The 57455-nt window shown below is 64.7% G+C and carries 55 protein-coding genes (2 of these 55 only partly in view); 39 read left to right on the top strand and 16 right to left on the bottom strand.

Annotation, left to right across the window (positions count from 1 at the left end; genetic code table 11):
* Nucleotides 1–339: the 5' portion of a hypothetical protein gene (locus EV283_RS02485; RefSeq protein WP_130322397.1), read on the bottom strand. The gene continues 18 nt to the left of window position 1, outside the view; 339 of the gene's 357 nt are visible here — the first part of the coding sequence; its start codon is at nt 337–339; the stop codon falls past the left edge of the window.
* A gap of 281 nt (nt 340–620) precedes the next feature.
* On the opposite strand from EV283_RS02485, the gene EV283_RS02480 reads away from it, so the two are divergent.
* The 4 genes from EV283_RS02480 (at nt 621) to EV283_RS02465 (ending at nt 4369) form a co-directional block, all read left to right on the top strand.
* Complete coding sequence (locus tag EV283_RS02480; RefSeq protein WP_130322395.1) at nt 621–1757, top strand: glycosyltransferase; 1137 nt, start codon at nt 621–623, stop codon at nt 1755–1757.
* 68 nt (nt 1758–1825) lie between these two features.
* Nucleotides 1826–3229 carry a nitronate monooxygenase gene (locus tag EV283_RS02475; RefSeq protein ID WP_056411437.1) on the top strand — a complete coding sequence of 468 codons (1404 nt, stop codon included), beginning with the start codon at nt 1826–1828 and terminating at the stop codon, nt 3227–3229.
* Between the two features lie 92 nt (nt 3230–3321).
* Entirely contained in the window at nt 3322–3960 is a 639-nt protein-coding gene (locus EV283_RS02470; RefSeq protein ID WP_130322393.1) for a LysE family translocator, read from the top strand.
* Nucleotides 3961–4123: 163 nt separating this feature from the next.
* A complete protein-coding gene (locus EV283_RS02465) occupies nt 4124–4369 on the top strand; it encodes a hypothetical protein (RefSeq protein WP_130322391.1) in 246 nt (81 codons plus the stop codon).
* A gap of 81 nt (nt 4370–4450) precedes the next feature.
* Here EV283_RS02465 and EV283_RS02460 read toward each other — a convergent pair whose 3' ends face one another.
* Complete coding sequence (locus tag EV283_RS02460) at nt 4451–4642, bottom strand: hypothetical protein (protein ID WP_055879018.1); 192 nt, start codon at nt 4640–4642, stop codon at nt 4451–4453.
* An 80-nt stretch (nt 4643–4722) separates the two neighbouring features.
* Nucleotides 4723–5721 carry a D-glycerate dehydrogenase gene (locus EV283_RS02455; RefSeq protein WP_130322389.1) on the bottom strand — a complete coding sequence of 333 codons (999 nt, stop codon included), beginning with the start codon at nt 5719–5721 and terminating at the stop codon, nt 4723–4725.
* Between the two features lie 110 nt (nt 5722–5831).
* Between EV283_RS02455 and EV283_RS02450 the strand changes: the two genes are divergently transcribed.
* Nucleotides 5832–6326, top strand: coding sequence for an SH3 domain-containing protein (locus EV283_RS02450; RefSeq protein WP_242615751.1), 495 nt, complete (start codon nt 5832–5834; stop codon nt 6324–6326).
* 33 nt (nt 6327–6359) lie between these two features.
* Here EV283_RS02450 and EV283_RS02445 read toward each other — a convergent pair whose 3' ends face one another.
* The 6 genes from EV283_RS02445 to EV283_RS02420 form a co-directional block, all read right to left on the bottom strand.
* Entirely contained in the window at nt 6360–7835 is a 1476-nt protein-coding gene (locus tag EV283_RS02445) for an NAD(P)/FAD-dependent oxidoreductase (protein ID WP_130322385.1), read from the bottom strand.
* Between the two features lie 69 nt (nt 7836–7904).
* Nucleotides 7905–12137 (bottom strand): translocation/assembly module TamB domain-containing protein, encoded by a 4233-nt coding sequence (locus EV283_RS02440; protein WP_130322383.1) that lies wholly within the window; start codon nt 12135–12137, stop codon nt 7905–7907.
* Nucleotides 12137–14323: a BamA/TamA family outer membrane protein gene (locus EV283_RS02435; protein WP_242615750.1), complete on the bottom strand. Its 2187-nt coding sequence runs from the start codon at nt 14321–14323 to the stop codon at nt 12137–12139. Before EV283_RS02435 ends, EV283_RS02440 begins: the two co-directional genes overlap by 1 nt.
* 94 nt (nt 14324–14417) lie before the next feature.
* Nucleotides 14418–14837 (bottom strand): hypothetical protein, encoded by a 420-nt coding sequence (locus EV283_RS02430; RefSeq protein ID WP_130322379.1) that lies wholly within the window; start codon nt 14835–14837, stop codon nt 14418–14420.
* A complete protein-coding gene (locus tag EV283_RS02425) occupies nt 14834–15589 on the bottom strand; it encodes an A24 family peptidase (RefSeq protein ID WP_130322377.1) in 756 nt (251 codons plus the stop codon). Before EV283_RS02425 ends, EV283_RS02430 begins: the two co-directional genes overlap by 4 nt.
* A complete protein-coding gene (locus EV283_RS02420; RefSeq protein ID WP_055879041.1) occupies nt 15582–15833 on the bottom strand; it encodes a hypothetical protein in 252 nt (83 codons plus the stop codon). Before EV283_RS02420 ends, EV283_RS02425 begins: the two co-directional genes overlap by 8 nt.
* Nucleotides 15834–15923: 90 nt before the next feature.
* On the opposite strand from EV283_RS02420, the gene EV283_RS02415 reads away from it, so the two are divergent.
* From EV283_RS02415 to EV283_RS02400, 4 genes are all read left to right on the top strand, one after another.
* Nucleotides 15924–17117, top strand: coding sequence for an acetyl-CoA C-acyltransferase (locus tag EV283_RS02415; protein ID WP_278044183.1), 1194 nt, complete (start codon nt 15924–15926; stop codon nt 17115–17117).
* A 586-nt stretch (nt 17118–17703) separates the two neighbouring features.
* Entirely contained in the window at nt 17704–19056 is a 1353-nt protein-coding gene (locus tag EV283_RS02410) for a GGDEF domain-containing phosphodiesterase (RefSeq protein WP_207223023.1), read from the top strand.
* A 128-nt stretch (nt 19057–19184) separates the two neighbouring features.
* Complete coding sequence (locus EV283_RS02405; protein ID WP_165391678.1) at nt 19185–21521, top strand: ATP-binding protein; 2337 nt, start codon at nt 19185–19187, stop codon at nt 21519–21521.
* A gap of 64 nt (nt 21522–21585) precedes the next feature.
* Nucleotides 21586–21978 (top strand): response regulator, encoded by a 393-nt coding sequence (locus EV283_RS02400; RefSeq protein WP_130322373.1) that lies wholly within the window; start codon nt 21586–21588, stop codon nt 21976–21978.
* Here EV283_RS02400 and EV283_RS02395 read toward each other — a convergent pair.
* Nucleotides 21975–22844, bottom strand: a complete 870-nt coding sequence (locus EV283_RS02395) for a class I SAM-dependent methyltransferase (protein WP_130322372.1) — start codon at nt 22842–22844, stop codon at nt 21975–21977. The genes EV283_RS02400 and EV283_RS02395 overlap by 4 nt on opposite strands.
* 82 nt (nt 22845–22926) lie before the next feature.
* On the opposite strand from EV283_RS02395, the gene EV283_RS02390 reads away from it, so the two are divergent.
* Genes EV283_RS02390 through EV283_RS02375 form a run of 4 tightly spaced genes read left to right on the top strand, consistent with a single transcriptional unit; the run spans nt 22927 to nt 25192 of the window.
* Nucleotides 22927–23655: a ComF family protein gene (locus EV283_RS02390; protein WP_130322370.1), complete on the top strand. Its 729-nt coding sequence runs from the start codon at nt 22927–22929 to the stop codon at nt 23653–23655.
* A gap of 31 nt (nt 23656–23686) precedes the next feature.
* Nucleotides 23687–23941, top strand: a complete 255-nt coding sequence (gene grxC, locus EV283_RS02385) for a glutaredoxin 3 (protein ID WP_056411423.1) — start codon at nt 23687–23689, stop codon at nt 23939–23941.
* On the top strand, nt 23941–24768 hold the full coding sequence (locus tag EV283_RS02380) for a carbon-nitrogen hydrolase family protein (protein WP_130322368.1): 828 nt from the start codon (nt 23941–23943) through the stop codon (nt 24766–24768). The genes grxC and EV283_RS02380 overlap by 1 nt, the downstream gene beginning before the upstream one ends.
* A gap of 16 nt (nt 24769–24784) precedes the next feature.
* Nucleotides 24785–25192 (top strand): DUF1178 family protein, encoded by a 408-nt coding sequence (locus tag EV283_RS02375; protein ID WP_347400194.1) that lies wholly within the window; start codon nt 24785–24787, stop codon nt 25190–25192.
* 137 nt (nt 25193–25329) lie between these two features.
* On the opposite strand, the gene EV283_RS02370 is transcribed toward EV283_RS02375, so the two are convergent.
* The 5 genes from EV283_RS02370 to EV283_RS02350 all read right to left on the bottom strand — a co-directional run bounded on the left by EV283_RS02370 (nt 25330) and on the right by EV283_RS02350 (nt 28237).
* On the bottom strand, nt 25330–26406 hold the full coding sequence (locus EV283_RS02370; protein WP_130322366.1) for a site-specific integrase: 1077 nt from the start codon (nt 26404–26406) through the stop codon (nt 25330–25332).
* A gap of 248 nt (nt 26407–26654) precedes the next feature.
* On the bottom strand, nt 26655–27035 hold the full coding sequence (locus tag EV283_RS02365) for a helix-turn-helix transcriptional regulator (protein WP_130322364.1): 381 nt from the start codon (nt 27033–27035) through the stop codon (nt 26655–26657).
* Nucleotides 27032–27217 (bottom strand): hypothetical protein, encoded by a 186-nt coding sequence (locus tag EV283_RS02360; RefSeq protein ID WP_130322362.1) that lies wholly within the window; start codon nt 27215–27217, stop codon nt 27032–27034. The genes EV283_RS02365 and EV283_RS02360 overlap by 4 nt, the downstream gene beginning before the upstream one ends.
* A gap of 93 nt (nt 27218–27310) precedes the next feature.
* Nucleotides 27311–27829, bottom strand: coding sequence for a phage regulatory CII family protein (locus EV283_RS02355; RefSeq protein WP_130322360.1), 519 nt, complete (start codon nt 27827–27829; stop codon nt 27311–27313).
* A gap of 144 nt (nt 27830–27973) precedes the next feature.
* Nucleotides 27974–28237: a YdaS family helix-turn-helix protein gene (locus EV283_RS02350; protein ID WP_130322358.1), complete on the bottom strand. Its 264-nt coding sequence runs from the start codon at nt 28235–28237 to the stop codon at nt 27974–27976.
* An 876-nt stretch (nt 28238–29113) separates the two neighbouring features.
* Between EV283_RS02350 and EV283_RS02340 the strand changes: the two genes are divergently transcribed.
* The 4 genes from EV283_RS02340 to EV283_RS02325 all read left to right on the top strand — a co-directional run bounded on the left by EV283_RS02340 (nt 29114) and on the right by EV283_RS02325 (nt 32968).
* Complete coding sequence (locus tag EV283_RS02340) at nt 29114–29317, top strand: hypothetical protein (RefSeq protein ID WP_130322354.1); 204 nt, start codon at nt 29114–29116, stop codon at nt 29315–29317.
* The gene (locus tag EV283_RS02335; protein WP_130322352.1) at nt 29317–29706 is read left to right on the top strand and encodes a hypothetical protein; all 390 of its coding nucleotides are present in this window, start codon (nt 29317–29319) and stop codon (nt 29704–29706) included. The genes EV283_RS02340 and EV283_RS02335 overlap by 1 nt, the downstream gene beginning before the upstream one ends.
* A gap of 380 nt (nt 29707–30086) precedes the next feature.
* On the top strand, nt 30087–31925 hold the full coding sequence (locus EV283_RS02330) for an AAA family ATPase (RefSeq protein WP_130322350.1): 1839 nt from the start codon (nt 30087–30089) through the stop codon (nt 31923–31925).
* A complete protein-coding gene (locus EV283_RS02325; protein ID WP_130322348.1) occupies nt 31922–32968 on the top strand; it encodes a hypothetical protein in 1047 nt (348 codons plus the stop codon). The genes EV283_RS02330 and EV283_RS02325 overlap by 4 nt, the downstream gene beginning before the upstream one ends.
* Nucleotides 32969–34659: 1691 nt before the next feature.
* On the opposite strand, the gene EV283_RS02320 is transcribed toward EV283_RS02325, so the two are convergent.
* Nucleotides 34660–35445, bottom strand: a complete 786-nt coding sequence (locus EV283_RS02320; protein WP_242615749.1) for a Crp/Fnr family transcriptional regulator — start codon at nt 35443–35445, stop codon at nt 34660–34662.
* Between the two features lie 732 nt (nt 35446–36177).
* On the opposite strand from EV283_RS02320, the gene EV283_RS02315 reads away from it, so the two are divergent.
* The 22 genes from EV283_RS02315 to EV283_RS02220 all read left to right on the top strand — a co-directional run.
* Nucleotides 36178–36642 carry a hypothetical protein gene (locus tag EV283_RS02315; protein WP_130322344.1) on the top strand — a complete coding sequence of 155 codons (465 nt, stop codon included), beginning with the start codon at nt 36178–36180 and terminating at the stop codon, nt 36640–36642.
* Between the two features lie 52 nt (nt 36643–36694).
* The gene (locus tag EV283_RS02310; protein ID WP_130322342.1) at nt 36695–37237 is read left to right on the top strand and encodes a hypothetical protein; all 543 of its coding nucleotides are present in this window, start codon (nt 36695–36697) and stop codon (nt 37235–37237) included.
* Between the two features lie 140 nt (nt 37238–37377).
* Entirely contained in the window at nt 37378–37644 is a 267-nt protein-coding gene (locus tag EV283_RS02305) for a hypothetical protein (RefSeq protein WP_130322340.1), read from the top strand.
* Nucleotides 37644–37811 carry a hypothetical protein gene (locus tag EV283_RS19040; protein WP_165391676.1) on the top strand — a complete coding sequence of 56 codons (168 nt, stop codon included), beginning with the start codon at nt 37644–37646 and terminating at the stop codon, nt 37809–37811. Before EV283_RS02305 ends, EV283_RS19040 begins: the two co-directional genes overlap by 1 nt.
* Entirely contained in the window at nt 37808–38446 is a 639-nt protein-coding gene (locus EV283_RS02300) for a DUF3164 family protein (protein WP_056411395.1), read from the top strand. Before EV283_RS19040 ends, EV283_RS02300 begins: the two co-directional genes overlap by 4 nt.
* A 5-nt stretch (nt 38447–38451) precedes the next feature.
* Nucleotides 38452–38814 (top strand): HNH endonuclease, encoded by a 363-nt coding sequence (locus EV283_RS02295; RefSeq protein WP_130322338.1) that lies wholly within the window; start codon nt 38452–38454, stop codon nt 38812–38814.
* A 297-nt stretch (nt 38815–39111) separates the two neighbouring features.
* Complete coding sequence (locus tag EV283_RS02290) at nt 39112–39507, top strand: hypothetical protein (RefSeq protein WP_242615748.1); 396 nt, start codon at nt 39112–39114, stop codon at nt 39505–39507.
* A complete protein-coding gene (locus EV283_RS02285) occupies nt 39504–41210 on the top strand; it encodes a terminase large subunit (RefSeq protein ID WP_207223022.1) in 1707 nt (568 codons plus the stop codon). The genes EV283_RS02290 and EV283_RS02285 overlap by 4 nt, the downstream gene beginning before the upstream one ends.
* Before the next feature lie 2 nt (nt 41211–41212).
* On the top strand, nt 41213–42520 hold the full coding sequence (locus tag EV283_RS02280; RefSeq protein WP_130322336.1) for a phage portal protein: 1308 nt from the start codon (nt 41213–41215) through the stop codon (nt 42518–42520).
* A complete protein-coding gene (locus EV283_RS02275; RefSeq protein ID WP_130322334.1) occupies nt 42517–43443 on the top strand; it encodes a S49 family peptidase in 927 nt (308 codons plus the stop codon). Before EV283_RS02280 ends, EV283_RS02275 begins: the two co-directional genes overlap by 4 nt.
* 19 nt (nt 43444–43462) lie before the next feature.
* Nucleotides 43463–44779, top strand: a complete 1317-nt coding sequence (locus tag EV283_RS02270) for a phage major capsid protein (RefSeq protein ID WP_130322332.1) — start codon at nt 43463–43465, stop codon at nt 44777–44779.
* A gap of 105 nt (nt 44780–44884) precedes the next feature.
* Nucleotides 44885–45019, top strand: a complete 135-nt coding sequence (locus EV283_RS19540; RefSeq protein ID WP_278044182.1) for a hypothetical protein — start codon at nt 44885–44887, stop codon at nt 45017–45019.
* A gap of 10 nt (nt 45020–45029) precedes the next feature.
* On the top strand, nt 45030–45335 hold the full coding sequence (locus EV283_RS02265; RefSeq protein ID WP_130322330.1) for a head-tail connector protein: 306 nt from the start codon (nt 45030–45032) through the stop codon (nt 45333–45335).
* Nucleotides 45332–45682 carry a head-tail adaptor protein gene (locus EV283_RS02260; RefSeq protein ID WP_130322328.1) on the top strand — a complete coding sequence of 117 codons (351 nt, stop codon included), beginning with the start codon at nt 45332–45334 and terminating at the stop codon, nt 45680–45682. The genes EV283_RS02265 and EV283_RS02260 overlap by 4 nt, the downstream gene beginning before the upstream one ends.
* Nucleotides 45682–46212 carry an HK97 gp10 family phage protein gene (locus EV283_RS02255; RefSeq protein ID WP_130322326.1) on the top strand — a complete coding sequence of 177 codons (531 nt, stop codon included), beginning with the start codon at nt 45682–45684 and terminating at the stop codon, nt 46210–46212. The genes EV283_RS02260 and EV283_RS02255 overlap by 1 nt, the downstream gene beginning before the upstream one ends.
* Nucleotides 46209–46610 (top strand): hypothetical protein, encoded by a 402-nt coding sequence (locus EV283_RS02250; RefSeq protein ID WP_130322324.1) that lies wholly within the window; start codon nt 46209–46211, stop codon nt 46608–46610. Before EV283_RS02255 ends, EV283_RS02250 begins: the two co-directional genes overlap by 4 nt.
* An 11-nt stretch (nt 46611–46621) precedes the next feature.
* Entirely contained in the window at nt 46622–46819 is a 198-nt protein-coding gene (locus tag EV283_RS02245) for a hypothetical protein (RefSeq protein WP_130322322.1), read from the top strand.
* Nucleotides 46820–46885: 66 nt separating this feature from the next.
* Nucleotides 46886–47335 (top strand): hypothetical protein, encoded by a 450-nt coding sequence (locus EV283_RS02240; protein ID WP_130322320.1) that lies wholly within the window; start codon nt 46886–46888, stop codon nt 47333–47335.
* 142 nt (nt 47336–47477) lie between these two features.
* Nucleotides 47478–47915, top strand: coding sequence for a hypothetical protein (locus tag EV283_RS02235; RefSeq protein ID WP_130322318.1), 438 nt, complete (start codon nt 47478–47480; stop codon nt 47913–47915).
* Nucleotides 47916–47932: 17 nt separating this feature from the next.
* Nucleotides 47933–48346: a hypothetical protein gene (locus tag EV283_RS02230; protein ID WP_242615747.1), complete on the top strand. Its 414-nt coding sequence runs from the start codon at nt 47933–47935 to the stop codon at nt 48344–48346.
* 18 nt (nt 48347–48364) lie between these two features.
* A complete protein-coding gene (locus tag EV283_RS02225; protein ID WP_130322314.1) occupies nt 48365–53359 on the top strand; it encodes a hypothetical protein in 4995 nt (1664 codons plus the stop codon).
* On the top strand, nt 53356–57455 hold the 5' portion of the coding sequence (locus EV283_RS02220) for a hypothetical protein (RefSeq protein ID WP_130322312.1). Its footprint extends 2848 nt past the window's final position; only the first 4100 of its 6948 coding nucleotides appear in the window; the start codon lies at nt 53356–53358; the stop codon falls past the right edge of the window. The genes EV283_RS02225 and EV283_RS02220 overlap by 4 nt, the downstream gene beginning before the upstream one ends.

Below are 57455 nucleotides of genomic sequence, written 5' to 3'. Positions count from 1 at the left end.
CTGCTGGACGATGACCTTGCCGGCGACCGATACATAGACCTTGATGCCGGTGGGAACGCCCCAGGTCGTGCAGATGTCGAGACACGCTTGTGCCGCGGTGCCGTTCGGGAAGATCGCGGGGATCGGCAGGCAGACCGAGCCGAAGCCGAATGGCAGGTTGAGGCACACCTTGCCGTTGTTGACGGTCACGCTGATGCAGGTGGCTGCCAGCGTAAGCTTTCCGCCGGACGACAGATCGGTCGTGTGGTTGGCCGCGGTCAGCCCCGCTGCGTCGTGATGCCCCCTGGCTGCTTCGAGCACGCCGTCGATTGCTTTGCTGTCGAAGTCATAATAGGTCATGTCGGCTATCCTTCCCGTTTTTGCTTGGGACTTACAGATACCGCTCGCCGCGACCGAAATCTCGGGGATCATGATCCATATCGATAGTGTCATGATCCGAAACGAAGCCATCGACTCTATTGTTCGGCGTGTCGGCTATTGACGAATCAGGAGATGCGTATCTTGGGCTGAACTTGACAGGAGTCGCCGGAGGGTCGCGAAAGCCGTCGCGGCGCTGTGGCGGGCGGCGTCTCGAAAGGCAGGGCCTTGAAAGCCGGGCCGGAAATCGGCATCGCTCGGACATGGCTGCACCCGTCAACATCCTGCATCTCCACTCCTCGTTCAGCCTGGGCGGCAAGGAGGCGCGGGCGGTCGCCTTGATGAATGCGTTCGGCGACCGGGCGAAACACACGATCGTCTCGGGCGTGCCCGATGCGCTGGATGCGCGCGATTCGATCGCCAAGGGCATCCGCTACGAGATCGCGCAGAACCCGCCGCCGCTGACCGGCAAGCCCTCGGTCAAGCGCTACGAGGCGATCGCGCAGTATATGCGGCGGTTCGACCTGGTGCTGACCTATAATTGGGGTGCGATCGACGGGGCAATGGCGCGCCGCGCGTTCAGCAAGGGCGCGCCGCCGCTCGTCCATCATGAGGACGGGTTCAACGCGGACGAGGCGGGCGGCCTCAAGATCGAGCGCAACATCTATCGGCGGCTCGCGCTGGGCGCCGCGCATGCGCTGGCGGTGCCGTCGGAGGCGCTCGAGGCGATCGCGCTCAACACCTGGAAGCAGCCGCGCGCGCGCGTCCACCGGATCGTCAACGGGATCGGCACCGCCTATTACGCGCAGAAGCCCGAGCCCAAGGCGATCCCGGGCTTCGTGCCGAACGCCAAGGAGGTCGTGATCGGTGCGCTGGCGGGCCTGCGCGAGGTGAAGGATCTCACTGCGCTGGTCCGCGCGGTCGGTGGCGTTTCGGGGCGGGTGCGGCTGGTGATCGTCGGCGAGGGGCCCGAGCGCGCGAACATCGTGCAGGCGGCTGCGGCGATGGGGATGGCGGACAAGCTGGTGCTGCCTGGATTCCTCGATCGGCCCTATCGCTACATCGGCCATTTCGACGTGCTGGCGGTGTCGTCGCGCAGCGAACAGTTTCCGATCTCCGTGGTCGAGGCGATGGCCGCGGGCCTGCCGATCGCGAGCTATCCGGTCGGCGACATCAAGCGGATGGTCTCGCCCGAGAATCTGCCGTTCGTGACCGACATCGCCAACGAGGTGCGGCTGCGCGACGCGCTGCAGGCGCTGGTCGCGGATCCGACGCTCCGCGCCTCGGTCGGGCTTGCAAACCAGGCCAAGGCGCGCGCAGAATTCGACGAGGCAATGATGATCGCGCGCTATCGAAGCCTGTACGAGAGTGCACTGGGACGACCCGGTGCGCTAACCTAGGTCTTAATTTGCTCGCGCGCTGCGTCCTTGCGATATAGGGGGCCGTATTTTCCGGGAGAGGTGACGTCGTGTTCAAGGGCCTGAAGCCTATCGTCTATAACGGTCGGGAAGTCTGGCCTCTGGTTGAGGGCGGCAAGGGCGTTGCCGCGACCAACCACGCGTCGGCCGGCGCCTGGGCTGCGGCCGGCGGTATCGGCACGGTGTCGGCGGTCAACGCCGACAGCTATGATCCCGAGGGCAAGATCATTCCGCAGGTCTATGCGGCGCTCACGCGACGCGATCGGCACGAGGAGCTCGTCCAGTACGCGATCGAGGGTGCGGTTCAGCAGGTCGAGCGCGCGTACGAGATCGCCGACGGCAAGGGCGCGATCAACATCAACGTGCTGTGGGAAATGGGCGGCGCGCAGCGGATCCTGCACGGCGTGCTCGAGCGGACACGCGGCAAGGTGGCCGGCGTCACCTGCGGCGCAGGCATGCCCTACAAGCTGAGCGAGATCACCGCGTCCTACGGCGTCAGCTACCTGCCGATCGTCAGCTCGGGCCGGGCGTTCCGCGCGCTGTGGAAGCGCGCCTATTCGAAGGCGGCCGAATGGCTCGCCGCGGTTGTCTATGAGGATCCGTGGCTGGCGGGCGGGCATAACGGCCTGTCGAACGCCGAGGACCCGTTGAAGCCGCAGGATCCCTATCCGCGCGTCAAGGAACTGCGCGACGTGATGCGCGAAGGCGGCATCAGCGACGCGGTGCCGATCGTGATGGCGGGCGGCGTCTGGTACTTGCGCGACTGGAACGACTGGATCGACAATCCCGAGCTCGGCACGATCGCGTTCCAGTTCGGCACGCGGCCGCTGCTGACGCGCGAAAGCCCGATCCCCGCGGACTGGAAGAACGCGCTGACGCAGATCGAGGAAGGCGACGTGCTGCTGCACAAATTCTCGCCGACCGGCTTCTATTCGTCCGCGGTGCGCAACCCGTTCCTGCGCAGCCTTGAGGCACGTTCCGAGCGCCAGATCGCGTTCTCGACGCAGGAGGCGGGCGACCACATCTTCCAGCTCGACGTCGGCGTGAAGGGCAAGAATTTCTGGGTCACGCGCAACGACCTGCTGCGCGCGCGCCAGTGGTTCGGCGAGGGCTTTACCGACGCGCTCAAGACGCCCGATAACACGCTGGTGTTCGTCAGCCCGAACGAGAAGGGCATGATCCGCAAGGATCAGGCCGATTGCATGGGCTGTCTGTCGCAATGCTCGTTCTCGAGCTGGGCGGATACCGAGACGAACTCGACCGGACGCCTCGCCGATCCGCGCAGCTTCTGCATCCAGAAGACGTTGCAGGACATCGCGCATGGCGGCGACATCGACCAGAACCTGATGTTCGCCGGCCATGCCGCGTACAACTTCAAGAAGGATCCGTTCTATTCGAACGGGTTCGTGCCCAGCGTCGGGCAGCTCGTGGACCGGATCCTCACGGGCGACTGACGCTGCGGACAGGGTGATTTCGGCGCGCGCCGGGGTCACCCTGCCGGTTTCGCGGTCTGCGCGATCACGCACTTGAGGGGCAGGGGGCAAGGATGACGCTACACGCCTGGTGGCTGTTCCTGGGTGCGGTGTTCCTGCTGTGCGGGACGCCGGGGCCCAACATGCTGCACGTCATGACGCGCAGCATTGCGTTCGGTGCGCGACGCAGCATCGCCGCGATGGCCGGCTGCCTGACCGCGCTGGTGCTCGTGCTGGCGGCGTCGGCGGCGGGGGTGTCGGCGTTGCTGGCGGCCTGGCCGCGCGTGTTCGATGCGCTACGCTATGCCGGTGTCGCCTATCTGATTTTCCTCGGGATCAAGGCCTGGCGCGGGGCTGGATCGCCGATCGACGTGGGCGACGATACGTCGCCGGTCACGCGCATGCCGGCCGCATCGGCGGCGCGGCTCTATCGCGGCGGGTTCGTGATCGGGATCAGCAACCCCAAGCTGCTGCTGTTCGCGGCGGCGTTTCTCCCGCAATTCGTCGATCGTGCCTCGCCGCAGGGACCGCAGTTCGCGATCCTCGTCGCCACTTTCGCAGTGGTCGAAAGCTTCTGGTACGGTGTGTACGCCGCCGGTGGACGGACGCTCGCGCGGTATCTGACTCGCCCGGCGATGCGGCGTGCGTTCGACCGGCTGACGGGGGCGATCTTTGTCGGTTTCGGGCTCGCGCTGTTGCGAGTGCGAACCTAACGCGTCGGCCGCCATTGCCGATCGGGGCGATAGCGCGCATACCCGGCGCATCGCGGCGCTTCATACGGGCAGGCTGTGACTGAGAGATGCTTTGCGCTCCCGCTCCGAGCCGGGAATGCCGCATGACGATATCTTCTTCCATCGTGACTTCAGGACGCATTTCGTGACGACCGAGGTGGACACGGTCGTACCGATCTCACGCGCGGTGAACGTCAGCGTCGAACAGCCGCAGGTCGTGGCGATGTGCAAGAAGCATGATGCGATCATTAGCGCGATCGAGAGCCTGCCGTCGGGGGGCACGCGCGTCGTCCTGATGAACAGCGCGGATGCCGCCAGGATCATCAAGGCGTTCGGATCGAAGGTGCTGACGGGGAACGTCGCGCGGACGCACTGGATGCGGGCAGTCTGAGACGGCCGCTACGATTCTTCCCCTTGCGGGGGAGGATAAGCCCCGGGCGCGTTCGACACGCTGCCCGGGGTCTGGGTCAGGTCAGTCGGCCACGGTGCCGACGACGGCACCCCCTGCGCCGCCAACGGCTGCGCCTTTCTCGACACTGCCGCCCGTTGCGGCAGCGACACCTGCGCCACCCGCTGCGCCGATGCCTGCGCCCTTGAGCGTCGAGCATGCACTCATCGAGACGGCGGACGCGAGCAGCAGGGCGGAAACGGCAAACTTCTTCATCTTGGATACTCCTGTCTCTCCGGGGGTATCCAACAAATGCTGCATCGCGGTAACGGTTCCGACATCGTGCTGCGGATCGCTCAGATCCAGCCGTCGAGCACCTGATCCGGCGGGCGATGGCCGTCGGCCCACATGCGGATGTTCTGGATGACCCGCTCGCCCGACGCCATCCGGCCTTCGAGCGTGGCGGAACCCATATGCGGCAGCATCACGACGTTGGGGAGCGCGAGCAGGCGCGGGTCGATTGCCGGTTCGTGCGCCCAGACGTCGAGCCCGGCGCCGGCGAGGCGGCCGGCCTCCAGCGCCTCGACCAGCGCGGCCTCGTCGACGATCCCGCCGCGTGCCGCGTTGATGAGATAGACGTGCGGTCGCATCAGCGCGATCCGGCGCGCGTCGATCAGGTTGCGGCTGTCGGGATTGAGCGGGGTGTGGATCGTCACGATGTCGACCGCGGCGAGCAGTTCGTCGAGCGAGTCGTGGAACGTCGCGGCCAGCTGTGCCTCGCGTACCGCGGGAAGCCGCTGGCGATTATGGTAATGGATGGTGAGCCCGAACGCGCGCGCTCTGAGCGCGACCGCCTGACCGATCCGTCCCATCCCGACGATCCCGAGCGCCTTGCCGCCGATCCGGTGGCCGAGCATGCCGCCCGGGCTCCAGCCCTTCCACTGGCCCGATCGCACCAGCTTCTCGCCCTCCGCGAGCCGCCGCGGGACCGAGAGGATCAGCGCCATCGTCATGTCCGCGGTATCTTCGGTGAGGACGCCCGGCGTGTTGGTGACGATGATCCCGCGCGCGCGGGCGGCCTTCAGGTCGATATGGTTCACGCCCGCGCCATAGTTGGCGATCAGCTTGAGCCGGTCGCCCGCGCCCGCGATCAGCTCTGCGTCGATATCGTCGGTGACGGTGGGGACGAGGACGTCGCACTCTGCCATCGCGGCGGCGAGTTCGGCCCGCGTCAGCTTCGCGTCGGCGCGGTTGTTGCGCGTATCGAACAGCGCCTCCATCCGGTCCATCAGCGTATCCGCGAGCTCGCGCGTGACGACGACCTTGGGGTTCGGACAGCGGCGTGTGTCGGTCATGGAGACGGCTTGGCGAAGGGCCGTGCGGTCGTCAACATCGAGACTCCAACTTCGGTTGAGGAAAGCGATTCATCGCGATAGGAGGTCGGCTCGCCAGTTAGGACATGACCATGCGCATTCTCGCCGCAGCGCTTTCCGCCGTTGTTTTTACCGCGCTGGTGTCCGAGCCGGCGGCGGCCGCCGACGCGACGAAGCGGGCAGTGCCCTATTACGCGTCGATCTCGGCGTCGCGCGCGCGGATGCGGACGGGGCCGGCGCGGACCTATCCGGCGAGCTGGCTGTATCAGCGGCAGGACCTGCCGATCAAGGTCGTCGCGATCTTCAAGGAATGGCGCAAGGTCGCCGATCCCGACGGGACCGAGGGCTGGATGCAGGCCAATCTGCTGAGCGGCACGCGCACCGCGATCGTCCGCGGGGCGAGCCCGGTCGAACTGCGCGACAAGCCCGCCGCGTCGGGTCGCGTGCTGTACCGTGCGGCGCCCGGCGTGGTCGGGCGGCTGGCGCAGTGCGGCAATGGCTGGTGCCGGTTCGACGTGAAGGGGCAGGCGGGCTTTGTCGACATCGGCGCGCTGTGGGGCGTCGAGGCGGGCGAGACGCTGCCCTGATCGGCTAGGCGGGCAAGCGTACCCCCTGCTCGCCTAGGCGGGCAAGCGTACCTTCGCCGGGGCGGGGTTCGAGAAGCGCATCGCGTCGTCGATCGAGCCGAACTTCAACGCCATCAGGTCGAGCGCGTAATTCTGGTTGAGCTTCCACGGCTTGCGTTCGCCCTGCGCGGGCAGCGCGGCGGCGGCGCGCTGGACATAGCCCGACGAGAAATCGAGGAACGCCTCGCTCTTCATCGTCGGGTCGTCGTTATGCGGCGTCGCCTGGCGAAGCCCGCGCTTGGTCATCGTGTTGAGCAGGCGGCAGACATAGACCGCGGTCAGGTCCGCCTTCAGCGTCCACGACGCATTGGTATAGCCGAAGGTCGAAGACAGGTTCGGGATGCCGTCGAACATCATGCCCTTGTACTGGAGCCGGCCGGCGAGCTCGATCGGTTGCCCGTCGAGGCTGAACGCGACGCCGCTCATCAACTGCAGTTCGAGCCCGGTGGCGGTGACGATGACGTCGGCGGGCAGGTCGTTGCCTGAATCGAGGTGGATGCCCTCGGGCGTGATCCGCGCGATCGTGTCGGTGACGATCGAGGCCTTGCCGGCGTTGATCGCGGTGAACAGGTCGCCGTCGGGCACCAGGCAGACGCGCTGGTCCCACGGATTGTAGCGCGGCGTGAAATGCGTCGCGACGTCGTAGTCTGGGCCGAGATGATCGCGGACCATGCCGATCATCCGCTCCTTCACCTTGGCGGGGCGTTTGCGCGCGAGGCGGAAGAAGACCATCCCCATCAGCACGTTCTTCCACCGCGTGATGCCGTACGCCGCCTTGGCCGGCAGCTTCCCGCGCAGCCAGTTCGCGACGCCATCCTCGCCGGGGCGCGCGACGATATAGGTGGGCGAGCGCTGCAGCATCGTCACATGCGCCGCGGTCGCCGCCATCGTCGGCACCAAGGTCACCGCGGTCGCGCCGCTGCCGATCACGACGACTCGCTTGCCGCTGTAATCGAGATCCTCGGGCCAGAATTGCGGGTGGACGATCTGCCCGGCGAAACTTTCCGCGCCCTCGAACTCGGGCGAATAGGCCTTGGCGTAGTTATAATAGCCCGCGCACATCGACAGGAAGTTGCAGGTGAGAGTCACCGGCGCGCCATCGGGCCCCGTCGCCTCGACCGTCCACCGCGCATCCTCGGTGGACCACGCGGCCGACTTGACGTGATGACCGTAGCGGATCTTGGCGTCGATCCCGTATTCCCTCGCCGTTTCCTCGACATAGGCGCGGATCGAGGGACCGTCGGCGATCGACTTGGCCGCGGTCCAGGGGTGGAAGGCGAACCCCAGCGTGTGCATGTCCGAGTCGGAGCGGATGCCGGGGTAGCGGAACAGGTCCCACGTCCCGCCCATCGCCGCACGCCCCTCGAGAATCATGTAGCTGCGGTCGGGGCAGCGGGTCTGGATATGGTAGCCGGTTCCGATCCCGGAAATCCCGGCACCCACAACGATCACGTCGACATGCTCGGCCATGCTGCATCCCCTCGCCCCGGCGTTACGCCATAGGTGTCATAACCGAACTTATCCTGTTGTGATCTTTACTCAATAGTCCTTCGTATATTTGACGCTGGCGCTTTGCCCGCCGCTCGATCCCGCCGCCGACAACAGGCTGAGCGCCCTGGTCAGCGCGATCTCGAGCTGCGTCGAGGTATAGCCCTTCGCGTCGGTCACGATCTCCACATAGATGTTCTTCGTGATGTACTTGCCCGCGGCGAGGCTGGTGCCGCGCCCACTCGCCTCGTCCGCGCCGAGGACGCGCAGCCGGTCGAACCCGGTCGCCGAGCGCAGCTTGCCGAGCGGGTTGAGGCCACCGCCGCCAGACCCGCGCAGCGAGTTCAGCGCAGACGCGAGCTGGATCGCCTCGGTCGCGGACAGGTTGGCCGGGCTGGACCCGAACAACAGGCGGCTGAGCACCTCGTCCTGCGGCAGAGTCGGCGTCGAGGTGAACGCGATCTGCGGACGCTGGCCGGTCCCCGTGACGTTGATCGTCACGGTGATGTCGCTGGTCGTCGTGCTCGCCTGGATGTTGATGTCCGGATCGGTCAGCGCACCGCCGCGGAAGCGGATCTGCCCCTTGGTGACTTCGAACCGCTTGCCCGAGAAGGAATAGGTGCCGCGCACGATATCCATTCCGCCGGTGACGATCGGCGCGGCGGACGTACCGCCGATCCGCATGTCCATCTCCCATTCGGATTCGAGGCCCATGCCCGACACGAACAGCTGGTTCGGCGCACGGACGCGCAGGTCGAGCTTGAACTTGCCGACTGCGGGCACCTGCGACCGGTCGGTCGAGACCGGCGTGCGGATGTCGCTCTTGCGGCGGACGCCGGTCAGTTCGGGGACTTCGGCCTGGCCCTGGCGGATGATCTGGTAGCGCGCCTCGGGGATCTGGAGATCGCCCTGGATGAGCCCGCCGTCACGCCCGTTGGTCAGGTGGATCGTGCCCGTCGTGGTGGCGCTGATCGCATCGCTCTTGGCGAGCTGCGCGTTGTTCAGCGTCGCGCGCAGATCGATCGGGAAGCCGCTGTCCGCCGCGAACCCGATCGAGCCCTGCGCCTGCACGGTACCGTCGCCGGCCTTCGCGCTGAGCTGCGTCAGTTGCAGGTCGGTGTTCGAGAACCGGCCGGCGATCCGCATCTGTGACAGGCGGGTCCCATAGGTCTCGTTGTCATAGGTCAGGTTGTCGGCACGGACGACGCCGTTGAGCTGCGGTGCCTGGAGGCGCCCGGAGAAGTCGGCGGCGACCGCGATCGGCCCCGACAATTGCTGGTTCGGAATCGCGGCGAAGCTGAACAGCACCGCGGACGGGCCGTTATAGCGGATCCCGCCCGACAGCGGCGCGGCCATCAGGCGCTCGCTCCACGAGCCGGTACCCGCGGGGAGTGGGCGCAGGTTCGCGACCATCCGGCCGATCACCGACGTGCCGCGACGGACCAGCGCACGACCGGTGCCGCCTTCGCCGCCGAGCGTGCCTGCGAACACGATGTCGACGGGATCGGAGACCGCGGCGAGACCGGATCGGGTGAAGTTGGTGACAGTCATGCGCGCGTCGGCGGTCGGCAACGCGGCCGAATTGGCCTGCGTGAAGTCTAGGCTGCCGGTGGCCTTGCCGCCGATCCCGAGATTGGGGACGAGCGCGGACAGGGTCGACAGATCGAGGCGATCGAGCCGGACCTGCGCGGTCGTGCCGCGGCCGTAAACGCCCGCGAAACGTGCCGAGCCGCCGCCTGCGCCACCAAAGTCGATCCGGGTCGGCGACAGGCGGTATTCGCCCTTCACCGCCTGGATGCGCGCCGGGTTGACGGTGCGGAAGTCGATGCCGTTGGCCTGGCCCTGCGCCGCGACGAGGTAATTGTTCGGGCTGAGCTTGGCGTTGACCGCGAGACGGAAGGGGACGCCGTTCGAGCCGGTCAGCAACGCCTGCGCGGTGCCGTTGCCGCCGACATAGTTCACCTTGGCGCGGCCTGCGGACAGGACGATCGCGCCATAGCGCATGTCCGCCACCTGCGCGTCGGCGACGATCTGCGGCGTCGGCGTCAGGACCGCGGTCGCGTTGATGATCGCGCGGCCGATCGTGAAATCGACCATCCCGGGGATCCGGGCGCCATTGGCGCGCGCGGCGACGTCGGCACGCTGATACCCGCCCTGATTGGCGAGACGGACATTGCCCGACAGGCCCTGGCCCGCGAACTGGAGCGCGCCGGCGAACGGACCTGCGGCGGTCTGGACGATCCGCCCGCTGCCGACGATCCCGGCGAACACCACGCGGCGCACGTCGACCGCGAGCTGCGTCCCCGGCGTGACGAGCACGTCGGCGGTGAACGGGCCGTAATTGGTGCCGCCACTCGCGGTGACGGCATAGGCGCCGCCGCGGCCGACGATGCGCGCGTTGAGGTTGACGAGCCCGACGCCGACGCCCGGACGCGGTGCGCGCAGCACGACGACGGGGGCGGTCGCGCTGCCCGTCACGCGTGCGGACAGCGGGCCGTAGACCGTGGAATAGGCATCGGCATTGACCAGCACCGCGCCGGTCGCCGGATCGAACCGGCCTTCGCCGCGGGTGACTCGGAACTGCGGCGCGTTCATCCGCAAGTTGCGGAAGGTGACGATGCCCTCGGGGCTGTAGCCGATATCCGAGCGGACGATCGCGTTGCCGCCGAGGAAGCTGCGCGCGCCTTCGTTGAAGATCTGCGAGGTCTGCGCGACGACCCGGCCGGTGATCCCGAAGCCGCCATTGGGGCCCGGTACCAGCTTGGCGTCGGTCGTCAGGTTGACGATGCCGATCCCGTCGACGCGGTAATTGTTGACCCGCCCCTTGAGCGCGCCGGTGTAGCGGCCGGTCGCCATGTTCGCGATGACGACCGCGGTCGCGTCGATCTTGTCCGAGCGGATCTTGAGGTTGTCGGACAGCACGTTGACGCCCGAGATCGCGAAGTCGCCGTCGATCGCGACGTTGGTGGCGAGACCGCCAACCGCGGCGTTTAGCCCGGTCACGCGGCGTGCGCGCGCCTTGACGGGGACCAGGATACGGTCCGCATTGATGCGGGCCAGACCCTCGGCATAGAGGTTCTCGACGCCCATGTCGCCGAACGCGATCGTCGCGGCGCGAACCTTGTAGTCGACCGTCGGCGTCGCGAACGCACCGTCGAGGACGACGCGCGCCGTGACGTCACGGCCGCGCAGGTTGGGGAGGATCGCGCCGGGGGTCAGCAGCTTTGCGTTCACCGCGAAATTGCCGAACCGGCTGTTGGCGAGATCGATGAGGCCGCCCGCGTCGACCGCGAGCGCGTCCGACTTCAGCGTCATCCGCGTATCGGCCTTGCGATCGTTGAGCGTCGTGTCGATCGCGACGTCGAGCTGCGGTGAGGTGAGACGCTCGACCGGACCTTCGAGATACAGGCCGGGACGCGTGGAGCCGCGCACTTCGATATGGCCGTTCTTCGCGGTCAAGGCGAGGTTCGCGAGCTGGCCACCGCCGAGCGTCGCGACCGCGCGGCCCTGCCACGCAGCCCAGCTGCCGCGACCATCGACGGTCGCGGTCAGTGGTGCCTTGAACGATCCCATCGTCGAAACGACGCCGCCGACCGGCGCGGTCAGCTTCACGTTGACGTCGAACTTGTTCTGGTCGGGCACCGCGTCGAGCTTGAGCACGAGGCGATCGCCGCCAGCGATGCCGGGGCCGGTGAGCGCGGCGGCGTTGGTGGTGAGCTGCGCGCGGCGATCGGCGATGTGCACGGCGCCATCGATCTTCACGATGTGCGTCTGGCCGGTCACGGGCTTGGCGATCACGAAGCGGTCGATCACCAGACGGTTCACGTCGATGTCGAGATCGGGGAGCAGCGGCGCGTTCGGATCGGTCGGCGTCGCGTTAAGTACCGGGCGGCGCTGCAGCGTGACGAGCGGAGTCGTCAGCGAGCGCACGTCGACATGGTTCTTGGCGAACGCGAACGGGCGCCAGTCGACCGCGAGCTTCGGGCTGGTCAGGAACACGCCCTTGGGATCCGACACGCGGACGTCGCTGAGGGTCATCGCGCCGTAGATCGAGCCGTCGATCCGGCCGACCTTGATGTTCAGCCCCGAGGCGGTGGTGTAGCCGCCGATCTGGTCCGCGACGAGCCGCCGGCCGGGATCGGTGTTGATGCCGAAGAGGACGATCAGGACGAGCGCGACCAGGCCGAGAACGGCGATCGCGATCCATTTGAGGATACGCTGCCACAAGGGACGGCGCGCGACGATATCGGTCTGCTCGACCGCAGGGGTGCCGTTTTCGGCCATCAGAATGCCTGCCCGATCGAGATGTAGAGCGCGATCTTGCCGTCGCCCTTGCGTGGGTTCAGCGGCGTCGCGACATCGAAGCGCATCGGGCCGAAGCTGGTGTAGAAGCGCCCGCCGATGCCCGCGCCGTAGCGCAGGGACGACAGGTTCGGCGTGCTGCTCTCATAGCTGTTGCCCGCGTCGATGAACGGCACGATGCCGAAATCGCCGAACCGGTAGCGCGCTTCGAGTGCGAATTCGTTGAGCGACCGGCCGCCGACCGGGTTGCCGTTGGGATCGAACGGCCCGAGCCGCTGATAGCCATAGCCGCGCACCGATCCGCCGCCGCCGCCATAATAGCGCCGCGAGGGGGCAAGGTCGTCGCGGTCGACGCCCTGGATCGAGCCGGCCTTGGCGCGGCCGGCGATGACGATGCTGCTGGAGACGGGATAGTAGAACGTCCCCTCGATCATCGTCCGGATATACGGCTTCACCGATCCCTGCACCGATGTTTCGGGGCTGAGGTTCAGCGTCAGGCGATAGCCCTTCGTTGGATTGAGCAGGCTGTCCGAGCGATCGAACTTTACCTGGCCCGGCAGCGCGACGATGCCGTAGGTGCGGCGGACGTCCTTGCCCTGTGCGAAGTCGTAGACGCTCTCGTTCGTGCCGACGAGTTCGCCGCCGTAATAATAGGTCAGCGGCTTCTGCCAGATCGGCGTGGAGTCGTAGCTCCAGCGGACACCGACGCTGGTCGTGAACGCGTCATAGGCGTCGTAATTCGAATGGTTCGCGCCCGCGGTCAGGCTGAACGTGCGGTCGCGGCGGCCTGCGTTGGCGCGGCGGAACGTGCCCGACAGGCCCTGTTCCTGCGTACCCGCGATCACCGATCCGATCAGCGCACCCTCATAGGGGAACAGGTTGCGGTGCTGCCACGTGCCCTCGGCGCGGAAGCCCTGGCCGGTCGAATAGCCGACATTGCCGCCGAGCGAGCGGGGCTTGCCCGCGCTCTGGCGGACCAGCAGGTCGACCTGCTCGGTGCCGTCGGGGTTGACCGTGCCGGTGCGGACGGGCTCAACCGACACGGTCGAGAATTGCGACGTCGCGACCAGCGCGTCGCGCAGGTCGTCGGTCATCCGGTTGTCGTAGAGTTCGCCCGCCTTGAACCGCGGGAAGAGGCCCAGATGCTCCAGGTCGAACACCGGATCGCCTTCGGTGCGAAGCTGGCCGAACGACGCGCGGGGTCCCGTATCGACCGGCAACGTGTACGCCCCCGTCGGTGTCTGATCGTCGAGCAGGATGTCGCGTTCGCCGACCTTGACGAACGGATAGCCCTGTTGCGGCAGCGTCAGGCTGACATTCGCCTCGGCGCCCTGGATCCGCGCGGCCTCGATCGGGTCACCGACCTTCAGCGGCAATTGCTGGCGGACCAGATCGGGGGGCGTCGTCGCATTCGCCTGCACGGTGATCGACGACAGCGAATAGAGCCGCCCCGGCTGCGCGCTGACGGTCGCCTTGAGACGCGTGGGCTTGGTCTTGTCGGCGTCGGGGATCGTCTCAATCGTCGAGATCGCGGTGGCGTCGTAATAGCCGAGCGACTTGAGCAGGCGCACCGCCAGTGCCTCGTCCTCACGCCCGCGCGCCGCGACCTGCGTGGCGTTCGCGGCCTTGCCCTTGCCCTCGGCGAGCGCGGACAGCGCCTTGTATTCGGCCTCAAGCCCCGAGCCAGCCTTGTCGAGCCCCTTGGTCGCGGTCTCGTACCGGATTTCGGGCGCGTCCTTGTCCTTGATGTCCGCCGCGGTCTGGAGCGGGGTCGTGTCGAAGCTCGACAGCGGGATCAGCGGTTGCGCGAGTTGCGGATCGGCGGGGCCGGTCGGCGGCAGGACGTCACCCGACACCGTCGTTGCGGACGTCGTCGCGGTCGCGGGGGTGGCGGCGACCGCGGGCGCTGCGGACATGGGTTCGAGCGGTGCGTTCAGGTCGCTGCTCAGCGGCGGCAAGGCGCTGTCGAACTCGGCATCGGGGACGATCGGCGCGTCGGAGCGCGGATCGGCCGATTGGGTTTGATCGCCGGGCTTGGGGGCATCGGGACCCTTGGCAGGGGCGGTGCCGGGCTTTGCCAGCTGGGCGGAACAAATGCCCGCAAACCCCGTATTAGACGCTACCAACGCCAGAGCGAGCCAATGATGCCGGCTGTTCGAAGCTGTCACACGATTCCCTTTTACCGGCAGCGATCGTGTACGATTCACCCCCATCTTCGCCCACGTAACGCACGGAGGGCGGTTTGGTTTCACGAAAATTGACTCAAACGCAGCCGATGAGCCCACCGACCGGCATGACGACGGTATCGCGCCCCGGGCGGTCGATCCGTAGCGTTGCAGACGTGACCGTCGCGCCTGCCGATATGTCCGCGCGCACCGCGACGGCCATGTCGACCGTCGCGGTGACGTCACCGCCGCGATACTGGGTGACGCCGCCAAAGCCGAAGCCGATCGCAGGCGATTGCGTCGCCATCGCATAGTCGGTGGTCTTGCCGTCGATCGCCAGCCGGATCTGAGCGGGGTCGGCGGTGGCCATCGCGACAAGCTGGCGCCCGGCGTCCATGCTCCAGAGATAGGCGGCGCACCCCTTGGCAGGCAGTTTCTGCTTGCCGATCGCGCCCAGCGGGCCGGGTCCCGGATTGGCCGCGGCTTGCAGTGCGAGGAGAAGAGCGAGCGATATCATGGCGTCAGGCCTATCATGAAGAGCCATGCGGGATAAGCCGCCAATGCCAGCAACGCGCCGAACGGAAGCGCGGTGTCCGCCGCCATGCTGCGTCCCTTGAGGTGCGCGGCTAGGACGACGCCGAGCCCGATCATGCTGGCGATCAGCAGAACGGCGGGCAACATTTGCCATCCGAGCCACAGCCCGATCGCGCCGAACAGCTTGGGATCGCCGCCGCCCATCCCGTCGCGCCTGCGCAGATGCCGATAGCCGAACGCGACCAGCCACAGCGTGCCGAACCCGGCGATGCCGCCGATCACCCGCGCGATAATCGGCGGGTCGATCCCGACTGCCCCGCTGATCATGCCGGTGCCGGCGAGCAGCAGCGTCAGCCGGTCGGGCAGCCAGAACGCGATGAGATCGAGGCTCGCCAGCGCCAGCAACAGCCAGCCGAACACCGCGCCTGCCACCCCGACCGGTCCGGGCGCGACGATCCCGGCAGCAACGCCGATCGCCACGCCCGCCAGCTCAATCCGCCAGTGGACCGGGCTGATGGCGGCGTGACAGCCGCAGCACCGTCCGCGAAGGATGAGCGCACTCAATAGCGGCACCAGGTCGACAGCGCGGAGCGTCCGCCCACAGTGATCGCAGGCCGAGCGTCCGGTCATCACCGATCGCCCGTCCGGCCAGCGCGTCACCAGCGCCGCGACGAAACTGCCAAGGATCGCGCCGAGCACGCCCAGCAGCACCGCCCAGACCGCCGCCTCAGACACCCGTCTTGCGCACCAGATAGCGATACACGCCGAGGAGGTTGATCCCGAACAACACGATATTCTGCGTGCCCAGCGCCCAGTCCCCGGTCAAGGCCGCACCGCTGAGCCAGGCGATCGACGAGCCGACGAACAGCACGAACCCCCAGCCGGTCACGCGCCGCCCGAAATCGAGCGACACCATGAACGCGGCGATCACCCCTGATGCCGCGGCACACCATTTGAGCGTCGTGATGAGTGTTTCCATGTCGACGGGTCTAGGCGCATCCCGCGCTGCTTTGTATTGCCGCGGATCAACCCCAGATACCGGGGGCATAAGACTATATGGAGAGCATAAGTGGCCGTCGATCGAGATCCCGTCGTCATCCTGTCCTACGCGCGTACGCCGATGGGTTCGTTCCAGGGGGCGCTCGCGGGCGCGACCGCGACTCAGCTTGGCGCCGATGCGGTCCGCGGTGCGGTCGGTCGGTCGGGCGTGTCGGCGGCGGATATCGAGCGGATCTACATGGGCTGCGTGCTGCCCGCCGGGCTCGGCCAGGCGCCCGCGCGACAGGCGGCGATCAACGCCGGGCTTGGCGACCATGTCGAGGCGACGACGGTCAACAAGATGTGCGGATCGGGGATGCAGGCGGCGATCCTCGCGGCCGACGCGCTGGCGGCCGGGTCGGTCGACCTGCTCGTCGCGGGCGGCATGGAGAGCATGACCAATGCACCGTATCTGTCGAAGAGCCACCGCGGCGGCGCGCGGATCGGGCATGACCGGATGTTCGACCATATGTATCTCGACGGGCTCGAGGATGCGTACGAACCCGGCAAGCTAATGGGCAATTTCGCCGAGGATACCGCGCACGACTACCAGTTCACGCGCGCGCAGATGGACGACTACGCGATCGAATCGCTGCACCGTGCGCAGCGCGCGCAGAAATCGGGCGCGTTCGATCGCGAGATCGTCCCGGTCGAGATCACGGGACGCAAGGGCACGACGACGGTCGCACTCGACGAACAGCCGGCCAAGGGCGACGTCGCCAAGATCCCGACGCTGAAGCCTGCCTTCTCGAAGGAGGGCACGATCACCGCCGCCAACGCCTCGTCGATCTCCGACGGTGCCGCTGCGCTGGTGATGACTCGCGCGAGCGTCGCCGAGCGGCTCGGGATCACGCCGATCGCGCGGGTCGTAGCGCACGCGGCGCATGCGCATGCGCCGGCACTGTTCACGACCGCGCCGGTGTTCGCGATGCGCAAGGCGATGGAGAAGGCGGGCTGGTCCGCGGCGGACGTCGATCTGTTCGAGGTCAACGAGGCGTTTGCGGTCGTCGCGATGATCGCGATGCGCGACCTCGGCCTGCCGCATGACAAGGTGAACATCCATGGCGGCGCCTGCGCACTGGGGCATCCGATCGGTGCGAGCGGCGCGCGGATCCTGGCGACGTTGCTGTCCGCATTGGAAACCACCGGCCAGAAGCGCGGACTGGCATCGCTGTGCATCGGCGGTGGCGAGGCGACCGCGATGGCCGTGGAGTTGATGCGCTAAGGCCGAGCGTTCGGGGAATGGCGCTCGTTCGCGCCGTTCCCCCAATGGCGGGCGGTGACCGGCCCGCATTCCTTTTCAGTATCATGTGCAGCACCCGGCGACCCGTTTCGCCGAGACGATCGCGCGCGTCCGCGGAGTGGCGGTCGGCTGCGGGGAGGGTGAGTTTGCGTCGGGAGCGCGGCATCGATGGCGCTCGACCGGCGACTTTATAGTGTCATGTTACAGCAGTGTTGCTGACCGATCGGACTCGTTGCCGGCTTAACCAAGCAACGCGCCTCGTGCCGTTCCACGCTAGTCATCATGGGTAAAGTGTCGGCCCGATCACCGTGTTCGCCATATAGGGGCGAACAGCGTTGATCGAGCCGACGTCGGCATTCACCAGGGGCGAATGCCGGTATAGATCAGCGAGATGATGAGATTCAGCATGTTTTATGCTCCCTTATTGACACCCAACCGGGTGCGATTTCGGCTTAATGGATAACAAAACGTTAAACAATGCGATTTGTATTTTGTTAACCACGTTTTGCGGCCAACGGTGTGTGTTGTGCTTAAGAGTATGTTTAGGCGTGTCCGATATCGCGGAGGCATGAGGGAGTTTCTGCAGTCACGCGTTGCCAGCAGCGTCCAGGCCGACGACCCGGTCGGCGCGCTAGGCCCTGTAAGTCAGGCGGTAATTCCGGCGCGTCCGCACCGTGCCATCGCCTGGCAGTTCCTGATCCTGGCCGAGATCGAGAATTTCGGCGTGCTCCGCCGGCATCTCGGGCGCCCGCGTGCCGATATGCTGGTGATCGACGTCGCGGCGCGAATCAGTTCGGTGTTGTCCGACGCACGAATCGTTATCGCCGGTCGCGACATGGTCGAGATCGCCTTTGAGAGTGAGGCACGGCTTGCGCTCGACGTGGCGATCACCGCGCTCGAGGGCGCGCTCGACCTGCCGTTTGACATCGATGGCGAACAGCACAGGGTGCATGTCCAGTTCGGCGCCGCCGCCGGTGCCACGATCGGCGATCGCGACGAGGTGCATCTGGTCGAGGAGGCCGAACGCGCCTTGGCGGACGCGCGCAGCGAGCGGGTCGCGGTCGCCCGCGACGTGAACGCGGGCGCGGCGTCGATCGACCGGGCGCAACTGGCGAGCGACCTGACGATCGCGATCGATGCCGAGGAACTGTTCCTCCAATATCAGCCCAAGGTCCATCTCAGGCGGCAGGAGATCACCAGCGTTGAGGCGCTGGTCCGCTGGAACCATGCGACCAGGGGGCTGGTGCTGCCGAGCGATTTCATCCCGATCGCAGAGGAATCGCGCGATATCGTCGCGCTCACGCTGTGGACGATCCGCCGGTCGATCCGCGACCAGAGGACGCTGGCCGCGCACGGCCATGAACTGCGGATCTTCATCAACATCGCAGGCGTACTCCTGGCCGACGCCCGGTTCGTCCGGACGGTCTGCGCGCTGGTCGAGACCAGCGGCGCGCGGCTCGGATTCGAGATCACCGAGACGTCGGTCATCCGCGATCCCGAAAGCGCGATCGCGAACCTCAAGATCTTCGCCGATATCGGTATCGTCATCGCGATCGATGACTATGGCGCGGGGCTGTCGTCGCTCGCCTATCTCAAGCAGTTGCCTGCGCGCGAACTGAAGATCGACAAGCTGTTCGTCACGCAGCTCACAAGTTCGAACCGCGACCCGCTGATCGTGCGCTCGACGATCGACCTTGCCCATGCGCTCGAGATGGAAGTGGTTGCCGAGGGCGTCGAGACTCAGGCGGCGATGGCGTTGCTGTCGGTGATGGGGTGCGACATGATCCAGGGGTTCCTAATCAGTCGTCCGATCAACCTCGACGCGCTGATCCACTTCCTCGCCGAGGAAAAGCACCTCGCGATCGCAGCAGAGGCGCGCGCGCCGTTCAACCGGCTTGCGACCGTGTGGAAGCGCGGATGAGCCGTCTCTCCGCACGCTGGATAGGCCTGGTCGTCGGCTGCGGAATTGCGCAATCATGTTCGGCGCAAGGTGTCGCTGCGTCAGGCGCGACGCGGTTTGATCGGTCTATCGGTGATGCGAAAGCCACGATGCTGATCGATCCTGAGGCCGCGCAATCCAAGGCTGCTGCAGCCGAGCATCTTGCGGCGACTATCGAAGAGCCCAAGGCCCGCGATATATCCGTCGCTACGGCCCAGTGGTTGCAGGGCGAGGCCTATCTGCGAACCGGAAACCCGGCGAAGGCCAGCGCGCTTATCGGCAAGGCACTGGCTAAAGTGGTTGTCAGGGCTCCGCAGTCCAAACTCTACGCGGACATATTGTTGTCGCGAGCGGGAGCGGAAAGTGGCCAGGGGCGCGTCGGTGCGGCACTGGTCGATTATCAGTCGGCTTTTGCGCGATATCGCCATCTTGGCGATGAGCGCGGCCAGGCTATGGCGTTGATCTTCATTGCATGGCTTTACACCGAAGCAATGGATCAGGCGACTGCACTCAAATATTACGACCAGGCTATCGAAACATATCGTACCGATCCCAGCCTGTCCGTGTCGATCTATAACAATCGCGCGACTGCGTTCAGCGAGCTCGGAAAGTATAAGCAGGCGCTCGCAGAGTTTAAAACTGCCTTATCCCTCGCGAAGGATCTAAGAAGCGCGCCATTAATGGCACAGATCTACGCCAACATGGCATTGCTCCAATTGGCTATGGGCAATCTGTCGGGCAGCGAGCAGGCAATACGAGACGGCATGCGCCTGACCGATAACCGCGAGACATCGGGTTTCCGCGCCGGAATCATGGCGATCTCGGCAAAATTGGCGTTGCGGCGAGGGCAGGTCCCGCGTGCCGTAGCGTTGATTACGCAGGCTTTGGCCGATTTGGGGCCGAAGGGGACGAGCATTTCCTTGAAGGACATCCACCAGACCGCGTATGACGTGTTTCTTGCGGCCGATGATCCCAAGTCGGCGCTGGTCCATCTCCAGGCGCTGAAACGGATCGACGACGCCGCGACGAAGGTTGCAACCAGTACCAAGTCGGCGCTGATGGCGGCGCGGTTCGACTTTGCGAACCAGGAGCTGAAGATCAGCCAGTTGCGCGCCGACGAGCTGCGTCGCGGCATCGTGTTCGAGCGTGCGCGCGTGCGGACGCAGCGTTATGTGTTCTTCGGGATCGCGGCAGCGGTCGCGATCGTGATCGCGTTGCTGGCGATCGGGCTGTTCACGATCCGGCGCAGTCGCAACATGGTGCGCGCGGTGAACGCCGATCTGGCGATCACCAACGGCGCGCTCGGCAAGGCGCTCGCCGCCAAGACCGAATTCCTCGCGACGACGAGCCACGAGATCCGCACGCCGCTCAACGGCATCCTCGGCATGACCGAGGTGATGCTGGCGGACGAGAAATTGTCGCCGCTGCTCCGCGATCGGCTGGATGTCGTGCGCGGCGCGGGGATCACGATGCGTGCGCTGGTCGACGATATCCTCGACGTCGCCAAGATGGAGGCGGGCAACCTGACGATCGAGGCGGTGCCGTTCGACCTGTGCGCGACCGTCATGGACGCGACGCGGATGTGGCAGGAACAGGCGCGCAGCAAGGGGCTGTCGTTCGAGATCGACCTCAAGGGCTGTCCGGCGATGATCCTGGGCGATGCCGCGCGGATCCGTCAGATCGTGTTCAACCTGCTGTCCAACGCGCTTAAATTCACCAAGCGTGGCCGCGTGATGCTCGCGGTCGATGTCGGCACGGACGGGCGGTTGCGGATCGCGGTGACCGATTCCGGGATCGGCATTCCCGCCGACAAGTTCGAACAGATCTTCGAATCCTTCGCACAGGCCGATGCGGGCACCACCCGCCAGTTCGGCGGGACCGGGCTTGGGCTGGCGATCTGCCGCAACCTCGCCCGCGCGATGGGCGGCGATGTGCTGGTCGCCAGCGTCGAGGGGCAGGGGACGACGTTCACGCTGGTGCTGCCCTTCGTCCGCGCGGTCGACATCTTGCCGGTCGCGATCCCCGCAGCCGACGACGTCGCGGTGACGCTGGTCGTCGATCGCAATCCGATCACGCGCAGCATGTTCAAGACGCTGCTCGCCCCGCATGCCGGCGAGATCGCGTTTGCCGGATCCGCCGACGCAGCCGTCACGCGGCTGGGGGAGGGCGCCATCGCGCACGTGCTGATCGACGATGCGACGGTGCGGCTTGGCGAGGATCCGCTCGCCGACCTTCGCCGCATCGCGGACGCGGCGGGTCTGACGCGGGCGGAGACGAGTGTGTTGTGGCCCGTATCGGCCGGGCAGGAGCAGGATGAGTTGCTGGCGACGGGCATCACCAGGGTCATTGCAAGACCGGTCAGCGGCGCCGCGCTGGTGCAGGCGATCTATGGCGAGTCGACACCGCAAAAGGGCGTTCATCCCGTCCTTGTGTCGGACGCTGCATAAAGCGTAGATGCACGATTATGTCGGCCGCATTTCCCTCGCATGTCCCGCTGTCGACGAGACGCTGGTGAACGTTCTTTTCATCGAGGACGACCGGATGAACCGGCGGGTCGTGAAGGACATGCTCGACGTCGCCGGCGTGACGATGGTCGAAGCCGAAAGCGCCGAACGCGGGCTGGAAATCATCGACGAACAGGATTTCGCGATGATCCTGGTCGACCTGCGGATGCCCGGTATGGACGGCGTGACCGCGATTCAGCACATTCGCGCGCGCGACGATCGCAAGGCGCGTGTGCCGATCATCGTCGTAACCGCGGATATCGCCCCCGACCTGCGCGAGCGCTGCATCCTCGCGGGTGCGGACGACGTGATCTTTAAGCCGGTGGCGATGGATTCGCTGTTCGATGCGATGGGCCGTATCCTCGCGCGCGATGCCGAGGGCGATGGGATGATCGGCTAGTCTCTCGCCTTGAGCGCGTCCGTCATCGAGGCGGTCGCGCTGCCGCGTCGCGCGGGCTTGGGCTGCGACGGGTCGGGGGACCACCCGGTCAGGAACACGATCTGGAACGTCTCGTGCGTGCGGCCGCGATCGTCCGCCGCGGCGGCGAACGCCGCGATCGTCCGGCCCAGTATGTCGCGTGACATCGGCTGGCGCTGGTTGAGCAGGTTGCTCGCCCCCATCCCGCGGAGATCGCCCAGCAGCCGACCGAGATCGCGGTAGCCGACGTCGAGCGTCTCGACGTCCGCCACGGGGAGCGCGAAACCTGCGCGCATCAGCAGGTCGCCGGCGGAGCGGACGTCGATCTGCGGATGGAGCCGGGCCGCGGGCCGGTCCGCTTCGGCGATGCGCAGCGCGGCGCGCAGGGCGGGCAGGCTTCCCGCGCCGACGAACGCGCCGAGGAACAGCCCGTCCGGCCGCAACACGCGGCGGATCAGCGAAAGCGCGCCGGGCAGGTCGTCGATCTGGTCGAGCACGCCTGCGCTCACCACCAGATCGAAGCTCGCATCGGCGAACGGCAACCGGTCCTCGTCAGCCTGTACGCCGTGCGCGGCGGCGGCAAAGGCATGGCCCGGGTCGCACCGCGCGATCCGCGCACCGGGGGGGGCGGGCAGCGCTGCGTCGAAACAGCCGAGATCGAGGATGTCGGTAAACGACCGGGTTACCGCCGAGAGCCGCTCGTCGATGCCGTCGAGCATCGTCGCGCGGAGAAAGTCATGCTCGGCATAAGCGGGGGCGGCGCGATCGCGGCGCCGGCGGCGGGCGGCACGGTCGAAGATTTGGGGCGCTTGATCGGACACGGGGGCGCTTGTGCCGCGCACCGGCATCGCCGACAAGGGGTAGGGCGCAAACAGTGGTACCGCGCACGGCAAGAACGGGTGCGGGCACGGGTGCGGGGAAAGGGGGTCGGTGTTGAAACTGCCGGCCGTGCTACGCCATGTCGTCGACGCCGCGTTGCCGCCGCGCTGCGCGGGGTGCGGTATCCCGGTCGCGCAGGATCATCGCTTCTGTGCCGCCTGCTGGAGCAGCCTGCGGTTCATCGCGCCACCCTGGTGCGCCGGATGCAACCTGCCGTTCGCGTTCGATCGCGGCGACGATGCGCGGTGCGGGGCGTGTCTGCGCGAACCGCCGCGCCATGCCGGTGTCCGCGCGGCGGTCGCCTATGGCCCGGTCGCGCGGAGCCTGGCGCTTCGGCTGAAATATGGCGGGCGGACCGCGTTTGCCGAGACGATGGCGTTGCGGATGCGGTGGCTGCTCCCCGCCGATACAGAACTGCTCGTTCCGGTCCCGCTGCATCGCCGGCGGATCTGGTCGCGCGGGTTCAACCAGGCCGCGTTGATCGCCGAGGCGCTCGCCAGCGCGGCGGGCGTCCCGCACGACCGCGATGTGCTCGTCCGGCCGCGTCGCACGGTCGCGTTGCGCGGGCTGGGACGGCGACAGCGCGCGGCGGTGGTGGCGGGCGCCTTCGCGGTTGCGGCACCGGGCCGTGTCCGCGGCAAGGCCGTCGTGCTGGTCGACGACGTCTATACCAGCGGCGCGACCGCGGAGGCTTGTACGCGCGTGCTGTTGCGCGCAGGTGCCCGCTCCGTCACGATTTTATGCTGGGCGCGCGTGCTGCCCGCGGACCGCGACGATTGACAATGGCGACCCGCAACCACATTTCCATCGAATGGCTAAAGTTGAAATCTACATCAAGCAGTTCTGCCCCTATTGCTCGCGGGCGCTGAAGCTTCTCGCATCGAAGGGCGTCGAGCCCGAGACGTTCGACGTCACGATGGGCGGCCCGAAAAAGGCGGAGATGGTCGAGCGGTCGGGCGGCCGCATGACCATGCCGCAGGTCTTTATCGACGGTAAGCATATCGGCGGCTCGGACGATCTCGCCGCGCTCGATGCAAAGGGCGGTCTCGACCCCCTGCTCGCCTGATGCCTCGGATCGGCGTCCTTCAGATGACCAGCGGGATCGATCCCGCGGTCAATGCAGCGACGCTGACCGATGCGATCGGTGCGGCGGGGAAAGCGGGTGCCGGGATGCTGTTCACGCCCGAAATGTCCGGGCTGATCGATCGCGACCGGTGTCGGGCCGGAGAGGCGATCGTTGGCGAGGACCAGGACATCGTCCTCGCCAGCGTCCGCGATGCCGCGGCGGCTGTGGGGATCTGGGTACATCTCGGGTCGCTCGCGATCCGCCGTGACGATGGCAAGTTCGCCAATCGTGGGTTTCTGATCGACTCTTCGGGGACGATCCGGGCACGCTACGACAAGCTGCATCTGTTCGACGTCGATCTTCCGTCGGGCGAAAGCTGGCGCGAGTCCGCGGCCTATGTCGGCGGCGAGACCGCGATCGTGGTCGATACGCCCGCGGGGATGGTCGGCGCATCGATCTGTTACGACCTGCGGTTCGCCGCGCTCTACAGCGCGCTTAGCGATGCGGGCGCGACGTTACTGTCCGTGCCGGCCGCGTTCACCCGGCCCACCGGCGCCGCACACTGGCATGTCCTGCTGCGTGCGCGCGCGATCGAGGCGGGGGCCTATGTCGTCGCCGCCGCGCAGACCGGCATCCACGCCGATGGTCGCGCTACCTATGGGCATTCGCTCGTGGTCGATCCGTGGGGCGAGGTGATCCTCGACATGGGGGAGGAGGCGGGCCTTGCCTTCGGCGATCTCGATCCCGCCAGCGTCGATGCGGTCCGGTCGCGGATCCCGGTGCTGCAGCATCGGCGGCTGATACCTGCCGTTACGGTCGTGCGATGATCGTCTTCGACCTGAAATGCGGCGCGGCCATGTCTTCGAGGCCTGGTTCGGATCGACCGCGGCGTATGAAGAGCAGCGCGCCGCAGGACAGGTCCGGTGCCCGCTGTGCGACAGCGGCGACGTCACCAAGGCGCTGATGGCGCCCGCCATTGCATCGAAGGGCAACCGCAAGCCCGATGCGCCGACGCCGGGTGCGATCAAGGCGGTGATGCAGCGGCTCGCGAACCAGCAGGCCGAGGCGCTCAAAACGTCCGAATGGGTCGGCACGGCATTCGCCGAACGCGCTCGTGCAATGCATCTGGGCGAGGAAAAACAGGCGATCATCCACGGGCAGGCAAGCGTCGCCGATGCCAAAGCGCTGGTCGACGAGGGCATCCCCATCGCACCCCTGCTGCCGACCACCGCGCCAAAAATGCTCAACTGAAGGGGGTGTCACGTCGCCATGGTCTGGCGGAAAAGCTGGTGCCCCCGGCGAGATTTGAACACGCGGCCTACGGTTTAGGAAGACGTAGCGTGCCACCCCCGGGAATGGCGCAAAAAGGGCAGAAACGCGCGGTTTCATCAAGCGTTCGCGGCCTCGAACCGTGGGGAGTGTGCCCCGCGCTGTGCCATCACCGACTTGGCGCTCTTCGCCTGGTCAGGTGTAAGAAACGCGAGATAGCGCTCGGTCACGGTGATCGTGCTGTGGCCTAACTCGCCCTGTAGATCGTAGATCGAGCCGCGTCCCGACCGGAGGTACTCAACGGCGAACAGGTGACGAAAGTCATGGTGACTGAAGCGGTGGAACTCCACCTCTTCGCGTGCCGCTTTCTGTGCCACCCGCCGTGTCAGATCGCCGAGGCGCGACGATACCTCCGTCAGGCGCTGTCCCTTGTCCTTCCAGAACACCCACGGCTTACCGATGTAGCGCGGCTGCCGATCGATGATTGCCTCCGCAATTTTCGTCAGCGGTACGACGCGCAGCTTATCGCCCTTGCCCTTCTCGACTGTGATCGTCCGCTCATTGCGATCGATCGACGCGTGGCGCAGACCGGTGACCTCGTCGAGGCGCAGACCGGTTTCGCGCGTAAATTCGCATAGGTCACGCACACGTGGGACGAGGCGCGGGAAGACCATCGCGATCGAGGCGTCCTGAGGCAGGACGATCCGCTCGGTTCGCTCCGGCACGATTCGACGTCGGTTCAGTCCGACCGCCGGATTATCAGAGATCCAGCCTTCGTCGGCCGCGTTGTCGAGCACGCTTGAAACCGCCGTAAGATCGCGGCGTATCGTCGCGTTCTTCACCCCGGCGCGTCGACGCGCCTTGATGAGGTCCTTCAGGATGTCAGCCGAGATCTGCTGCACTGACAACTGGTCGAAGTGCCCGCGGACCTGGCGCAAGCTGCATAGGTAGCGGGTGTAGGTTTGAGCACCGACGGCTGTGGAAATGCGCTGGCTCCAGCTCACCACGGCATCAGCCCAGCTTACAGGGCCGGCGACGCCGAAAACTGACTCGTCCTCGACCTGCTCACGTAAAAGCGCCAGTCTCTTCACCGCGACCCGCTCAGAACGCGTTCGTAGGCTTTCTCGGTATTCGACACCGCGGACCTTGAAGCGCGCCCAGTAGATGCCCGCGCGGACGTATAGATTTTTCGGCATGAAGGCCTCTTCGTTGTACGTGTGACCCAAGCGCGGAGTTCGACGACGGCAAAGAGCCAGCGCCCTGCCGGCTTGCTCGCGCCGGGAATCGATGGCGCGAGGTCCTGCAGGGTGCGGCGGGACAGGCCGGTGATCAATACGGCACCGGCAATCCCGACCCGTTCGGGGGAGGCGACCGTCATACGTTCTCCCGCGCAGTATTCATCGCGTCGACCTGCAAGATTACGAACGTCACGACGGCAGCGTTCCTACGCAGCATCAGTGTTGCTCCTGGGGGCGCTGCCAGCGCATGCGCTGCAGCGATCGTCTGAGATCCACAAGCACGGTCCGGCAAGACCGACACAGCGGTCTGCTTCGCTGCAGGCGCATACGACGCACAAGCGGGGAGCTTCGACACCCTTCGCTGACAGAGCGACCAGCGCGCCGAGGTCGAATTGCAGCACCTGGTGAAGCACGACGATCGTGTTGAACGACGCAGGCATCTGGTCGCTCTCGATCTGCGCAAGCCAGCCGCGGCCGAGATGTTGTGCCCAGCGCGGCGCAGTTGCGATCCGCTCGGCCACATCGGCGATCGATAGTCCTGCCGCCTCGCGACGTGTCCGCAGGTATTGTCCAGGGGTCAGCGTCATGCCGCGACCTGCTGGTCGAGGTTCCCGCCGGCTGCGACATCAAGGTGATCAATGGCGTCGAGCAGTAACCGCATGCTTTGCGGGATGTCATCGTCGGTGAGCAGATTTAGCGCCTGCAGAGTGCTAGCCTGCCACCGTAGGACCTTCGATCTGTTCGTGAGGGCTTCGCGTCGATCGAGCATGGGGAGAGTCCAGGCAGCAGTTTCCCGCCCCGGGAATCATGATGATCGCGGGCGGGTCGGGGGCGGCGGTGTTAGGTGAGCGGCGGATGGGGGTTAGGGTGGCGCTTCCGGTGGAGAGCCGATGTGCTCGAGTTGGTAGCGTAGCTTGGCGGTGGCGCGTTCGAGATCAGCGATGTGATCTAGCGCTGCCTGGGCCTCGCGAGGTGTCACCTTCGCACCGTCCTCGCCGGTGCCGGCAAGCGCGTCCGACACGGCGCGAGAGACGTCGCCCACTTCGATGCTGAGCGCCATCACGCCAGTACGCAGACAGGGCTCTGCCCCATCGCGCTCCGGTAGCATGATCACGACCGCGCCCAGCAGGCTCGCCATCGCGCTCAGAATGTGAGGATGCCCATCCTCGCGAGCGCCGATGCCGTCGATCCGAACGGCGTTGCGGATTGAGATGCTGGCGCGATCGTTCTTTGAGCAGAAGCACGAGATCCGTGTGTCCGAGAGCCCGGTCTCGTCCTCGCACACCTTTCCACCGCCTGCGGCCTGCACGGCCCGCTTGGTTGCCTCGGCGAGCCGACGCTCTGCGACTGGCAGCTGCACGTCACCCATGACGGGAAACACCAGTTTTGATTCCCGATGCGCGCCGCGCTTGGCGCGGGCAAATATGCCGCAATGAGGTGTACGTCGACGGCAACCGGGGGGAGGAATGCCGTCGACGCTCGCCGCCAACGTAGCGGCCGAGAGAAACTGGTGATGGGGCCCGCGTCATCGAGCTGGCTCGATGTTGCCGGACAAGGGCTGTGCGGCTGGCTCCGGACCGAACAGGTCAGGACGAAGCTGCTCTTTAGAAAAGCCGAGTTTCGCTTGGTCAACGAGGATCGTTTCCTCAGCAGGAAGCGGCTTTCCGTCTCGCAGAAGCTTGTAAACGTAGGACTGGCTACGCTTGATGATCCGCGCAAACGCCGACTGTCCATCTGCAGCACGAACCGCTCGTGCGAGCGGTGATTCGATGTGATGCTCGATAGCCATGACAACGACCTATTCTATATAGAATACATCGTCAATTGCGAATCGATGCTACCGGCCTATTCTAATGCGAATAGAACGTGCTGATGCGGATAGGTCAGCGCATTGCTGAAAGGCGGAAGGCGAAAGGGCTTTCACAGGGCGCTTTGGCGAAGCGCTCGGGCTTGTCTCAGCCGACGATCGGAAAGTTGGAGGCTGGGATCAGTTCTGGCTCGTCTTACATGCATCGCATCGCGCGCGCGCTCGATACGACGTCAGCATACCTTACCGGGGAAACTGACGATCCTGATCTGAATGCCGCCCCGCCAGCAGTGCCATCGCCCCATCAGGTTCTGCTGCCTGTATCACTCCCGAGTGAGAACGCTTTGGCAGATATGTTTGAGGGGCTTCTACTGGCGATACACGAGTTCCGGCCAATAGAGGGATGGCATCTGGACGAACTCGGGCGTGAGCTCGCTCAGCTGCTGCCCACCGGGCTGTCGCAGCTGCAAGGGCGACTGATCGAGCTTCCTCGGCCGCCTCGCCTGCGGTCCAGCCGATCGGTCCCGCCAGCAGATTCTGAAGCCCGTTCCAATGACGATCGCGAACTGCAGCGATGACAGCGCAATGCGAATCGCAGGGTATGCATCCCGTCCTACATCCGGGGGTGTCCCGGAACACCGATTTATCCAAACCGACTCAGCCCTCCTGTTCCTTATATGTTCTATATCAAGCCGAACTGGGGAGCGCGAGTGGGTGACTGACTGTGAACCGGACGCTCACACGGAATGCAGCGCTGCGAGCATGATTGTTCGGTACCGTCTACTGATCTCTCCAAACCGTCACAGCCTCTCGTTCGTTTTATGTTCTTAATTAGGCCTGCAGGTGGGAAGCGAATCGATGAGTGATGACGGCTCTAAGTTGGCGAAATTGCAAATTCGGGCAGTCTTGCTCGACTTAATTGACGGGCTAAACGCCCATCAACAGGTCTTAGGTCATATCTTGTTAGACGAACGACCGAAGGCCATCGCCCAGCTTGCCGTCGCTGGCGATGCCATTGCGGCTGCTGTCGAGCGCATCGCCATCATGATTGAGACGGACTGATGGCCTCGAACCTTGATGAACGGCTGAAGCATCTGCGTCAATTAGAAGAGGCGGCGCGGGAGCGGGACGCACGGGAGCGCTTGAAGGGCGGCAGCGGCGATGGCACATCAGGCGGGATGACCGACGATTGGAAAGAAAGCGTCAACGGACAGCTGAAGCAGTTGCACGACGATGTGCGTCGGTTGACCGGCTGGATTATTGCTGGTGCGATCACCCCGTTCGTCGCCATCATTGGTCTGTACGTATTCACTAGCTTAAAGTCCGACAACGTCGGCAATCGGATCGTGGCTGTCGAAAGTCGTATGACCGCGTTGCAGGTTGAACAGGCGAAACAGGGCGGCAAGCTCGATTTGCTTTTGGAACGTAAGGCTGCGCGGACGACCCAGTAGGCTGGGGTATCGTCGGGGTACGTTGCCCTAAACCGGCATCAAAAACCGCGCTTTTCCGGGGGTCTTTATACGCCGCGGCGGAGGGATCCTCCGCCGCAGTCGCACCAAAAAGGGGAGTAATGCACGCTTCGGTAACTTGGCTCGGCTCCGCCGTGGTCGCGATCGCATGGTAGTATCCGTTTGACTATCAACACTGAAACTCCGGGCTCAATCATTTTATCGCCGTGAACGTCACCGTCTCGCAGCGGTGCGCTCCCTCTCACTTTCTGGTTTGCGCAAACCCTGGGTGCATGATCTTAATTGTCTTTGCGCGCTTTCTTGCCTAGGCTTCCTAGGAATGAGTGCATGCAAACGCATTCTGAGGGGTTGGACATAATACTATGATCACCAGTTGGAAGATTTCTAACATTAAGTCTTATAACGGCGACCATGATGTTCCGCTTAGCATGATTAATCTCGTGGCCGGCGCTAATAGTAGTGGTAAAAGTACACTTATACAAAGTATCTTATTGCTAAAACAGACTCTTCAGTACGGCGCCACTGACCGAACGCTATTGCTGAATGGGCCTCTGTTGCGTCTGGGGTCGGTAGATGAGGTGATTACATCGACAGGTAGCCCAGAAAATTTTATAATTGGCTTCCGCATGTCATTCAGCCAGTCGGCTATGCGCACAATAAGCCAGCAATGGGTGGGCAAGGCTCATGCGCAATTTTTTGGCCTTAAGCAGGAATCTTACCTAAGCGAGATTGTAGTTCAGGCTAATTGGACAAAGTCTAAGGAAGCTAAACGACATTCCGCTCCACAAAGTCGCTTCTCACCAGATCTCGATAGTTTGGCAATCGATATAGTCAAAGTTGAGCAAAGTGGACCGCAGCGTCAAAATCTAAACATGGTGGCTCCTAAAGGCCCGAAACATCAGGCCGTGTTACCTTTTGCGGTAATACTTGATCCGCTTTCAATAGATGAATTGAGCAAAGATAAGCCAGGCTGCCAACTAATCGGCGCGTCGCTTGATCGATTTCTACCAGCGTATGTCGGCATGAGTTATGATGCCTCGGCAAAACGGGCCGCTGAGATTGCCAAGTTCATATTTGATCGAAGATTCTTGGGCATTCAATCGGCTTCATCTTTTTCTAATGATACTTTGCCTGCTGAAGCGACAAAGATCGTATCAGATTGGCTCGTAAAGCATCAAGAGGCCCCGCTGCCGGTAGGCAATTTGACAGTGGAGCAAGTGAAATCGGCGGTTGAGAAGATTATTCCACCATTTGATTTTATTATTACTGCGAGGACTGCGCCTAAAGTTGAAGCAGATATTAGTGAATTAAAAACTATATTTACCCGCCTCCTCGCGGAAGAATTGCCTAGTAAGCAAGACTTCGATTTTTCTTTGCCAAGTAATTTGCGTCTTGCCACGCAGGTCATTCAGGATGTTTTTAAGGACGGGCTGCGATATTTAGGGCCTCTCCGAGACCCGCCGCGACCGGTGTATCAGTTAGAAGCGCTCCCCAGTTCAACCGACGTTGGTTACCGTGGAGAGCATACCGCCGCAGTGCTTGATCTAAATAAAGATAAGTACATTAATTACTATGCACCCCCCTCCGAAGATCTAAAATCCGATTACATATCAGAATCGTCCAAGAAGTATGATCGTCTGCAGGTGGCTGTAATATCGTGGCTTCAGTACTTGGGCGTCGCTGAATCGGTTCGCACAGCGGACGAGGGGGTCTTTGGTAATAGGCTACGCGTATCCACCGCGGGAAGTAAAGACTTACACGATCTGACAAACGTTGGTGTAGGAGTGAGCCAGGTATTGCCAATCGTAGTAATGGCACTTTTAGCACCCAGTGAAAGCTTTCTGATCTTTGAGCAGCCTGAACTTCATTTGCATCCTAAAGTACAAGCTCGGCTGGCTGACTTCTTTCTGTCCCTAGCCCTTCAGCAAAAACAGGTCCTCGCTGAGACTCATAGTGAATATATGATCGATCGAATGCGTCTTCGCGTTGCGTTGGCATCTGACGATACACTACGATCTATGCTGAATATTATGTTTTCAGAGCGAAAATCTGGGGAAAGTAAGTTGAGGTCTATTGCCTTGACCGAATATGGATCCGTTGTCGATTGGCCCGCTGAGTTCTTCGATCAGTCTCAAAGCGACGTCGCCAAAATCCTCAAGGCCGCATCAGCCAAGCGCGCTGCGAGACGATCGAAGCAATGATCTCATTATTTGTGGACACGGCAGTGTTGGCGATACCTAACTACGGTGTTGATTCAGATACAGCTGAAGAAATCATAGCGCGCGCCTTCTCAATGTCGGAGGTAGCGGCGTCCGATCTTCCAATTCAACTATTGCGGCGAGAGGGTGGAGACGATGTTCTTGGTGCCATCGGATGTGGACTAGATTTTGATATTATTAGTCAGTTTCTAGAAATCCTGGAACTCGACGGCATATATTCCGCGATGGACGTATATAAAGCCTACGGCACCCTGTCAGACCGATCCGCTACCGTTTGTACTGAGCAGTTGCTATCAAGCCTGGACTCGTTCGTGCTTCGGCCGGATCATGTTCGTAATATGGCCCCCGTTGAACTTGCTGACGAGAGTAAGCTTTGCCTCCTAACCGCCTCAAAAATGCATGACTCTAACGATTGCGTGGGATTCGTTCCCGGTTGGGCGGGTGAGGACCACAATCTAATCGAAGTCAGTCGCGAACATTCCCAGTCCGGGGAATCGAAATCTTTTGAGACTAAAATTCCACTGTTTCGTGCTTTATCGGACTTGTCTAAACATCGCATGGGGCCAAAACTATGGGCCGATGCAAATTGCGCAAGCGACATTTGCTTGGCAATTGCGGTAAGAGCATCGGAGATGCTAATAAATGCCGGTAAGGAGGTAATAGACGGTGCGTTACTGCCCTTCGCGGTGGGGTCTGAATTCTTTGAATCCCTCCAACGATGCCAAGCGGCGGGAAATCAACCCTTCGCCCAGGTGTGCCTCGACAACTGTGCGCAAGTAGTTGCCGACGTCGTCGCAAAGTTTGTCCGGCCAATGGGGGCTAAGCATCATGAGAAACGTGACAGAGACAAGGCTGGCGCTTTCCGCCTTCACGTCACGGAAAACAAGCAAGGCCTTAGATTAATGTATTGGAAGACTAAGAATGAAATCGAGTTTGCTAACGTGGGGCCAAAGAAAGAAGAGGTAATTCTTTCAGGAAAGGCTGTCGGTATAACAAAGATCGACCTTTCCGCACTCATAAACTGAAGATGTCTAAATATAAGCGTGCACGATCTCGCCAGATGTCTGGCATGCGAACGAACGGCACATTTTGAAATTATTATTTTAGTTCGCGAATTTTGCTTATGGGCGTTTTAAGACGGGTGTCGCCGGGGGTAGATCTCCGCATTGCCTGCGGCAGAATGCAGCATTGCGGCGGGATCTGCCCAGGCGCGGCGGAGGCTGTCTCGCCCCCGGGAATGTCTGATGTGGAGAGGAAAGCGGACGTCAGACGTCGCCTGCCAGCCACGCAAAGAGGACATAGCCGCCAAACAGGACGATCAGGATTATTCCTGCGACTACAGGACCAAGGAATGTCCGGCTGCGGTCGATCGGCGCTTCCATGCCTAAAGGACGAGCACGGACGCATGATTCATCTTTGACCGCGCTAACTGTTGAGCGCTGCCTGCCTGGGGTATCGTTGGGGTGCATCGTGGGATAGCCTGCTCGCAAACCGCAGGTTTCTGCGGGGTGTGATCGGCTGCGGCGGAGGGTTCCTCCGCCGAACGACGTGCCATTGCTACTAGTCTGCTGAGCATGCCATATCTTTCGGGTTGGGAAGGAAAGCGTACGTTGCCGCGTCTGGCTAATTACTATCTGCTCGAGGTCTTCACCCGGCGTTTTTAGGCCGACAGCCCGAATCTAGCTCAAGCGGCGCTTGAGCGCTCAACATCTCACTTCGAGTTTGCTCGAGATGATTATTGAATTTCGGATCGACCGTATCCGGCACGTTGCGAGGCTCTAGGCATTCGAGGGTGTATATGACCATCGCGCACTGCTGATCACCTCCTGCCTTAGATCGTAGCCATCTTACATCTCGACTTCGATAACGTGACTCTGATTTGCACCAGTTCATTGACGCATTCTGAACCCTCACATACTCCCAGAGCGGGTCTTTCATCTCGGCTTTAGTGAAGTATCCGAGACTCACGACATAGCCCAAGCTCCCACTCACCGCCCGGTAAGCGATACCTAAGTTCTCCGGAGGCGGTGGAACTGATACGCACGACGCGATGGGCAGGCCTGCGAGAAGCAGCACAACTGTGGTTAGAAGCCTGGGCATTCTCGCGTTGTGCTCATACTTGCCGTAAACCGCAACCGAAGCTTTCCGGTAGTCTGTCTCTAAGAGGCCATGTCCGCTATTGGGCGTTTTGTACTGGGGTATCGCTGGGGTACAGTGTGAAAGCCGGCAGATGGAAGCGGCGCTTTCCCGCGGGTTGGGAAAGGCTGCGGCGGAGGGTATATCCTTCGCGGCAATTTCTGGTTTGGAGAGGGAAGCGGTCTTACGATCGTTGGCAGCTGTCACCAAAGGATGTGGTCGGTGATCACGCCCGCCCTTACGAGGAAGCCCAGCGCCGCCCCGATGCAAACGATCGCTCCATACACAGCAATAGCTCGCGTTCGGCTGCGATAGTCCGTCTCGTAGCTCATGCTTGGTTACCTCGTGGCCTGAATGAGCCACAAAGGTGCACGATCGTACCCATGTCTGCAATTGGACGGAAGCGGATGACCGCTTAGGCACGATACGTCTTTGATTGAGCTAGCTGTCGAACGCTGCCTGCCTGGGGTATCGTTGGGGTACATCGTGGCATAGCCTGCTCGCAAATCGCAGGTTTCTGCGGGGTGTGATCGGCTGCGGCGGAGGGTGTATCCGCCGCAGCCGGTTAGAATTACATAGCTTATGCCCGGGAGGCGGTTGCATCCAGGTGAAGATATCGGCTGTTGAAACCCGCCTCGGAAACCAATGCCCCCCAATCAGGAATTGTCACGCCTCGCTTGCTATGGCCGATCAAGCCGTCCTGCACGAGGGCCTTGATGGTCCGGTTGATATGAACAGTCGTCAAGCCGAGGGCATCTCCCATTTGCTCCTGGGTCATGGGTAGTTCGTATGGCTGACCATGCGGTAAGCCTCGCTTGTCGAGTCTGTAGGCAAACTCGCAGAGAAAATGAGCAGTACGGGTGCGTGCATCGCGGCGCCCGATATTCAGTGTCCATTCCCGCGACATTGATAGTTCAACGATTGTCAATGCGAACAACGCGTGTGCCACGGAAGGTCGTTCAGATACTAGCGTACGCAGTGCGTCATGCGATATCGTAGCAACCTCGCAACGTATTAGAGACTGTACGTTACTGTCTGCAGTAGAGAGATGCAGCTGCTGCAGGTCGTATACTTCACCCGCAATAAGTATCGAAACAATCTGCCGGTGGCCGTCCGAGTTGATTTTATGGCGGTAGGCAAACCCAGATACCAGCATACTGCACCGGTCAGGCTTGTCGCCCTCGCGAAGAAGATAGCTTCCGGTATCGTAGGATCGTAAGTCGTAAGGAAGATCAAGTAGCCCGAGCCGATCCTCAGCCGAAAGCGGCGCATGAAGAGCAAGCTTTTCAACCAGTCCAAGTAGTGGACTGATGCTGCCTAATTTCATTCGCAATCCCTCAAAAATGCAGGGCAGGATTGCGCGCATTTGACCGTGAGGCAGATATCTCATGCCGTTAACGTCGGTACCACGCTAAGTAATTAGGTGCAACCACCGTTAACAATTGTTAATACGAGCGATAAGGCCTTGAGGTGGGATATTGATCATTTTATAATATCTCGTCTCCAACATATGATAGCTTTCGGTAGCGACGGTGGAGGGGGACACCGCCGCAAAACAAACTTGAATAGGGTAACACAGTGCAATTTCGTGTGATCGTAGCTGGAGAGAACGCCGTTTATGTCCATACAAGAACCACGGCTTTAACCGCTGGAGACAGGTTTAAGATCGCTTCCGACAGCCCCGAGGAGGTCCGCGTCCGGCATTTCGCATTCGATCCTGTTGGTTCCGACAGCCCTGAGATGCTGATCATCGCGGATCGGCTCATGTAACGATCAACCCAACTGCCTGCGGCGGAGGGGACCTCCGCCGCATTGCGCCTGGCTAATGCAGAGTGGTCGGGATGAGTCCGATCGCCGCCTTTATGAGCGCTCCAACAACCCTCAGGTCCAGCTGGATCGCTAAGGAACGCAAGGCCCATAAGCCCTCAATTATGTCCTAGACTGATCCTCGCTCATTGCGCCGCATCGCTGAAACTTGCAGCTGCCAATGGGGCTGTCGACAATCAATGGTTGGATACAGGGCCTAACATTTGACCATCACTCCCGTCGTCAGGCTGTGTGAATCCTTTAGGGTGCGTTCCAACATGAAGTGCCCGTCATGGATCTAGCGCTGAATCGGGATTCTCCCTATGTTCTCCCTGGGGGACGCGGGGTATTAATGGGCGTATATTCAGAGGTTCTACCGGCGCGAGCGAGCCGTAAGCAGCAGGCGCTCGATTTCATATCCGAATACATTCTCGAGCACGGCCGCAGTCCCGCGATGCGCGAGATTGCGCTGGCTCTCGACGTCAGCGACACCCGGGCAAAGGCGCTGGTGAAGAAGCTGGCGTTCGAGAAGATGATCGAGCGCGCAGCCGGCGCGCAACGGGCTATCACCGTGCCCGGGTTGCTTGAGCGGCAGCTGATCGGGCGGATGCGCCAGCTGGGCGTCGTCGTGAACGAGGATTTCGCGAACATCGATCGCGTGCGGCTGTTACCACAAGGTCATCTCCCGCTCGTGGCGATCCTCGAGCATATCCCTGACGTCGACGCCGGGGATCTCCATGCCACACCTACCTACTGACCAGGCAACGCCTGCTCTCACAACCGAACGCGAGCAACAGCGCGTAGCGCACTTGGTGCTTGGCGAGCCGCGTCCGAAACCAAAGGGCGCCAACCGGCGCAAGAAAGGCAAGGCGCCGGCGGTTACGCTCGTGCCTGGCATCGAAGAGCGCGTGCAGCTGCGCGAGCGCTGGTCGCACAAGACAAACGGCACGGCTGAGACGCACGAACACGCTGCTGCGCAAGCGCGACGCGAGGGTTCGCTCGCCCGCCTCGTCGGTACCGGTGCGATCGACGCGCACCAGCTCGCCGCGGCGGATCAGATCGCCGAGGCGTACCATTCCATCACGGCCGAGGTTGCGGTGCGCACTGCGAACTTGGAGCCGCGCAGCTCGGGTGGCGGACCGCACAGCGCTTCACACGCGCCAATCGCTGCCGTGATTCGTGAGCGCGCATACGCCCGTTGGCGTGAGGCGGTCGCTCCGCACGGTGCGATGCTACTCGCGATCATCGTCGACGATATGGCGCTAACGACGGCCGCGCGGGACTGGCGGCTTTCCAACCGACGGGCGCGATCGCTCCTGGTCTCGGCGCTGGATAGCTGGAAGCGCTGCTAGGGGTGACCTTTGGGGAACTTCCCACAAGGTCACCTCCCCAAACGGTCACCTAACTCGCAAATCGACCCCGCCACAGCTGTATCCGCTGGACGCCGCCCGCCCCCCTTTGTGCGTGCGTCCTACGTGAAGGGAGATCTGATATGCATCACGATGTTCCCCGATCCGGTGCAGGGGCCGCCCAGTCGAACTCGAACCTGGCCGATCAGCTCGAACGCATCACACCGCGGTTCGATGAGCTGACCCAACGAGTGCGGCTGGGCGTTGTATCTTCGGACGATTACAACGTCCTCGAGGAGCAGGCGCAGGGCATCGCCCGCGACCTGCTCGCCGCCTTCCGGGGCAGCGTCACCCGCGCTGCCCGGCCCCCCCTCTATGTGAGTGCCGATGGCACGAAGGCCGGTTGGTGATGGCAATCCCTCGCGAAGCGATTCAGCGCGCGGTCGACGCCGGTCATCCGGATCATGCCCTGGTCGGCGTCCCGGTGAGCCTATTGCGCGAGATCCTCAGCATCCTCCCGGTCGCGACGATCGCCGCGCGCGTCGCGCCACCCGCCAACCAGGGCGCACCAGCATGAGCACCGCCAAGCACCCCGCTGCGGTCGACGTCGCCGGCACCCCGTATCTTCGTGACGCCAAGGGCAGCCTGGTCCCGCTCGCCGCGGTCAAGCCGGTCGACCTGCTCATGGACGAAACGGTGCGTGCCATCCTGACCGATGCGCGCGAACTGTCCGCCCTCATTGCCGCGTTCAAGGCGCGGACGTTCGAGCGCGTCGGCGCGTTCCAAGCGCTGCTCGCGCAGGAGTACGGCACGACCGTCGGCGGGAAGAAGGGCAACATCACGCTGCTCACCTTCGACGGCCGCGAGCGCGCCCAGGTGCAGGTCGCGGACCTGCTTGAGTTCGGCCCCGAGCTGCAGGCCGCGAAGGTGCTGATCGACGAGTGCCTTATGGGCTGGGCAGGCGGCTCGCCGGTCGAGCTGCAGGCGATCGTCAACGGCGTCTTCCAGGTCGACAAGGAAGGCCGGATCAACCGCGCTGAGCTGTTCCGCCTGCTCCGGCTCGACTTCACCGACCCGCGCTGGCTGCGCGCCATGGAGGCGATCAAGGACTCGATCCGCGTCATTGGCTCGCGCACCTACGTCCGCTTCTACGACCGGCCAGCGCACGACGCGCCGTGGCATCCGGTCACCATCGACTTGGCATCCGCGTAACCACCGTGGGGAAGCTCAAGGCCGTCGGCAGCACGCTCGCCAGGCTCAAGCCGACGATCGGCTCCCTTGCGCCCGTCGAGCGCAGCGCCGACGCCGACCGCCGCCTCTTCAAGCCCTGGCACAAGTGGTACAAATCGGCGCGCTGGCGTGCGCTGCGCGTGCTCGTGTTCACTCGCGACCTTTACACCTGCCAATGGCCTGGCTGCGGCTTCACCTCGGCCGACACGTCGCGCCTGGTGGCGGACCATTGCGAACCGCACCGTGGCGACGAGCGTCTCTTCTGGCTGTTCACCAACCTGCAGACGCTCTGCAAGCCGTGCCACGACAGTCGCAAGCAGCGGGCGGAACGCGCAGCGCTCCTAGCCTGAACGTGCGGGGCAGGGGGGTGGGTCGATCCCTAACGGGGGCCGACCCGCTGGACCCCTATGGCTCCCACGCGGAGATTTTTTCCTCCTGGGCGATCCTGGGTGCGTACTTTCGGGGCGGGGGGCTGAGCGATGGCAACCCGCAAAACACCTGACGAGTGGGCGCAAATCGAGCGCGAATACTTGTCGAGCGACGACTCGATCCGGGAAATAGCTGACCGTTACGCAATATCTGAAGCGGCTATTCGTAAGCGCGCGAAGGCCAAAGGTTGGGAACGGCCGGTCCGCAAGCGCGAACCGGTGCGTACTTTGCTTCCCGCGCCGCGCGCCGCGCAGGCGGCGACGGTCGAGCCGTCCGAGCCGATCGACGCAGCTACGATCGCCGAAAACGGCCGCCAGCTGGCCGCCCGCATGCTCGACGAGCTCGACGCGATGACGAGCTACCAGGGCGAACTCGAGGAGGCGATCGAGATCATGACCGCCAACGACGAGGACGAGAACCGGCGCAACGCGATGATGAAGGCGGTGTCGCTGCCGGCGCGATCGCAGATCCTCAAGAACCTCGCCAGCTCGCTCAAGACAATCAACGAGGCGGGCGCGCCGGCCAAGGGCAAGAAGGCGCAGGCGCAGGATCGTGCCGCGGCGGCCGGCCGTAAGTTCGGCGCGATCGGCGCGCCGACCCGGACGATCAATTGACCGTTCCTATCTGGTCGACGGCTTGCCTCGACTGGAAACGACGGATCCGCGATCGCCGCACGCTGATCCCGTTCACACCGCTGTTTCCCGCCTCGGCCGAGGCGAAGATGGCCGTATTTTGCGCGCTGCGTATTGCGGATCTTGGCATCAACCCGGCGACCGACGAGACCTGGACGATCGGCGAGAGCGCGGACGAATGGCTGCTCGATTTCGCAGCCGCGATCTTCGGTGCGTACAACGCGGAAACGGGCGAGCAGATGATCCGCGAGGGCATGCTGCTGGTGTCGAAGAAGAACACCAAGTCGACGATCGCGGCCGGGATCATGCTGACCGAGCTGATCTGCGGCTGGCGCCCGTCGGACGAGAACCTGATCCTGGCGCCGACGATCGAGGTGGCGGGGAACAGCTTCAAGCCGGCCTGCGACATGATCCGCGCGGACGAGGAGCTGACCGACCTGCTCCATATTCAGGAGCATGTGCGGCTCATCACGCAACGGGAGACCAAGGCTACCCTGAAGGTCGTCGCGGCCGACGCGGCGACGGTGTCGGGCAAGAAGGCCAGCCGCGTGCTGGTCGACGAGCTGTGGCTGTTTGGCAAGAAGGCCAATGCAGACTCGATGTTGCGCGAGGCCACCGGCGGCCAGGTGTCGCGTCCGGAGGGTTATACGCTCTACCTGACGACGCAGTCGGACGAGCCGCCCGCCGGCGTGTTCAAGGAGAAGCTGGCCTATGCTCGCGACGTCCGCGACGGCGTCGTCGAGAACCGCAAATTTCTGCCGGTGCTCTATGAGTTCCCGGAGGAGATGCTGAAGGCGGACGAGCATCTCGATCCCGCCAATTTCTACGTCACCAACCCGAACATCGGTCGCTCGGTCAGCCAGACCTGGCTCGAGGATGAGTTCGCGAAGATCCTCGACGCCGAGGACGGCACCAAGCAGGTCTTCTACGCCAAGCACCTCAACGTCGAGATCGGCGTCGGGCTGCGGCATGATGCCTGGATCGGCGCGGTATATTGGGCCCAGGCGAAGGCGGCTGTCGAATTGTGGGACGGTTCGCTCGAGGGCTTCCTCGAACTGGTCGAGGTCGCGGTCGCCGGCATCGATGGCGGCGGGCTCGACGATCTGTTCGGGCTGGCGCTGCTCGGGCGGCTGAAGTCGGATCCGCGCACCTGGCTGATGTGGAACCGGGCATGGGCGCACCTGGACGTATTCCAGCGCCGCAAGGATATCGTCAGCAAACTGCACGACTTCATGGCCGAGCAGACGCTGGTCCGCTGTGACGAGCCGACGCAGGACCTGGTCGAGGTCGCGGATCTGCTCGAGCGGGTGAAGGATGCGGGCCTGTTCCCGGCCGAGGCGGCGATCGGGCTGGATCCGCAAGGCGTCGCCGCTCTGGTCGACGAACTATCCGGCCGCGGCTTCACCGCCGAGCAGCTGGTCGCGGTGCCGCAGGGGTTTCGCCTGACCGGGGCGATCAAGGGCACCGAGCGCAAACTGAAGGACGGCACGCTGAAGCATGCCGGCCAGGGGCTGATGAGCTGGTGTGTCGGTAACGCGAAAGTCGAGCCGCGCGGCAGCGCCATCTTGATCACCAAGCAGGTGTCGGGGACGGCGAAGATCGATCCGCTGTTGGCGGGCTTCAACGCCGTGGTGCTGATGACGCGCAACCCGCGGACCAACACCTTCGAATATACGGGGATCTGAGCATGTCGATCAGCGGATATCAGCTGTCGCAACGTGCGGCAGAGGCCGAGGCGCGCCGCAGCGCCGGCACGTCGGTCGTTCCGGCCGCGCCCTCGGTCGAGGCGAGCGCCGACGGCATGAGCGATACCGGCGGCTTCACCTTCCTCAACCTGCTGGGCGGCACGCGCGGCGCGCCGATCGGCGAGCAGGCGGCCATGTCGTCACCGGCGGTGCTGCGCGCGCTCGAGGTGCTGACCGGGCTCTTCGCGATGGCGCCGCTGATCTATTATCGATCGGAAGGGACGGGTAAGGTCCGCGTCGACGACGCGCCGCAGGCGATGATGCTGCGCACGCGCACGAACGACGTGCAGAATGCCTTCCTGTTCAAGGAGGTCATGCTCGGCGACCTGATCATGACCGGGCGCTTCGCCGGTTATATCCACCGGGATCCGCTATACCGCGCCGGGAAGCTGACCCGCGTAAATCCACACGGCGTCACGCCGGCGTCGAGCTGGGACAAGGCCGATGGGCTCGAGGTGTTCTATGACACGCACCTGCCGAACGGCACGTTCGAGCGACTGACGCGCAACGATCTCTGGTACATTCCCGGCTTTTCGCGTGACGGCCTGGTCGGCATCGATCGGCTGAAGATCCTGCAGGATACCTTCGAGGCCGCGGCTGCAACGTCGTCGTTTGCCGCGCGCTTCTGGGAGAACAACGCGCAGCCGTCGACGATCCTGACGTCGAAGGCGAAGATGGAGCCGGGCGACAAGACCAAGCTGAAGACCGATTGGCAGAGCCGCTTTTCGGGTCCGAAGAACGCCGGCCAGGTCGCCGTGCTCGATCAGGAGATGGACGCCAAGTTCCTCGCGCACGACAACGCCAAGAGCCAGTATATCGAGGTCCGCGCTTTCTACGTCGTGGAGATCGCGCGCGCGTTCGGTGTGCCCCCGCATATCGTCTTTGAGCTGAGCCGCGCGACGTTTTCCAACATCGAGCAGCAAAGCCTCGAGCTGATCCTGTATTCGATGATGGGGCATTTCGAGCGTGTCGCCGCAGCCGCAACGCACCAGTTCGCCGAGCCCGGTCACTTCTTCGAATTCCTGCCCGATGCGCTCCTGAAGGGCGACATCAAGAGCCGGTACGAGGCTTACGGCGTCGCGATCGACAAGGGCATCCTCAACCCGAACGAGGTTCGCCGCATGGAGAACCGCAACGATCGCGAGGGCGGCGATGAGTATCGCCTCGGCTCCGGATCGACGGTCGAAGGCGAGGCAAAGCCCGCCGATCGCAAGCTGCCACCCCCCAACCGAAGCGAGGACGACGCATGAGCGATCGTATTCTAGCGGCCATCTGGTCCGTGCCCTGGGCGATCATGCCCGGCTATCTCGAGGCGATCGAGGCCATGGCGACGCGCGCGCTTGATCACCCGGCCGTCCAGGCGGTCGCCGGCGACGGGCATATCGAGCGCCATTCCGAAGCGATCGCGCAGATGGGCGAGCGTGCGGCTGGGACCCGCTCGGCCGCGATCCGCGACGGCGTCGGCGCCCTGCCGATCTTCGGCCCGATCCTGCCGCGAGCAGCGATGCTCTCGCCCTCGGGTGGCGGCGCCGTCGCGCTCGATCACCTGGCGGCCGACTTTCGTGTTCTTCAGGCCGACCCGGCCGTCCGCAAGATCCTGCTGGTCGTCGACAGCCCGGGCGGCGTCACGACCGATATCGCGCAGTTCGCGCGCATGGTTGCGCAGTCCCCCAAGCCCGTTGTCGCGCATGTCACCGGCATGGGCTGCTCGGCGGCTTATTGGATCATCAGCGGCGCTAAGGAGATCTCGATCGACGCGACCGCGATGGTCGGCTCGATCGGCGTCATGATGGGCGGCAGCGTCCAGGAGAACCCCGACCAGGCCGGCCGGCGCGATATCGCGATCGTCAGCAAGAACGCGCCGAACAAGCGCCCCGATCTCAGCACCGAGGAAGGCCGCGCGGTCATCAGCGGCACGATCGACGCGCTTGAGGACGTGTTCATCGCGGCGGTCGCGCGCGGTCGCGGCGTGACCGAAGCGGTCGTGCGCAGTGATTTCGGCCAGGGCGGCATTCTCGCGGGCGGTCCGGCCGTGAAGGCCGGCATGGCCGACCGCGTCGAGGCTGACGGCCTGAACGGCGCGATCAGCCGCCTTGCGACCCGCAACCCCTCCACCCGGCGCACGGCCGCGGAGAATAACCTGAAGCTTGCGCACGCCCGCGCCGGCCTCTGAAACCCCAGGAGACGAACCTATGCGCATCACCGCGCTCAAGATGAGCCTTGCCGGCGTGCTGGCTGCTGCCACGCTGATTACCACGACCGCGACGGCCGATGGCGACCGCGACCTTACCGCCGAGGAGCAGGCAGACTTCGACGCCAAGATGACCGAGGCAGCCGGCCTTCAGACGAAGATCGGTCGCGAGGAGCAGCTGCTCGCGCTCAAGTCGTCGGCAGCGGTGCCGATCACCGTGCCGGGCGGCACGCAGGGCAACCAGCCGGGCACCGTTCCCGCTGCTGCCGCGACGCCGTTGCCCCCCGGTACGATGTTCACCCGCATCACCATGTCGCTTGCCGCGTGCAACATGGATCAGCGCGCCGCTGCCGACCATGCCGAGCAGGTTTGGGGCACAGAGACCGGCCAGATCGTCGCCAACCAGGAGCAGTCGACCAATGTGAAGGGCGGCTTCCTGGTCAACACCGCCTACAGCTCCGATTTCATCGACCTGCTGCGGCCGCGTGTCGTCGTGCGATCGCTCGGCGCGCGCTCGATCCCGATGCCCGATGGCAACCTCACCATGCGCAAGAAGACGAAGGGCACGAACGCCGGCTATGTCGGCGAGCGTCAGCCAGCGCCTACGACCGACGTCGAGGTCGGCACGATGTCGATGTCGGCGAAGACGCTGCGCGCGCTGGTGCCGATCACCAACCAGCTGATCCGCCGCGCCTCGATCGGCGTGGTGCAGATGGTGCGTGACGATCTGCTCGAGGGCGTGGCGGTCAAGGAAGACGCGCAGTTCATCCGCGGCGTCGGCGATGACAACACGCCGAAGGGCGTCGCCAGCCTGATGCCGGTCGGCAACAAGATCGCCGTCAGCGCCGAGACCACGCTGAAGACGGTCACCGCGGATCTCGCCAAGGTGCGTCTGCGCGTCATCAATTCGAACGTGCCGATGATTAGCTGCGGCTGGATCATGACGCCGCGTTCGAAGATGTTCCTCGAGACGCTGCGCGACGGCAACGGCAACATCGCGTTCCCCGAGATCGCCCAGGGCAAGCTCTATGGCTACCCGATCGGCATGACGACTTCGGTACCGGACAACCTCGGCGCCGGCGGCAACGAGTCGGAGATCTACTTCGGCGACTTCTCGCAGCTGCTGATCGGCGACACCGAATCGGTCACGATCGCGAGCTCGGATACCGCGGCCTATGACGACGAGGGCGTCATGCGCTCGGCGTTCTCGAACGATGAGACGGTGATCCGTCTGATCGCCGAGCACGACACCGGCACGCGTTACGCGGTCGCCTTCGCCATGCTCACCGGCGTCACCTGGGCACCCGGCAACGACTGAGCCGGTCCGCGGCCGACCGGTCGCTGATCAATCGACACCTGCAAACGGGCGGCTTCGGTCGCCCGTTTGCGCATCCGGAGAATACGCATGGCGGTAAGATTCCTCATGGCCCACACGCACGGGTCGCTATTCGTGAAGGGCGATATCGCCAAGTTCGACGCCGAGACCGAAAAGGACTTGGTCGAGCGCAAGATCGCCGAGACCTACAAGGCACCCGCCAAGTCGGCACCGGCCGCCTGATATGGTTGACGTGGCGGCGATCGATGGCGGCGTGCTGACGATCGCCGCTGCCCGCAACTTCCTGCGCGTCGGTACCAGTGTCGACGCGCAGGTCCTCGAGCTGCTGCCGGCAGCGCAGGGACGTATCGAGAGCTTTCTTGGCCGCGAGCTGGTCGGCGCGACCGGCTGGCCTGCGGTCGACCAGGTGCCGGCGATCGTCGTGCATTGCGTAAAGCTGGCGCTGTCGGACCTGTACGTGAATCGTGAGGGGCCGCAGCTGACCGACGACCAGCTCCGCCCGATCATCGGCCGGTACATGGCGGTGTCGGTCGCATGATCGTCGTTCGCCCGGGCGAGCTTGAGCATTTCGTGCGGCTCGAGCGCCGGATCGAGAGCACCGACTTCGGCAGTGCCGGCAGCGAGACCTGGCAGCTGGTCGACGAGATCTGGATCGGCATCCGCGATTCACTGCCCAGCCGCGGCGAGCGGACCGAGGGCGGGTTTACGACGTCGACGCGGCCGGCGCGGGTGCGCATGTATTGGCGCGACGACGTCGAGACCGGCATGCGCCTGGTCGAAGGCAGCCGGATCATGCAGATCGTCTCGGGCCCGGCCGAGCTGGGGCGCCGCGGTGGCCTCGAGTTGATGGTCGAGGATTACAACCCGGGTACGGCTGCCGCCTGATGGCGACGAGCCGCGGCGGTGCTGCAGTCCGGCGGCGCATAGCGCAGCTGCCGGCCGAGCTGGAAAGGAAGGTCCTGCGCGGTGCCGCGCGCGCCGGCGGCCGGATCATTCTCGACGATGCGAAGGACCGGTCGATCTCGTCGGACGTCGACGAGGCGCTGGTGATGCGCACCAAGGCGGAAGCCGGCCGCATCACCGTCAAGATCACGATCCGCAAGGGCTGGGGCCGCGCGATCGCCAACTGGCTTGAATACGGCACCGACGCGCATTTCGTCACGATCGCGAAGGACGAGCGCGGCGGGAAGAGCGTTGCCCGGTTCAACGAGACGACCAAGCGGTCGATGATCATCGGCGGGAAGTTCGTCGGGGAAACCGTCTTTCATCCCGGTGCGCGACCGCATCCGTTCCTCCGCCCTGCGCTCGACATCAAGGGCGCCGAGGCGATCGCCGCGGCGCAGAGCTTCATCAACGCGCACGTCACCCGCTCGGGGATCGTCGCCAGCGCCGAACCCGAGGGCGATGACGAATGACCGGTGTCGATATCATTGGTGCGCTGCTGGTCGTCGATCGCGCGGTCACGGACATCGCGCCGGCGGTGCGGATCAAGGCGGGCGCGCTGCCTGACAATGTGGTGTTGCCGGCCTTGCTCGTCCGACTGGTCAGCAGCGTCGAGAGCCAGCCGCTCAAACGCCGCGGCACGATCCGGACGGTCGACCGGGTATCCGTCACGATCCGCGCCACGACCTATGCAGAGCAGACCGCCGCGATCCGCGCGGTCCGCAGCGCTTGTGCAGGTCGTACCGGCGACATCGCCGGCGCCACCAACGCCTCGATCCTGACCGCCGGTACCGGCCCCGATGCGCGCGGCCCCGGCAACAGCTTCGAACAGACCCAAGATTTCCGCGTCAGCTTCGACGCTCCCGCCTGAAGGAGACCACCATGTCCGACACCAAGACCAAGCGCGCCAAGATCGTCCGGGATTTCACTGACGCCGGCACCGAAACGCAGTTCACCGCCGGCGCGACTGTCGAGATGACCGAGGGCGCATTCGCAAACTACCAGGCGTGCGGCCTAGTCGAGCCCGCTGCCGACGAGCCCGCCGCGCCCGCCGCGCCCGCCGGCCGCAAGGCCAGCTAACCAGCCAGCCCGCTCGAGCGGGTTGTTTCAGCCGGCAGCGCCGGCACCCAGCACCAGGAGATCACCATGGGTTCCAATACCGCAGTAGGTTCGTCGCTCGCCGTTTCGGCCGCGACGCCTGCTACCCTCGACGCGGCCGGGTATGGCGCGCTGACGTTCGTCGAGGTCGGCCAGGTCGAGAAGATCGGCGCGATCGGCGCGAGCTTCGCGAAGGTCGAGTTCCAGCCGCTCAAGGGCGCAAAGCAGAAGTTCAAGGGTTCGGCCGATTACGGCGCCCTGACGCCGTCCTACGCGATCGATCCGGCCGATGCCGGCCAGACGCTGCTTCAGACGTCGGCCGACGACGAGAGCCAAAAGCTCTACTCGTTCAAGGTCACCTATCAGGATGGGTCGAAGCGCTTCTTCCAGGGCCGCAACTTCGGCGCGCCTGAGACGACCGACAACGCCGACTCGATGCTGACGGGTGCGCCCACGATCGAGATCTGCACCAAGATCGTCCGCGTCGCCGGCGTCTGATCCTCTTTCCGGCGCCGGTGTTTCTGGCGCCTGATCCCCCCTCCCGGCGCCCGCGACGCCGGCTCTCCCTTATGCATCGACCGGCCTCGCTATCGCGGGCGCGGGGCGGGTCGGTGCACCATCCTCCCGCGAAGGATCCAACATGACCAAGCTTTTGAACATCGCCACGCTCGCCGTTGCCGCGACCGCCTCCGTTCACGTCAAGAACGCTGCCGGTGAGCTGCTGTACGCCGATGCCGAGCGCACGCTGCCCGTCCGCATTCACCTGCATGGCCCTGGCAGCCAGGTCGCCGGCGTCGTCGAAGCCCGCCAGTCGGCCCGCGCGCTCAAGCGCATGCAGGACAATGACGGCAAGATCACCGCGGCATCGCGTGAGGAGCGTATCGCCGAGACGTCCGAGGATCTCGCCGCGCTGACCGCGTCGTTCGAGAATTTCGAATATCCCGCTGCGGACGGCGTCACCGGTGACGCGCTGTTCCGCGCGCTGTACGCCGACCAGTCGCTCGGCTTCGTCACCAAGCAGGTCATGAAGTTCTTCGGTGACTGGGGAAACTTCAGCGCCGCCTCGAAGGCGGCCTGACCCTCTACGTCCGGCAAATGGCGTGGCTGCATGCCACGCCGAAACCGGACGAACGGAGCCGGCGGGGCAAGGCTGAATCGGATGCCCCCCGGCGTAGCCGGATCGATACGCTCAAACGCAAGAAGATCGATCCGCAAATGCCGCCTAACCCGGCGCCGCACATCACCACTTGGCTGATCGAGATCGGCCTGAGTGAGGCGGCCGGCATGGGCGCCGCGCCGCTCAGCTCTCGCGAGATCGCGGCGTGGCAGGACAACACCTGCGTTCGGCTCGAGCCATGGGTCGCGCGGCTGCTGCGCAAGCTGTCGGCCGCGTACCTTGCCGAAGGACGGCGGGCCGAAGCGGAAACCTGCCCGCCGCCATGGCGGGCGCCAGTGACCCAGCGCGAGCTCGAGGTCGCTGAAGCCGAACTGCGCAACGTGCTCGGCTGATCGGGGAGGGATATGCCCATGGACGATTCCTCCCCGGCACTCGAAGTCGGCTTCATCATCGATACCGGCCTTTCCGCAGACGAGCTTTTCCGTCTGCAGGCCACGATGGACTCGACCGAAGCCAAGGTGCTTGCCGACGCCACACGCATCGAGCGGGCAACCCGGGGCATGGTCGACGTTTCGGCCGCGACGTCGAATATTATCGCTTTCGGGAATGCTGCCACGCGCGAGATGGCAGCGAGCCGTCAGGCGATGGCGCAGGTCGAGAAGGCCGGCGAAGCCTTGGTGCGTTCGCTTGAGCGTGAGGCCGCGGCGTATGGCAAGACCCGCGAGCAGCTGCGCGAGGCGCGCGTCGCCGAGCTGGCGCTAGCAGCCACCAAGCAGGGCAACACGGACTTGTCCGCCCGTTTGGTCGCCGCAGAGGCCGCGCTGTACGATAAGCGGTTCGCTGCGACGCGTAAGGCTCGTTTCGAAACCGAGGCGCTCGCCCAGGCGCAGGACCTGGCCGCCAGTCAGGCGGTAGCGGCGGCAGAACAACAGGCGCAGGCATTGCGCTCGGCCGCGTTCGCCCACGATCTTTTCGAATCGGCGGCGCGGCGGGGCATCGCCGCCATGCGCGAAATGGAAGCTGCGGAGAAGGTCGCGGCCGCGACGGCAGAAGCAACGCGGATCCGTGAAGCGGCGCATGCTTACGACCTGTTCGAATCGGCAGCGCGCAAGGGCGCCGCAGCCCAGCGCGAATTTGACGCAGCTCAGGCAGCCGGTGCACGGGAGGACGAGGCGCAGCGCCTCCGGTCGGCCGCCTTTGCGCATGATCAATTCGAAGCCGCAGCGCGTCGCGGTGCCGAGGCTCTACGTGCGGAAGAGACGGCTGCTGCTAGCGATTCTGCGGCTCTCGCTCGCCTGCGCGCCATGATCGATCCGGCCGCGGCCTCACAGAACCGCTTGAACGCTGAGCTGGCGGAAGCCCGGCGCGTGATGACGGCGGCCGGTGCATCGGCGGCCGAGTTGGGCCGCGCTGAGGCCGCGCTGATCGAGCGTAGCAACGTCGCCGCACAACGTCATGACCAGATGGCCGAATCCGCGCGCAGGAGCGGCGGAGCGTTGAAGACCATCGCGGTCCAGCTGCCGGATATTACGCAGGGGCTCCTCACCGGCCAGAAGCCTATGCAGGTGTTCATCCAGCAGGGCGCACAGATCTTCCAGGTCGCACAGATGAGCGAAGGCGGGTTGCGCGGTTTCGGCAAGGAAGTCGGCGCGCTCGCTCTCCGTTTCTCTCCCCTCCTGATCGGCTTTGCAGCGGTCGGCGCGGGGTTCGCCCTGTTCAATCGTTGGGTCAACGACGGCGTAAAGTCGGACCAGCTGACGCGCGACCTCGGGAAAATCACCGGTGGCGCCAACGCAACGAAGCAGGAACTCTTCAAGCTGAAGGACGAGACGGTCACCTGGGCCGACACGTCCAAGGCACTGTTCAGTGTCGTCGGCAAAGATATCTCGGATTACTTCGTCGGTGACATGAAGGGCATGTCTAAGGGCGTGAAGGGCGTTCTCGACGACCTCACCGGTTATATGCGCCAGGCCATGGCGGGCATTTATGCCGGCGTCGCTGGTACCAAAGCCTATCTCGGCGAGATCGAGAAGGGTGGCGTCGTTGGCCTCGGCAAGATGCTGATCGGGCAGGGCGATCCGAAGCTCCTCGAGAAGACTTATGGCGCTGCGTACACCGCGGCCGACCAGTACCTGACCAAGCTCGGCAAGCGGGTGAAGGTGGCGGCGATCGACAATGCGCGCGAGCGCATTGCCAAGTCGATCGGCTACAATAATTTTCCGAAGCCGAAGACCGATAAGCACGCCGATCAGCTGGCGCGCGACGCGGAAGCGACCGAGGCGCAGATCCGCAACCTTTACAAGCTGGCGGAGGCTTACGGCGTGTCCGGTGCTGCGGCGCTGATCGCCGAGGCGCGCGTGAAGGCCGAAAGCAAGGCGATCAAGCAGCAGGCGGATATCGAGGCGGCTGTGAACCGCCAGATCCGGCTCGAGGTCGCGCAGCGTGTCTCGGACTCGGCGAAGTCGGCCGCTTCGCTGCGCGACCAGGCGCGCGTCCAGACCGAGGTCAATACGCTGATCGCTGCCGGCAACGTCCCGGCCGAGCGCGCCGCTGAATTGGTCCAGGACCGTATCGCCGATCTGCCGCTTCTGGCGGCGATCGAGGTGGCGCAGCAGCGCGGACTGAAGGAAGAGGCCGAGAAGGCAACCGCCGCGCTGAAGGCGCAGCAGGACGCTCGCGGTGCTGTTAAGGCAGCGGAGATCGGCACATTCTACGCTGGCGCCGATCAGCAGGCTGATCGCCAGCTTGCTATGCAGCGGGAGGAACTCCGGCTCGTCGGTGCAACGGATATGGCCCGCGCGCAGGCCATGGCGAAGCTGCAAGCCGAGCAAACGCTTCAGGCGAAGGGCTACGAGCTCGGCACCGCGTATGCGAAGACCTACATCGACAAGCAGGTCGAGATCGCGACCGGCGCAGAGACCAACCGGGTTGCGCAGGACGCGTGGAACGCCTCGCTGACGGCGACGGCCGACCTGTTCGATACGATCGACCAGACCGCGCAGAGCGCCGCCCAGGGCATGGCTGACGCCTTCGGCAGCGTCGGCTCGGCGATCGGCGACGCGCTGACCGTGATGACCGGCTATTATGCCGACCAGGCGAAGCTGCAGGAGGCGCACGACGCAGCCATCCGCGCGGCCGGTAAGGATCAGCAGCGGATTGATCGCGAGAACCGGCTGTACTCGCTCCGGTCGTCGTCGCAGCAGATCGGCGCGTTCGGCGATATGGCAGCGGCTGCGAAGGGCTTCTTCAAGGAAGGGTCGCAGGGCTACAAAACCCTCGAAACCGCCGAGAAGGCATTCCGCCTGGTGCAGTTTGCGCTGTCGGGCCGCGCGATCGCGCAGGATGCGATCGAGACCGGTACCAAGATTGCCAACGGCGCTGCGCGCATCGCGGTCGGTGCGACCGAGGCGGTCGTCAATGCGATCAAGAGCCTGCCGTTCCCGCTCAACATCGCTGCCGGCGCCGCGACCGTCGCCGCGCTAGCGTCGATCGGCGTGTCGATCGCCGGGTCGTTCGGTGGCGGCGGCAAGAACACGCTGGCGCCGACCAACTCCGGTACCGGTACGGTTCTCGGCGATACGTCGGCCAAGAGCGACAGCATCAAGAACGCGATCGATGCGCTGAAGGAGGTCGACACCTTGACCAACACCTTCGCGCGCGAAATGTCGGCATCGCTGAAGTCGATCGACAACCAGATCGGTGGCGTCGCCAGCCTGGTCGTGCGCTCCGGTAACATCGACGCGTCGAGCGGCGTGACCGAGGGCTTCAAGGCGAACGCCATCGGATCGGTGCTCAGCAAGATCCCGGTCATTGGCGGGATCCTCGGCGGCCTGTTCGGCTCCAAGACCAGCGTGATCGGCAGCGGTCTGTATGGTGGCGCGCAGTCGGTCGGCGACATCATGAACGGTGGGTTCGATGCGTCGTACTATTCGGACATCGAAAAGAAGAAGAAGCTGTTCGGCCTGACGACCAGCACGAAATACTCGACGCAATACACTGGCGCCGATGCCGGGCTCGAGAATCAGTTCACGCTGATCTTGCGATCGTTCAACGACGCGATCGCGTCGGCGGCCGGCCCGCTCGGCGTTGCCACCGGCGACGTCCAGGCGCGGCTCAACAGCTTCATCGTCGACATCGGCAAGATCAATCTCAAGGGCCTCACCGGCGAGCAGATCCAGGAGAAGCTGTCGGCCGTGTTCGGTGCCGCGGCCGATGGCATGGCAGCGGCAGCCTTCCCGGGGCTCGAGCAATTCCAGAAGGTCGGCGAAGGCGTGTTCGAGACGCTGGTGCGGGTCACGTCGACCGTTGAGGCGGTTGGTGCATCGCTCGACATGCTCGGCACCAGCTCGCAGTCGATGGCGATCGGCGTGAAGTTCGCGCTAGCCGATCAGTTCGACAGCGTCTCGGCGCTGACCGATGCCGCCAGCGCCTATTTCGAGACCTTCTACTCGAAGGAAGAGCAGGCGGCCGCCAAGACCGCGCAGCTGAACGGCGTGTTCGCCAGCCTCGGCACCTCGATGCCGGCGACGCTGTCGGCGTTCCGCCAGCTCGTCGAGGCGCAGGATCTGACGACGTCGGCCGGCCAGTCGGCCTATGCGACGCTGCTGAAGCTCGCGCCGGCGTTTGCGGATCTGCAGGCATCGATGGAAGGTGTGAAGAGCGCGGCCGACATCGCGAGCGAGCGTCAGGATCTGCAGCGCCAGCTGCTCGAGCTGCAGGGCGACACCGCGGCGATCCGTGCGCTCGACCTGGCCAAGCTCGATGCGAGCAACCGCGCGTTGCAGCAGCAGATCTATGCGATCCAGGATGCGCAGGCGGCTGCAACGGCCGCCAAGACGCTGGCGGATGCGTGGACGTCGGTCGGCGACAGCATCATGGACGAGGTGAAGCGGATCCGCGGCCTGACCGACGTCGCCGGCGGCAACAGCTTCGCCAGCCTGCAGGGCCAGTTCAACGCCGCGACCACGGCCGCGCGCGGTGGCGACCAGGATGCGGCGAAGAACCTGCCGGCGCTGAGCCAGGCGCTGCTGACCGCGGCGGCCGAGCAGGCGACCAGCCGGCAGGAGCTGGCGCGCGTCCAGGCGCAGACCGCCGCCAGCCTCGAGGCAACCTATGGCGTCGTCACCGCCCTGGCGAAGGGCAGCACGTCGACGAGCACGGCCGTCACCACCGACGACCTGGCTACGGCGATCAGCGACGCGCAGACGTCGACGTCGCCGACGGCCGCCAACGATGACCTGGTGAGCGAGATTAAATCGCTCCGCGAAGAGGTGACCGCCATGCGGAACGAGAATAATTCCGGCCATGCCGCAACCGCGGGCAGCGCTGGGCGCATCGATCGTCGCCTTGAGGCGGTGACGTCGCTGAGCGGTGGCGATGCGATCAGCGTGGCGAGCGCGGCATGAAGGTCACCACCTCCGCCGGCGACGTGATTGAGCTCGGCCCGATCGAGACGGCGCCGACGATCGGCATCGTCGACTATAGCCGTCGCGTCACCGACGATTACGGCGTCACGACGGTCGTCGAGCGCGCGTTCTCGCGTCGCATGTCCGTGCGCCTGGCTGTGCCGTTCGACGACACCGGCGCGCTTCAGCGCCAGCTTGCCACGTTGCGCGCGACGCCGGCGACGTGGACCGCGGACGACCGGTTCGCCAGCCTGTCGGTGCGCGGCTTCTACAAGGAGTTCGAGGTCGATCATGCGGTACCGCCGCTCAGCTATTGCACGCTGACGGTCGAGGGCCTGGTCGAGACCGCGCCGATCGCCGACGCCGGCGGGGATCCCGCGGTCGCCGGCACGTCGACGCTGCGGCTGCTCCAGCCGGTCAAGATCACGAACGACCAGCTGGTCAGCAGCAGCGTTCCCGAAACCGATGCGGCCGAATGGTCGGCGTCGACGACGTACCCGCTCGGCGCGCGCGTGATGCGCGCCGCGTCGCACCGCGTCTATGAATCGGCGATCGCCGGCAATGTCGGCGACGATCCGATTGCCGCCTCGGGCAAGTGGATCGACGTCGGCCCGACCAACCGCTGGGCGATGTTCGACCAGGCGCTCGGCTCGCTGACGTCGGCCGCGAACGCGATCACCGTCACGCTGACGGCGGCAGCGATCCAGGCGGTGGCATTGCTCGACGTCACCGCGGCGACCGTGCGCCTTCAGGCGACGGGCTATGACCGCACCATTGCCGCCAGCGCCGGCGCAACGACCTTCCTGGATCTCCCGGCCGGCACCACGCGCGTCACCGTGACGATCGCCGGCGGATCCGTGTCGGTCGGCACGCTGCTCGCCGGCAAGCTGGTCGGGCTGGGCGTGACCGAGGGATCGCCGACATCGGGGATTACCGACTATAGCCGCAAGGACGTCGACGACTTCGGCGCGGTGACGATCGTCGAGCGCGCCTGGTCGAAGCGGATGGCGGCGAAGTCGCTCATCACCACCGCGTCGATCGACGTCGTCGCCAACCGGATCGCGGCCGTGCGCGCCGTGCCGTCGCTCTGGATCGGCCTGGACGGGCTCGACAGCCTCACGGTCTATGGCTTCTTCAAGGAATTCTCGATCGAGGTCGGCGAGACGACCAGCAAGCTGTCGCTTTCGATCGAAGGGCTGAGCACGGCGGGCAAGATCGAGCCGCTCGGCGCGCAGGTCAACTGGCCTGACATTGCCGATCCGACCGGCACGAAGCCGGCCGACAATGCCGACGTCACCGGCGAACATACCTCCAAGGATACGAATGCGGTCGGCGGTCGATCGGCGGCCGAGGTTACGGGCGGGATCGATCGCGCGATCACCGGCGTCGCCGACCTGATCAAGACCTATGGCTCGACCGATAGCGCAGCCAAGAGCGCGGACGCCGCATCGGCAGCCGCAACGGCCGCGCAGACCGCGCGCGATCAGAGTTCGGTGGCGCGCGATTCTGCAACCCAGGCACGGACCGCGGCCGGCGATTTTGCCGGGCAGGCCGATACCGCGCGGCGTCTTTCCGAGAATGCCCGCACGCTTGCCGACCAGGCAAATACCGCAGCATCCGCCGCGCGTGATGCAGCCGTGCAGGCTCGGGACGGTGCAGGCACCGCCAATGTCGCGGCGCAGGGCGCGCAGCGTGCCGCTAGCGAGAATGCGGAAGCCGCGCGGGTCAGCGCGACCGGCGCGAGCGGATCGGCCAGCACGGCGAGCGGGCAGGCATCGATCGCCACGCAAAAGGCGGATGCGGCAGGGCAGAGTGCCGCAACCTCGAGCGCGCAGGCCGACATCGCCACGACGAAGGCCGGCCAGGCGTCGACGAGCGCCTCGCGCGCGGCGACCAGCGAGAGCAATGCTGCGGGCTCGGCAAACGCCGCCTCGTCGAGCGCGCAGGTGACCGCATCGGTGCGCGATGCCGCACAGGCCCTGTTTGAAAAGCAGTATCCGCCGACGCTCGATCCCATCGGTCGCACCGCCTATTATTCTTTCGGCGCGATCGCCGGCCCATCGGCCGAATGGCCGCAGCCCTATGCCACGCAGGTACCGGCCAACGGGCTGACCGCGGAATGGACGCACCGCTTCAACAAGCCGATCGAAAAGGTCGTCGGCCGGCGGTATCGGTTCACCGCCTGGGTCTATTCCTACGCCACGAACCTGTTCTTCTTCGCGAGCACCTATGACGGGCCGAACGCTGGATCGGTCAACCGCTGGAACGGCATCAAGGGCACCGCGATCACGCCGGTCAGCCAAGGCTGGAACAAGATCGTCGGCGAGTTCGTCGTCGACGACGGGTTCCAGCCCTTCATCTGGCCGTCGGTCAATATCCAGCCGCAAAACGGTCCGAACAACGGCCAATATCACATCACCGGGATCGTCCTCGAGGACGTCACCAGCGAGGTCGCGGCGCAAGGCTATGCAACCGCCTCGGCAAGCTCGGCGTCGACGGCGTCCGCCAAAGCCGACGCCAGCTCGCAGTCTGCGACGGCAGCCGACACCGCGCGGGCCGCAGCGGCGACCGCCAGTGGCCAGGCCGAGGCATCGCGCAATCAGGCGGCCGCCAGCGCCAGCTCGGCGTCGGGGTCGGCGAACTCGGCAACATCTAGCGCCCAGGTCGCGGCGAGCGCCAAGGATGCCGCCCAGGCGTCCGAGGGCAAGGCGTCCGGCTCTGCCAGCAGCTCGGCGCAGAACGCTTCGAGCGCCTCCGCCAGCAAGGACGCGGCTGCGCAAAGCGCATCGGCATCGCAGACGTCGGCCGCGAACGCTGCGACGAGCTCGGGGCAGGCCGGCACGTATCGCAACGAGGCTGCGCAGTCGCGCACGGACGCGCAAGGTTTCTCGGCCCAGGCTGCATCGAGCGCCGGCGTGTCGAGCAGCTCGCGCGATACGTCACAGGCGATCGTCAACCAGCTGCGCCCCGCGACGCTCGCCCCGATCCAGCGCGACGCCTATATGCTGACCGCACCGCAGGTCACGATCTCGGGCCCGGGTAACGGCTGGCCGCAGGCTTACATAAGCGCCACGCCAGCAAACGCGTTCAATTACGAAGTCTATGTGATGTTCAAGCGGCGCCTGCCGCGCAACGCGGGCAAGCGCTACCGCGTGACAGCCTTCGGTTATTCCTATGCCACCAATGTCGTGTTCTTCCTCGGGCTCTACGGCGCGACCGGCGAGGAGTCATCGACCACTACTGCCGACAAATACTTTGGCACCATGGCGACTAATACGCCCAAGGCGACCGGCTTCTTTCAGCTGTCGGGCGAGTTCAACGTCGACGACAATACGGGCAGCCCGTTCTTCGATCCGCGCATCGTGATAAACACGACGGATGGGAAGGTGAACAACGGCCTGGTGCACACCACCGGGCTCATCGTTGAGGACATCACGCAGGAATATGCCGCTCGGCAGCAGGCGACCGCGTCGGCGACCAGCGCGTCGGCCGCGTCCGCGAGCAAGGATGCCGCTTCGCAAAGCGCGAGCGCGGCACAGACGTCGGCGACCAATGCCGCGACCAGTGCCGGCCAGGCGCTGACCTATCGCAACGACGCGTCGACGTCGGCGAACACTGCGGCCGGATCCGCATCGAGCGCCGCTCAGCAGGCCGGTGTCGCAGTCAGTGCGCGGAACGACACCGCGGCGCTGCATGACGACACCGGTGCGCTGCGCAACAGTGCGGCGGGCTTTGCCAATGCGTCATCGGGTTCGGCGTCCCTTGCCTCGTCGAAGGCGGACGCCAGCGCACAGTCGGCATCGGCCGCGGACGCATCGCGCGCCGCGGCCGTCACCGCCAAGGGGCAGTCGGAGGCATCGCGCGACCAGGCGGCCGCCAGCGCCAGCACCGCATCAGGCTCGGCAAATTCGGCGTCCTCGAGCGCCAATGTCAGCGCGTCCGCGCGCGACGTCGCGATCATCAACACGGCGCTCTCGGGGCAATCCACCTTTGAACAGGGCGGGCTCTACTGGCAGGACGATTGGACGGGCGCACCTGATGCGCGCACCGATCGCGCCAATACGTCGAAGAGCTACCGGGTCGAAAACACGCGGCC

This window comes from Sphingomonas sp. BK036 (assembly GCF_004216825.1).
GTDB lineage: Bacteria > Pseudomonadota > Alphaproteobacteria > Sphingomonadales > Sphingomonadaceae > Sphingomonas.
The sequence above is the reverse complement of the archived record's forward strand: the minus strand, read 5'-3'. Positions and strand labels throughout refer to the sequence as shown.

Bases quoted from the DNA above. Each gene is read 5' to 3' on its own strand.
- EV283_RS02380 (WP_130322368.1), top strand. From the start codon at position 23,941: ATGCCTCGGATCGGCGTCCTTCAGATGACCAGCGGGATCGATCCCGCG.
- EV283_RS02375 (WP_347400194.1), top strand. From the start codon at position 24,785: ATGCGGCGCGGCCATGTCTTCGAGGCCTGGTTCGGATCGACCGCGGCG.
- EV283_RS02305 (WP_130322340.1), top strand. From the start codon at position 37,378: ATGCATCACGATGTTCCCCGATCCGGTGCAGGGGCCGCCCAGTCGAAC.
- EV283_RS02430 (WP_130322379.1), bottom strand. From the start codon at position 14,837: ATGATATCGCTCGCTCTTCTCCTCGCACTGCAAGCCGCGGCCAATCCG.
- EV283_RS02450 (WP_242615751.1), top strand. From the start codon at position 5,832: ATGCGCATTCTCGCCGCAGCGCTTTCCGCCGTTGTTTTTACCGCGCTG.
- EV283_RS02280 (WP_130322336.1), top strand. From the start codon at position 41,213: ATGTCGATCAGCGGATATCAGCTGTCGCAACGTGCGGCAGAGGCCGAG.
- EV283_RS02240 (WP_130322320.1), top strand. From the start codon at position 46,886: ATGGGTTCCAATACCGCAGTAGGTTCGTCGCTCGCCGTTTCGGCCGCG.
- EV283_RS19540 (WP_278044182.1), top strand. From the start codon at position 44,885: ATGGCCCACACGCACGGGTCGCTATTCGTGAAGGGCGATATCGCCAAG.
- EV283_RS02440 (WP_130322383.1), bottom strand. From the start codon at position 12,137: ATGGCCGAAAACGGCACCCCTGCGGTCGAGCAGACCGATATCGTCGCG.
- EV283_RS02225 (WP_130322314.1), top strand. From the start codon at position 48,365: ATGGACGATTCCTCCCCGGCACTCGAAGTCGGCTTCATCATCGATACC.
- EV283_RS02410 (WP_207223023.1), top strand. From the start codon at position 17,704: ATGAGGGAGTTTCTGCAGTCACGCGTTGCCAGCAGCGTCCAGGCCGAC.
- EV283_RS02315 (WP_130322344.1), top strand. From the start codon at position 36,178: ATGGATCTAGCGCTGAATCGGGATTCTCCCTATGTTCTCCCTGGGGGA.
- EV283_RS02230 (WP_242615747.1), top strand. From the start codon at position 47,933: ATGGCGTGGCTGCATGCCACGCCGAAACCGGACGAACGGAGCCGGCGG.
- EV283_RS02260 (WP_130322328.1), top strand. From the start codon at position 45,332: ATGATCGTCGTTCGCCCGGGCGAGCTTGAGCATTTCGTGCGGCTCGAG.
- EV283_RS02325 (WP_130322348.1), top strand. From the start codon at position 31,922: ATGATCTCATTATTTGTGGACACGGCAGTGTTGGCGATACCTAACTAC.
- EV283_RS02250 (WP_130322324.1), top strand. From the start codon at position 46,209: ATGACCGGTGTCGATATCATTGGTGCGCTGCTGGTCGTCGATCGCGCG.
- EV283_RS02330 (WP_130322350.1), top strand. From the start codon at position 30,087: ATGATCACCAGTTGGAAGATTTCTAACATTAAGTCTTATAACGGCGAC.
- EV283_RS02405 (WP_165391678.1), top strand. From the start codon at position 19,185: ATGCTGATCGATCCTGAGGCCGCGCAATCCAAGGCTGCTGCAGCCGAG.
- EV283_RS02480 (WP_130322395.1), top strand. From the start codon at position 621: ATGGCTGCACCCGTCAACATCCTGCATCTCCACTCCTCGTTCAGCCTG.
- EV283_RS02455 (WP_130322389.1), bottom strand. From the start codon at position 5,721: ATGACCGACACACGCCGCTGTCCGAACCCCAAGGTCGTCGTCACGCGC.
- EV283_RS02350 (WP_130322358.1), bottom strand. From the start codon at position 28,237: ATGGCTATCGAGCATCACATCGAATCACCGCTCGCACGAGCGGTTCGT.
- EV283_RS02270 (WP_130322332.1), top strand. From the start codon at position 43,463: ATGCGCATCACCGCGCTCAAGATGAGCCTTGCCGGCGTGCTGGCTGCT.
- EV283_RS02245 (WP_130322322.1), top strand. From the start codon at position 46,622: ATGTCCGACACCAAGACCAAGCGCGCCAAGATCGTCCGGGATTTCACT.
- EV283_RS02300 (WP_056411395.1), top strand. From the start codon at position 37,808: ATGAGCACCGCCAAGCACCCCGCTGCGGTCGACGTCGCCGGCACCCCG.
- EV283_RS02360 (WP_130322362.1), bottom strand. From the start codon at position 27,217: ATGCTCGATCGACGCGAAGCCCTCACGAACAGATCGAAGGTCCTACGG.
- EV283_RS02320 (WP_242615749.1), bottom strand. From the start codon at position 35,445: ATGCGCGCAATCCTGCCCTGCATTTTTGAGGGATTGCGAATGAAATTA.
- EV283_RS02460 (WP_055879018.1), bottom strand. From the start codon at position 4,642: ATGAAGAAGTTTGCCGTTTCCGCCCTGCTGCTCGCGTCCGCCGTCTCG.
- EV283_RS02335 (WP_130322352.1), top strand. From the start codon at position 29,317: ATGGCCTCGAACCTTGATGAACGGCTGAAGCATCTGCGTCAATTAGAA.
- grxC (WP_056411423.1), top strand. From the start codon at position 23,687: ATGGCTAAAGTTGAAATCTACATCAAGCAGTTCTGCCCCTATTGCTCG.
- EV283_RS02470 (WP_130322393.1), top strand. From the start codon at position 3,322: ATGACGCTACACGCCTGGTGGCTGTTCCTGGGTGCGGTGTTCCTGCTG.
- EV283_RS02365 (WP_130322364.1), bottom strand. From the start codon at position 27,035: ATGACGCTGACCCCTGGACAATACCTGCGGACACGTCGCGAGGCGGCA.
- EV283_RS02255 (WP_130322326.1), top strand. From the start codon at position 45,682: ATGGCGACGAGCCGCGGCGGTGCTGCAGTCCGGCGGCGCATAGCGCAG.
- EV283_RS02275 (WP_130322334.1), top strand. From the start codon at position 42,517: ATGAGCGATCGTATTCTAGCGGCCATCTGGTCCGTGCCCTGGGCGATC.
- EV283_RS02370 (WP_130322366.1), bottom strand. From the start codon at position 26,406: ATGCCGAAAAATCTATACGTCCGCGCGGGCATCTACTGGGCGCGCTTC.
- EV283_RS02420 (WP_055879041.1), bottom strand. From the start codon at position 15,833: ATGGAAACACTCATCACGACGCTCAAATGGTGTGCCGCGGCATCAGGG.
- EV283_RS19040 (WP_165391676.1), top strand. From the start codon at position 37,644: ATGGCAATCCCTCGCGAAGCGATTCAGCGCGCGGTCGACGCCGGTCAT.
- EV283_RS02395 (WP_130322372.1), bottom strand. From the start codon at position 22,844: ATGCCGGTGCGCGGCACAAGCGCCCCCGTGTCCGATCAAGCGCCCCAA.
- EV283_RS02235 (WP_130322318.1), top strand. From the start codon at position 47,478: ATGACCAAGCTTTTGAACATCGCCACGCTCGCCGTTGCCGCGACCGCC.
- EV283_RS02340 (WP_130322354.1), top strand. From the start codon at position 29,114: ATGAGTGATGACGGCTCTAAGTTGGCGAAATTGCAAATTCGGGCAGTC.
- EV283_RS02445 (WP_130322385.1), bottom strand. From the start codon at position 7,835: ATGGCCGAGCATGTCGACGTGATCGTTGTGGGTGCCGGGATTTCCGGG.